At 63.4% G+C, this 50,281-nt stretch carries 54 protein-coding genes (1 of these 54 cut by a window edge); 28 read left to right on the top strand and 26 right to left on the bottom strand.

Going from position 1 to position 50,281, the window contains the following annotated elements; translation table 11 throughout:
• Nucleotides 1-152 precede the first annotated feature (152 nt).
• On the bottom strand, nucleotides 153-2,111 hold the full coding sequence (gene parE, locus VWZ87_RS03530; protein WP_340546015.1) for a DNA topoisomerase IV subunit B: 1,959 nt from the start codon (nucleotides 2,109-2,111) through the stop codon (nucleotides 153-155).
• A gap of 225 nt (nucleotides 2,112-2,336) precedes the next feature.
• On the opposite strand from parE, the gene VWZ87_RS03525 reads away from it, so the two are divergent.
• Together VWZ87_RS03525 and VWZ87_RS03520 are read left to right on the top strand one after the other, a co-directional pair.
• Complete coding sequence (locus VWZ87_RS03525) at nucleotides 2,337-3,752, top strand: pyridoxal phosphate-dependent decarboxylase family protein (protein ID WP_416535698.1); 1,416 nt, start codon at nucleotides 2,337-2,339, stop codon at nucleotides 3,750-3,752.
• 153 nt (nucleotides 3,753-3,905) lie between these two features.
• Entirely contained in the window at nucleotides 3,906-4,514 is a 609-nt protein-coding gene (locus tag VWZ87_RS03520; RefSeq protein WP_416535697.1) for a carboxymuconolactone decarboxylase family protein, read from the top strand.
• A 9-nt stretch (nucleotides 4,515-4,523) separates the two neighbouring features.
• Here VWZ87_RS03520 and VWZ87_RS03515 read toward each other — a convergent pair whose 3' ends face one another.
• A complete protein-coding gene (locus VWZ87_RS03515) occupies nucleotides 4,524-5,258 on the bottom strand; it encodes a DUF2461 domain-containing protein (protein WP_340546012.1) in 735 nt (244 codons plus the stop codon).
• Here VWZ87_RS03515 and VWZ87_RS03510 point away from each other — a divergent pair.
• Nucleotides 5,257-5,418 (top strand): hypothetical protein, encoded by a 162-nt coding sequence (locus tag VWZ87_RS03510; protein WP_416535696.1) that lies wholly within the window; start codon nucleotides 5,257-5,259, stop codon nucleotides 5,416-5,418. The two genes, VWZ87_RS03515 and VWZ87_RS03510, sit on opposite strands and share 2 nt — an antisense overlap.
• Before the next feature lie 9 nt (nucleotides 5,419-5,427).
• Entirely contained in the window at nucleotides 5,428-6,825 is a 1,398-nt protein-coding gene (locus VWZ87_RS03505; RefSeq protein WP_416535695.1) for an MATE family efflux transporter, read from the top strand.
• A 108-nt stretch (nucleotides 6,826-6,933) separates the two neighbouring features.
• Here VWZ87_RS03505 and VWZ87_RS03500 read toward each other — a convergent pair whose 3' ends face one another.
• The 3 genes from VWZ87_RS03500 to VWZ87_RS03490 all read right to left on the bottom strand — a co-directional run bounded on the left by VWZ87_RS03500 (nucleotide 6,934) and on the right by VWZ87_RS03490 (nucleotide 9,771).
• Nucleotides 6,934-7,800, bottom strand: coding sequence for a delta-class carbonic anhydrase (locus tag VWZ87_RS03500; protein ID WP_416535694.1), 867 nt, complete (start codon nucleotides 7,798-7,800; stop codon nucleotides 6,934-6,936).
• A gap of 331 nt (nucleotides 7,801-8,131) precedes the next feature.
• Nucleotides 8,132-8,554 (bottom strand): hypothetical protein, encoded by a 423-nt coding sequence (locus tag VWZ87_RS03495; RefSeq protein ID WP_416535693.1) that lies wholly within the window; start codon nucleotides 8,552-8,554, stop codon nucleotides 8,132-8,134.
• Nucleotides 8,555-8,568: 14 nt separating this feature from the next.
• On the bottom strand, nucleotides 8,569-9,771 hold the full coding sequence (locus tag VWZ87_RS03490) for a pyridoxal phosphate-dependent aminotransferase (protein ID WP_340546007.1): 1,203 nt from the start codon (nucleotides 9,769-9,771) through the stop codon (nucleotides 8,569-8,571).
• Between the two features lie 109 nt (nucleotides 9,772-9,880).
• On the opposite strand from VWZ87_RS03490, the gene VWZ87_RS03485 reads away from it, so the two are divergent.
• The 3 genes from VWZ87_RS03485 (at nucleotide 9,881) to VWZ87_RS03475 (ending at nucleotide 11,104) form a co-directional block, all read left to right on the top strand.
• Nucleotides 9,881-10,276 (top strand): helix-turn-helix domain-containing protein, encoded by a 396-nt coding sequence (locus VWZ87_RS03485; protein WP_416535692.1) that lies wholly within the window; start codon nucleotides 9,881-9,883, stop codon nucleotides 10,274-10,276.
• A complete protein-coding gene (locus tag VWZ87_RS03480) occupies nucleotides 10,273-10,533 on the top strand; it encodes a succinate dehydrogenase assembly factor 2 (RefSeq protein WP_416535691.1) in 261 nt (86 codons plus the stop codon). Before VWZ87_RS03485 ends, VWZ87_RS03480 begins: the two co-directional genes overlap by 4 nt.
• Nucleotides 10,534-10,606: 73 nt before the next feature.
• The gene (locus VWZ87_RS03475) at nucleotides 10,607-11,104 is read left to right on the top strand and encodes a MarR family winged helix-turn-helix transcriptional regulator (RefSeq protein ID WP_416535690.1); all 498 of its coding nucleotides are present in this window, start codon (nucleotides 10,607-10,609) and stop codon (nucleotides 11,102-11,104) included.
• A 439-nt stretch (nucleotides 11,105-11,543) separates the two neighbouring features.
• On the opposite strand, the gene VWZ87_RS03470 is transcribed toward VWZ87_RS03475, so the two are convergent.
• The 3 genes from VWZ87_RS03470 to VWZ87_RS03460 all read right to left on the bottom strand — a co-directional run bounded on the left by VWZ87_RS03470 (nucleotide 11,544) and on the right by VWZ87_RS03460 (nucleotide 14,453).
• Nucleotides 11,544-11,972, bottom strand: a complete 429-nt coding sequence (locus tag VWZ87_RS03470) for a VOC family protein (RefSeq protein ID WP_340546003.1) — start codon at nucleotides 11,970-11,972, stop codon at nucleotides 11,544-11,546.
• A gap of 116 nt (nucleotides 11,973-12,088) precedes the next feature.
• Nucleotides 12,089-13,513, bottom strand: coding sequence for a hypothetical protein (locus tag VWZ87_RS03465; protein ID WP_416536885.1), 1,425 nt, complete (start codon nucleotides 13,511-13,513; stop codon nucleotides 12,089-12,091).
• Nucleotides 13,514-13,517: 4 nt separating this feature from the next.
• Nucleotides 13,518-14,453 carry a thymidylate synthase gene (locus VWZ87_RS03460; RefSeq protein ID WP_416535205.1) on the bottom strand — a complete coding sequence of 312 codons (936 nt, stop codon included), beginning with the start codon at nucleotides 14,451-14,453 and terminating at the stop codon, nucleotides 13,518-13,520.
• Nucleotides 14,454-14,838: 385 nt separating this feature from the next.
• On the opposite strand from VWZ87_RS03460, the gene VWZ87_RS03455 reads away from it, so the two are divergent.
• Nucleotides 14,839-15,672, top strand: a complete 834-nt coding sequence (locus tag VWZ87_RS03455) for a thymidylate synthase (RefSeq protein ID WP_416535204.1) — start codon at nucleotides 14,839-14,841, stop codon at nucleotides 15,670-15,672.
• A 12-nt stretch (nucleotides 15,673-15,684) separates the two neighbouring features.
• Nucleotides 15,685-16,161, top strand: a complete 477-nt coding sequence (locus tag VWZ87_RS03450; protein ID WP_340545999.1) for a dihydrofolate reductase — start codon at nucleotides 15,685-15,687, stop codon at nucleotides 16,159-16,161.
• Nucleotides 16,162-16,206: 45 nt separating this feature from the next.
• Here VWZ87_RS03450 and VWZ87_RS03445 read toward each other — a convergent pair whose 3' ends face one another.
• From VWZ87_RS03445 to VWZ87_RS03430, 4 genes are all read right to left on the bottom strand, one after another.
• Nucleotides 16,207-17,364, bottom strand: coding sequence for a M24 family metallopeptidase (locus VWZ87_RS03445; RefSeq protein ID WP_416535203.1), 1,158 nt, complete (start codon nucleotides 17,362-17,364; stop codon nucleotides 16,207-16,209).
• Between the two features lie 92 nt (nucleotides 17,365-17,456).
• Nucleotides 17,457-18,251, bottom strand: coding sequence for an arylmalonate decarboxylase (locus VWZ87_RS03440; RefSeq protein WP_416535202.1), 795 nt, complete (start codon nucleotides 18,249-18,251; stop codon nucleotides 17,457-17,459).
• Between the two features lie 95 nt (nucleotides 18,252-18,346).
• A complete protein-coding gene (locus VWZ87_RS03435; protein ID WP_416535201.1) occupies nucleotides 18,347-18,784 on the bottom strand; it encodes a carboxymuconolactone decarboxylase family protein in 438 nt (145 codons plus the stop codon).
• Complete coding sequence (locus VWZ87_RS03430) at nucleotides 18,762-19,466, bottom strand: GntR family transcriptional regulator (protein WP_416535200.1); 705 nt, start codon at nucleotides 19,464-19,466, stop codon at nucleotides 18,762-18,764. Before VWZ87_RS03430 ends, VWZ87_RS03435 begins: the two co-directional genes overlap by 23 nt.
• Before the next feature lie 100 nt (nucleotides 19,467-19,566).
• On the opposite strand from VWZ87_RS03430, the gene VWZ87_RS03425 reads away from it, so the two are divergent.
• Genes VWZ87_RS03425 through VWZ87_RS03405 form a run of 5 tightly spaced genes read left to right on the top strand, consistent with a single transcriptional unit; the run spans nucleotide 19,567 to nucleotide 24,388 of the window.
• A complete protein-coding gene (locus tag VWZ87_RS03425; RefSeq protein WP_340545994.1) occupies nucleotides 19,567-20,169 on the top strand; it encodes an amino acid synthesis family protein in 603 nt (200 codons plus the stop codon).
• On the top strand, nucleotides 20,141-20,953 hold the full coding sequence (locus tag VWZ87_RS03420; protein WP_416535199.1) for an alpha/beta fold hydrolase: 813 nt from the start codon (nucleotides 20,141-20,143) through the stop codon (nucleotides 20,951-20,953). Before VWZ87_RS03425 ends, VWZ87_RS03420 begins: the two co-directional genes overlap by 29 nt.
• Nucleotides 20,950-21,858 (top strand): flavin reductase, encoded by a 909-nt coding sequence (locus tag VWZ87_RS03415; protein WP_416535198.1) that lies wholly within the window; start codon nucleotides 20,950-20,952, stop codon nucleotides 21,856-21,858. Before VWZ87_RS03420 ends, VWZ87_RS03415 begins: the two co-directional genes overlap by 4 nt.
• A gap of 14 nt (nucleotides 21,859-21,872) precedes the next feature.
• Nucleotides 21,873-22,910, top strand: coding sequence for an LLM class flavin-dependent oxidoreductase (locus VWZ87_RS03410; RefSeq protein WP_416535197.1), 1,038 nt, complete (start codon nucleotides 21,873-21,875; stop codon nucleotides 22,908-22,910).
• Between the two features lie 11 nt (nucleotides 22,911-22,921).
• Entirely contained in the window at nucleotides 22,922-24,388 is a 1,467-nt protein-coding gene (locus VWZ87_RS03405) for an aldehyde dehydrogenase (RefSeq protein ID WP_416535196.1), read from the top strand.
• A gap of 68 nt (nucleotides 24,389-24,456) precedes the next feature.
• On the opposite strand, the gene VWZ87_RS03400 is transcribed toward VWZ87_RS03405, so the two are convergent.
• Nucleotides 24,457-24,663: a cold-shock protein gene (locus tag VWZ87_RS03400; protein ID WP_340545989.1), complete on the bottom strand. Its 207-nt coding sequence runs from the start codon at nucleotides 24,661-24,663 to the stop codon at nucleotides 24,457-24,459.
• A gap of 220 nt (nucleotides 24,664-24,883) precedes the next feature.
• Here VWZ87_RS03400 and VWZ87_RS03395 point away from each other — a divergent pair, with 220 nt between their 5' ends.
• On the top strand, nucleotides 24,884-25,204 hold the full coding sequence (locus tag VWZ87_RS03395) for an arsenate reductase family protein (protein WP_340545988.1): 321 nt from the start codon (nucleotides 24,884-24,886) through the stop codon (nucleotides 25,202-25,204).
• 40 nt (nucleotides 25,205-25,244) lie between these two features.
• Nucleotides 25,245-25,613 (top strand): hypothetical protein, encoded by a 369-nt coding sequence (locus VWZ87_RS03390; protein WP_260102341.1) that lies wholly within the window; start codon nucleotides 25,245-25,247, stop codon nucleotides 25,611-25,613.
• Between the two features lie 78 nt (nucleotides 25,614-25,691).
• On the opposite strand, the gene VWZ87_RS03385 is transcribed toward VWZ87_RS03390, so the two are convergent.
• The 6 genes from VWZ87_RS03385 to VWZ87_RS03360 all read right to left on the bottom strand — a co-directional run bounded on the left by VWZ87_RS03385 (nucleotide 25,692) and on the right by VWZ87_RS03360 (nucleotide 31,578).
• Nucleotides 25,692-26,228, bottom strand: a complete 537-nt coding sequence (locus VWZ87_RS03385; protein WP_260102340.1) for a DoxX family protein — start codon at nucleotides 26,226-26,228, stop codon at nucleotides 25,692-25,694.
• Nucleotides 26,229-26,231: 3 nt separating this feature from the next.
• On the bottom strand, nucleotides 26,232-26,987 hold the full coding sequence (locus VWZ87_RS03380; RefSeq protein WP_416535195.1) for a putative DNA-binding domain-containing protein: 756 nt from the start codon (nucleotides 26,985-26,987) through the stop codon (nucleotides 26,232-26,234).
• Nucleotides 26,984-27,847, bottom strand: coding sequence for a DUF692 domain-containing protein (locus VWZ87_RS03375; protein ID WP_416535194.1), 864 nt, complete (start codon nucleotides 27,845-27,847; stop codon nucleotides 26,984-26,986). The genes VWZ87_RS03380 and VWZ87_RS03375 overlap by 4 nt, the downstream gene beginning before the upstream one ends.
• 68 nt (nucleotides 27,848-27,915) lie before the next feature.
• Nucleotides 27,916-28,221, bottom strand: coding sequence for a DUF2282 domain-containing protein (locus VWZ87_RS03370; RefSeq protein ID WP_340545985.1), 306 nt, complete (start codon nucleotides 28,219-28,221; stop codon nucleotides 27,916-27,918).
• A 234-nt stretch (nucleotides 28,222-28,455) separates the two neighbouring features.
• Nucleotides 28,456-30,402: a threonine--tRNA ligase gene (gene thrS / locus VWZ87_RS03365; protein ID WP_416535193.1), complete on the bottom strand. Its 1,947-nt coding sequence runs from the start codon at nucleotides 30,400-30,402 to the stop codon at nucleotides 28,456-28,458.
• 171 nt (nucleotides 30,403-30,573) lie between these two features.
• On the bottom strand, nucleotides 30,574-31,578 hold the full coding sequence (locus VWZ87_RS03360; RefSeq protein ID WP_416535192.1) for a DUF4105 domain-containing protein: 1,005 nt from the start codon (nucleotides 31,576-31,578) through the stop codon (nucleotides 30,574-30,576).
• A 215-nt stretch (nucleotides 31,579-31,793) separates the two neighbouring features.
• Between VWZ87_RS03360 and VWZ87_RS03355 the strand changes: the two genes are divergently transcribed.
• The 3 genes from VWZ87_RS03355 (at nucleotide 31,794) to VWZ87_RS03345 (ending at nucleotide 34,146) form a co-directional block, all read left to right on the top strand.
• Nucleotides 31,794-32,576, top strand: a complete 783-nt coding sequence (locus VWZ87_RS03355) for an alpha/beta fold hydrolase (RefSeq protein WP_416535191.1) — start codon at nucleotides 31,794-31,796, stop codon at nucleotides 32,574-32,576.
• A gap of 178 nt (nucleotides 32,577-32,754) precedes the next feature.
• Complete coding sequence (locus VWZ87_RS03350) at nucleotides 32,755-33,198, top strand: VOC family protein (RefSeq protein ID WP_340545981.1); 444 nt, start codon at nucleotides 32,755-32,757, stop codon at nucleotides 33,196-33,198.
• 39 nt (nucleotides 33,199-33,237) lie between these two features.
• Nucleotides 33,238-34,146, top strand: coding sequence for an alpha/beta fold hydrolase (locus tag VWZ87_RS03345; protein WP_416535207.1), 909 nt, complete (start codon nucleotides 33,238-33,240; stop codon nucleotides 34,144-34,146).
• Between the two features lie 53 nt (nucleotides 34,147-34,199).
• Here VWZ87_RS03345 and VWZ87_RS03340 read toward each other — a convergent pair whose 3' ends face one another.
• Both VWZ87_RS03340 and phaZ read right to left on the bottom strand, forming a co-directional pair.
• Nucleotides 34,200-34,775: a DUF6151 family protein gene (locus VWZ87_RS03340; protein WP_416535190.1), complete on the bottom strand. Its 576-nt coding sequence runs from the start codon at nucleotides 34,773-34,775 to the stop codon at nucleotides 34,200-34,202.
• An 82-nt stretch (nucleotides 34,776-34,857) separates the two neighbouring features.
• Complete coding sequence (phaZ, locus tag VWZ87_RS03335) at nucleotides 34,858-36,132, bottom strand: polyhydroxyalkanoate depolymerase (protein WP_416535189.1); 1,275 nt, start codon at nucleotides 36,130-36,132, stop codon at nucleotides 34,858-34,860.
• Nucleotides 36,133-36,277: 145 nt separating this feature from the next.
• Here phaZ and phaC point away from each other — a divergent pair, with 145 nt between their 5' ends.
• From phaC to VWZ87_RS03295, 8 genes are all read left to right on the top strand, one after another.
• Entirely contained in the window at nucleotides 36,278-38,107 is a 1,830-nt protein-coding gene (phaC, locus tag VWZ87_RS03330; protein ID WP_416535188.1) for a class I poly(R)-hydroxyalkanoic acid synthase, read from the top strand.
• A 132-nt stretch (nucleotides 38,108-38,239) separates the two neighbouring features.
• The gene (locus tag VWZ87_RS03325; RefSeq protein ID WP_340545976.1) at nucleotides 38,240-38,683 is read left to right on the top strand and encodes a phasin, PhaP; all 444 of its coding nucleotides are present in this window, start codon (nucleotides 38,240-38,242) and stop codon (nucleotides 38,681-38,683) included.
• 248 nt (nucleotides 38,684-38,931) lie between these two features.
• Nucleotides 38,932-39,492 carry a polyhydroxyalkanoate synthesis repressor PhaR gene (phaR, locus tag VWZ87_RS03320; protein ID WP_340545975.1) on the top strand — a complete coding sequence of 187 codons (561 nt, stop codon included), beginning with the start codon at nucleotides 38,932-38,934 and terminating at the stop codon, nucleotides 39,490-39,492.
• A gap of 171 nt (nucleotides 39,493-39,663) precedes the next feature.
• Nucleotides 39,664-40,686: an XdhC family protein gene (locus tag VWZ87_RS03315; RefSeq protein ID WP_416557726.1), complete on the top strand. Its 1,023-nt coding sequence runs from the start codon at nucleotides 39,664-39,666 to the stop codon at nucleotides 40,684-40,686.
• Nucleotides 40,683-41,687, top strand: a complete 1,005-nt coding sequence (locus VWZ87_RS03310; RefSeq protein ID WP_416535186.1) for a molybdopterin-binding protein — start codon at nucleotides 40,683-40,685, stop codon at nucleotides 41,685-41,687. The genes VWZ87_RS03315 and VWZ87_RS03310 overlap by 4 nt, the downstream gene beginning before the upstream one ends.
• 119 nt (nucleotides 41,688-41,806) lie before the next feature.
• On the top strand, nucleotides 41,807-42,292 hold the full coding sequence (locus VWZ87_RS03305) for a (2Fe-2S)-binding protein (protein WP_340545972.1): 486 nt from the start codon (nucleotides 41,807-41,809) through the stop codon (nucleotides 42,290-42,292).
• Between the two features lie 94 nt (nucleotides 42,293-42,386).
• Nucleotides 42,387-44,750, top strand: a complete 2,364-nt coding sequence (locus VWZ87_RS03300; protein WP_340545971.1) for a xanthine dehydrogenase family protein molybdopterin-binding subunit — start codon at nucleotides 42,387-42,389, stop codon at nucleotides 44,748-44,750.
• An 86-nt stretch (nucleotides 44,751-44,836) separates the two neighbouring features.
• A complete protein-coding gene (locus VWZ87_RS03295) occupies nucleotides 44,837-45,625 on the top strand; it encodes an FAD binding domain-containing protein (RefSeq protein ID WP_416535185.1) in 789 nt (262 codons plus the stop codon).
• Nucleotides 45,626-45,726: 101 nt separating this feature from the next.
• Here the strand turns inward: VWZ87_RS03295 and VWZ87_RS03290 are convergent, their stop codons facing one another.
• Nucleotides 45,727-46,368, bottom strand: a complete 642-nt coding sequence (locus VWZ87_RS03290) for a methyl-accepting chemotaxis protein (protein WP_416535184.1) — start codon at nucleotides 46,366-46,368, stop codon at nucleotides 45,727-45,729.
• Nucleotides 46,369-46,588: 220 nt separating this feature from the next.
• The gene (gene infC, locus VWZ87_RS03285; protein ID WP_374015615.1) at nucleotides 46,589-47,137 is read right to left on the bottom strand and encodes a translation initiation factor IF-3; all 549 of its coding nucleotides are present in this window, start codon (nucleotides 47,135-47,137) and stop codon (nucleotides 46,589-46,591) included.
• Between the two features lie 311 nt (nucleotides 47,138-47,448).
• Between infC and VWZ87_RS03280 the strand changes: the two genes are divergently transcribed.
• A complete protein-coding gene (locus VWZ87_RS03280) occupies nucleotides 47,449-48,174 on the top strand; it encodes a hypothetical protein (RefSeq protein ID WP_416535183.1) in 726 nt (241 codons plus the stop codon).
• Nucleotides 48,175-48,255: 81 nt separating this feature from the next.
• Here VWZ87_RS03280 and VWZ87_RS03275 read toward each other — a convergent pair whose 3' ends face one another.
• From VWZ87_RS03275 to VWZ87_RS03265, 3 genes are all read right to left on the bottom strand, one after another.
• On the bottom strand, nucleotides 48,256-49,146 hold the full coding sequence (locus VWZ87_RS03275) for a ferredoxin--NADP reductase (RefSeq protein WP_416535182.1): 891 nt from the start codon (nucleotides 49,144-49,146) through the stop codon (nucleotides 48,256-48,258).
• 149 nt (nucleotides 49,147-49,295) lie between these two features.
• A complete protein-coding gene (locus VWZ87_RS03270; protein ID WP_340545965.1) occupies nucleotides 49,296-49,694 on the bottom strand; it encodes a DUF934 domain-containing protein in 399 nt (132 codons plus the stop codon).
• 3 nt (nucleotides 49,695-49,697) lie between these two features.
• A protein-coding gene (locus VWZ87_RS03265) for a phosphoadenylyl-sulfate reductase (protein ID WP_340545964.1) crosses the window boundary here: on the bottom strand, nucleotides 49,698-50,281 show its 3' portion. 196 nt of this gene lie beyond the right edge of the window; 584 of the gene's 780 nt are visible here — the last part of the coding sequence; the start codon falls outside the window, past its right edge; the stop codon is at nucleotides 49,698-49,700.

Genomic DNA, 50,281 nt, shown 5'->3' with positions numbered 1-50,281 from the left:
CCAACGCCTTAAGTGTCCGCGCCCCTTTGTCGATTGCAGCAACGGTGCGCCAGATATAGTTGGCCGTGTAAAGGCCTGGGGGATAATATGCGATTTTACAAGTTTGCCTTCATTTTCTGTTAGCCGACAAACGCCAATTTTCTTTCTGGCCATTAAACATCCAGCTCCTCCACGAACTTCGCGTTTTCCTGGATGTACTGGAAGCGGAGCTCGGGTTTCTTGCCCATCAGGCGCTCGACCAAATCGCCGGTTTCGCCCGGCTCGTCCTCGTCGATGGTGACGCGGATCAGCTTGCGGGTCTTGGGGTCCATCGTGGTCTCTTTCAAATCCTTGGCGTCCATTTCGCCAAGACCCTTGAAGCGGGAGACGTCGATCTTGCCCTTGCCGCCGAGGCCCTTTTCCAGCCATTTGTCGCGCTCGGCCTCATCGAGGCAGTAGACGCGGCGCGCACCCTGGGTCAGGCGGAACAGCGGCGGGCAGGCGAGGTAGAGGTGGCCGCCGTCAATCAGCGGGCGCATCTGGGTGAAGAAGAAGGTCATCAGGAGCGAGGCGATATGGGCGCCGTCGACGTCCGCGTCGGTCATGATGATGATCTTGTCATAGCGCAGATCGTCGAGGTTGAATTTGGTGCCAAGGCCGACGCCAAGCGCCTCGCAGAGGTCGTTGATCTCCTGATTGGAGCCGAGTTTGTTGGAGGCCGCGCCCAGCACGTTCAGGATCTTACCCTTGAGCGGCAGCAGCGCCTGATTGACCCGGTTGCGCGCGCCCTTGCCGGAACCGCCCGCGGAGTCGCCCTCGACAATGAACAATTCGGTGCCGGCGCGGTCCTTGGAGGTGCAGTCGGTCAGCTTGCCGGGCAGGCGCAGTTTCTTGGTGGCGGATTTGCGCTGGGTCTCTTTCTCCTGCTTGCGGCGCAGGCGTTCCTCGGCGCGCAGCACGAGAAAGTCGAGGATGGCGCCGGCCGATTTGGTGTCAGCCGCCAGCCAGTTGTCGAAATGATCGCGGACCGAGTTTTCCACCATCTTGGCGGCGGCCTCGGTCGACAGGCGGTCCTTGGTCTGGCCGACAAAGGCGGGATCGGCGATGAAGCAGGAGACCAGCGCGCAGCCGCCCGCCATCAGGTCGTCGCGGGTGATGTTGCCGGCCTTCTTGTTGCTGACCAGCTCGCCGTAGGCCTTGATCCCTTTTAGGATTGCGGCCCAGAAGCCGGCCACATGGGTGCCGCCCTCGGGTGTGGGGACGGTGTTACAGTAGGACTGGGTGAAGCCGTCGCGGGACGGGGTCCAGTTGATCGCCCATTCCACGTATCCCGGCGCGTTGAATTTCTCGCGGAACTCAACCTTACCGGCAAAGGGCTGGTCGGCGTAGACGGAGGATTTGCCGAGCACCTCTGTCAGGTAGTCCTTGAGGCCGCCGGGGAAGTGGAAGGTGGCCTCGGTCGGGGTCTCATTGTCGTCGATTTCCGATTTCCAGCGGATTTCGACGCCGGAGAACAGATAGGCCTTGGAGCGCACGAGGGTAAACAGGCGCTTGGGCTTGAACCGGTGGGAGCCGAAGATCTGCTCATCGGCGTGGAATGTGACGAAGGTGCCGCGCTTGTTGGGGGCGGCGCCGATTTTTTCCACCGGACCCTGGGGGAGGCCGCGCGAGAAACGCTGTTCGAAGAGTTCCTTGTTCTTGGCCACTTGCACGACCATGGAATCCGACAGCGCGTTCACCACGGAGGAGCCGACGCCGTGCAGACCGCCCGAGGTCTGATAGGCCTTGCCGGAGAATTTGCCGCCTGCGTGCAGGGTGCAGAGGATCACCTCAAGTGCCGATTTGTCCGGGAACTTCGGGTGCGGGTCGATCGGGATGCCACGGCCATTGTCGGAGATGGTGACGGAAAAATCGGCGTGCAGCGTCACCTCGATCCGGTTGGCGTGGCCGGCGACGGCCTCGTCCATGGAGTTGTCTAGGATCTCGGCGACCATATGGTGCAGCGCGCGCTCATCGGTGCCGCCAATATACATGCCGGGGCGCTGGCGGACCGGTTCGAGGCCTTCCAGAACCTCGATCGAGGAAGCGTCATAGGTCTCAGAAGCGGGCGTGCTGAGGAGGTCGTCGGCCATATGCGGGGCTGCTCTTGGTTGGTTTTGATTGGCCGCCATTATGGCAGGTGTTGGGGCCGGGTGGAAGAGGCACGCAAGGGGCTGTGGATAAGGCAGGGCAGGGCGCGCGGCGATCAGTTTATCGGTGGTAAGGCCGGGCAACTGGGTGCGGCGATATTCTTCGTGCGGTGCCTGGGCTTGCGGGCTACACCTGTGGGCAGCGGCAGGCAGGAGGAGGGCGCGCGGGTGGCTGAGACAGGGATCAAGACGCAGGATTGGGCGGTGTTCCGCGCTGAGGCGCAGCGGATGCTGGAGGCGGCGCTGGACCAGATGCAAGAGGCAGCGGAGCGCCCCTGGCAGCCGGTGCCGGAGGATATTGACGCGCGCTATGCGGTGACGGCGGAGGCGCTGGGGCCGCAAGAGACGGTCGACCGGATCATCCGCGATGTGCTGCCCTATCACGGTGGCAACACCCATCCGCGGTTCTGGGGCTGGGTGCAGGGATCGGGTCTGGCGACGGATCTAATCGCCTCGGTTGCGGCGGCGGCGGTCAATGCCAATATGGGCGGGCGCGACCATGGCGCGAACTACATGGAGCGCGCGGTTGTCGACTGGACGCGCCGCAAAATGGGGATGCCGGAGGGGGCCAGCGGCATTCTGGTGACCGGCACCTCGCAGGCGACGGTGATTGCCTTTCAGGCGGCGCGGCTGCGGGTGCTGAAGGATGTCCGCAAGACCGGCCAGGGCGCGGTGCGGCTGACCGCCTATGCGGGCGAGGGCGTGCATAATGCCTCGCTGAAGGCGGTGGAGCTGTTGGGTATCGGTTCGGACAATCTGCGCAAGGTGCCGCTGGTCGATGGCCGGCTGGACTGCGCGGCCTTGGCCCGGATGGTGGCCGAGGATCGGGCCAAGGGCGCGCTGCCCTTTCTGCTGGTGGGCAATGCGGGCACCGTGGATCTGGGGCAGTTCGACGATCTGAATGCCTTGGCCGATGCGGCAGCGGATCTGGGGCTGTGGCTGCATGTGGACGGGGCCTTTGGCGCCTGGACGCGGATCGCGGCGGAGCCTTACCGGTCGCTGAGTGACGGGATCGGCCGGGCCGACAGCATCGCGCTGGATTTCCACAAATGGATGTATGTGGGCTATGACTGCGGCATGGCGCTGCTCAGGAACGAGGACGAGCACCGCGCGGCCTTTGCGGCGCGGCCTGCCTATCTGGAAGGGGCCGAGCGCGGGCTGGCGGGCGGTGAGCCGTGGTTCTGCGACTATGGCATCGACCTCAGCCGTGGCAACCGGGCGCTGAAGGTCTGGACGGCGCTTGAGACCTATGGCGAGGCGGCGTTCTGCGAGGCGATCACCGGCAATTGCGAGCTGGCGGCGCTGATGGCGGCTGAGGTTGAGGCGCAGCCGCTGATGGCACTGGGCGCGCCGGTGGTATCGAATATCTGCGTCTTCACCGCGCGCAGCGATCTGACGCCGGAGGCGCAGTCTGTGATCAACGCGCATATTGCCCAGACCCTGCAGGAAAGCGGCGAGGCGGTGTTCTCGACCACCCGTGCGGAGGGCCGCGTGATGCTGCGCGCGGCGATCACCAATCACCGCAGCCGCGCGGCGGATGTGCGGGCGGCGATTGCCGCGGTGGCGCGGGAGGCGTCGGCGTAGGGTCTTTTGCCGGTCCTCCGAGGTACAAGGTCAGGCGCAGGCCGTGCGGCTGGCGCCTCACGTCCCGGGACTGGGCGGGACCTGACGCTCCGTTTTGCCTTCCATTGCCGTTGGCAGCCGCTACTCTCGGGTCAGACAATCAGGGAGAGTGACATGGCCTGGATCAGGACCGTTCCGTTTGAAGAGGCAACCGGCAAGCTGAAAAAGCTCTACGAGCGGGTGACCGGGCCGGGCAACAATGTCGACAACATCATGATGGTGCACAGTCTGCGGCCGCATTCGATGGAAGGGCATATGGCGCTTTACAAGAATGTGCTGCACCACAGCGGCAACAGCCTGCCGAAATGGTATCTGGAGGTGCTGGGAGTCTGGGTCTCGTCCCTGAATGACTGCGCCTATTGCGTGGAGCACCATTTTGCCGGCCTCCAGCGGCTGCTGGCGGATGAGGCGCGGGGGCTGGAGATCCGCGCCGCGATCGAGGCGCGCAACCCGCAGCTGGCGCCGTTGGATCCGGCGCAGCGGGCCGGGCTGGTCTATGCGCGCAAGCTGACCGAAGCCCCGGCCGCGCTGATCGAGGCGGATATCCATGCGCTGCGGGCCGCCGGTCTGGATGACGGGCAGATTCTGGAGATCAATCAGGTCTGCGCCTATTTCTCCTATGCCAACCGCACCGTGCTGGGGCTGGGCTGTTCGATCCGGGGGGATGTGCTGGGGCTGAGCCCCAACAACAGCGACAATCCGGAGGACTGGGGCCACAGCTGATCCCGGCGATCAGGCAGCGACCGGCTTGGTCAGGATCGGGCGCAACAGGGTGAAGACGGGTGCCAGCACGAGGGCCGCGCTACAGATCGCGGCCTTTGGATCCACCGGCGACGTGAGGTCGAGATCAGACCACAGGGTCAGCGACTTGCGGCGCAGGAGATCGGCGTGGGGATGGGTCTGATCCTGTGGCCCCGGCACCCGTTTCAGCTCAGCCGCATTGGGTCGAAACCCCTTGAGGGTGAGGATATCCAGCAGCGCCGCCAGCTCATCCGCAAAGCCGCTGTCGGGGGGCTGTCTGCGCCCGTCGATCTGGTCGAGGCCTGCCGTCGGATAGACCCGGACCAGCGGCCGGCCCGCAACCGCAATGCGCCAGCGGCTGAGCGCAGCACCGTCAAGGCTCATGACACCGCCGCCGACGCGCAGCCGGGCCGGGTCGATGCCAAAGAACAGCCCGGCCCCCGGCAGCAGCGGCAGCTTCCACAGCATATGCAGATGGGTGTGATAGGGGGTCTTGTCCCTGGAAAACCGCAGATCGCGCTGGGGCCGGAACAGCTTGCCCTGAATGCCGGGGTGATGCGGGCGCAGGTAATCGGCAACCTCGGCCAGCAGCGCCTCTGCCGGGCGGCGCAGCTGGTCGTCATAGCGGGCCTTATGCGTCTGGAACCAGTCGCGGCTGTTGTTCTGCGACAGCTCCGTCAGGAAGGCCTGCGCATCAGGGATCAGCTGGCGTGTGAGATCGGACATGCAGGCGCTCCTTGCTGGCGATGATCGGCACCGCCAGCATATCACATTTGCCGCAGATCGTACGCATAAGACGGCGCGCATGACCGGCACGGCAGAAGCCGACGGGCAGATTGCAACCGGAGCGGAAATGAGGCTTGCCGTCCTGTCGACCCGTGCCTAAGGCTTGCATATGACACAGAGATTGCCCGCGCCCGCCCCGAACACACTCCTCGCCCATAGTCGCGCCATTGCCGTGCTTGGCCTGCCGTTGATTGGCGGGCATGTGGCGCAGTTTGCCATCGGGCTGACCGATACGGTGATGCTGGGCTGGTATGGGGTCGATGAGCTGGCGGCGGTGACGCTGGGCTCGTCCTATTTCTTCTCGATCTTCCTGTTCGGATCCGGCTTTGCCTTTGCTGTGATGCCGATGGTGGCCGCCGCAGCCGGTGCCGGCGAAGAGCGTCAGATCCGGCGTTCTACCCGCATGGGGCTTTGGCTGTCGCTGGTCTACGGGGTGCTGGCGATGCCGCTGTTGTGGTGGTCAGAGGCGATCCTGCTGTTGCTGGGCCAGGAGGAGAAGGTGGCCCATGACGCAGCGGAATACCTGCGGATTGCAGGCTGGGCGCTGTTTCCGGCGCTGCTCTATATGGTTGCGAAATCCTATCTGGCGGCGCTGGAACGGACCCAGATCGTGCTGTGGCTGTCGGTTTTTGGGGCGGTGGTGAACGGGCTGGTGAACTATGCGCTGATCTTTGGCAACTGGGGCGCACCTGAACTGGGGATTGCCGGGGCGGCGCTGGCCTCGCTGGTGACCAATGGCCTGTCCTTTGTGCTGGTGCTGGTCTACGCGCTGAAGGCCTTGCCGGAGCATGAGCTGCTGAAGAATTTCCAGCGCCCGGACTGGGAGATGCTGGGCCGGGTGCTGCGCATGGGGCTGCCGATCGGGCTGACCACGCTGGCCGAGGCCAGCCTGTTTGCGGCCTCGGCGATGATGATGGGCTGGCTGGGCACGGTGCCGCTGGCGGCCCATGGTATCGCGATTTCGCTGGGCGGGCTGACGTTCATGGTGCATCTGGGGCTGTCGAATGCGGCGACCATCCGGGCGGGCAATGCCTATGGCCGCGGCGACCGCGCGCATCTGGCACGCGGCGGCAAGGTGGTGACGCTGATGTCGCTGCTGGTATCGTCGGTGGCGATTGTCCTGTTCCTGACCGTGCCCGGCCCGCTGATGTCGCTGTTTCTGGACAGCGCCGACCCGCAGAAGGCCGAGATCCTGCTGATCGGCGGCGTGCTGCTTGCGGCGGCGGCGCTGTTTCAGCTGATGGATGGTATGCAGGTCATCGCGCTGGGCCTGTTGCGCGGTGTCCAGGACACCGGCGTGCCGATGGTGATTGCGGGGCTCAGCTATTGGGCGGTGGGGATACCGGCCTCTTATCTGCTGGGCTTTACCTTCGGCATGGGCGGGCTTGGCGTCTGGCTGGGGCTGGTGATCGGCCTGTCGGCGGCGGGGCTGTTCCTGATGATCCGGTTCTGGCGCCGCTCGATCAAGCAGGTGGGCGCCCCCTCCGCAACGCTGACCACCGGATAACGGCACGGAGGCACCTGTCAGCCACGCACCGGAAAGGGGGCGGTATCGCCCCCTTTGGTTCTCTTGCCGGGTCATCACCGCGACCACCGCTAGCCGTCGCGGCGCGGGCTAGTTGCTGATCGGTGCCAGCAGATCGGGGTTGGTCACCAGATTGCGGACGCCATGGGCGTGGGTCTCGTTGAAATAATTATGCTCGAGCCAGGTGCCGACGCTGTGGATATTGACGCGGATCACCTTGGGTCGGACGCTCCAGGTGACCTGAAACGGGGAGCCTGTGGTATTGTACCCCGGACCGGTGGTGGAGCCGGCATAGCTGATCGGGGTGCCGGAATTGGCCGGGATGTTCTGCGCCTGATAGAGGTTGTTTCGGACGGTGAGACGGGTCAGCTCGGTGAAATCGGCGGCGTTTTCGTCATTGACCAGCACATAAACCTGCGCCTCAACCCGCAGCTGCGGGTTCTTGATCGCTTCGCTGAGGCAGGCGCCCAGCGTTGGCCCCGGGGTCACCTGCGCGGTGGTGTGGACGTAATGCACCTCGATGGTGTCGCCCGGTTGCAGATCGCCGTGGCCGCCCTCGGCGCCGATGGGGCTGTCCAGCGGCGCCAGTTCTGCCTCGCTCAGCGTGCCGTCATATTGATAGCCGGTGCCATAGCCCTTGCCATCGCCATTGCCCGCGTAGCTGGTGAATTCACCGCCGCGATGTTCTGCGTTTTCATGGAAATGGATATTGCAGAGGTTCATCTCGGTGGCGGGCGGTGCCGCGCTGAAGACGCGCAGGTTCTGCCCCTCGACCATGTCGATGTCGCGCGGCGATTGCGGACCAAATCCGGCCCCGAAGGTGCTCATGGCCAGTGCCGCACGTTGCCGGTCGATTTCGCTGTCCTTGACGGTCTGCGCACTGTCTGCGGCCAGTGCGACACCGCTGGCGAGGGTCAGGGCGGCAAAAGCGGGCATGATCGAAATATATGACGTCATCGGGAATCCTGTTGTGACTGAATGATACTGGTAACAGTGGCGGCAGTGGCGGATCTGCGCAGGACCAGAACAGGGGGCCGGGGTGATCGCGCTACAGTCCGAAACTGCCGCCAATGGTTCCTATAATGATTGTGTGATAAAAATATTAATCGCCTTATGGTTGCCATTGCAACCCACCCCTCACCGAAGGGCTGGCGGTGGCGTCCAGCGACAGAGGACGTAAGGAGCGGCCGCCCGACACGCATGATGTGCAAGCCGCCAAAGATCCGCGCGTACGCATCGGGTGATGTTCAGATCCGGCGCCACCGATGGCCGGTCATGCCCACGCTGATCAGGAGGGGTCGCTGTCCTTGGCGCCACGGGCCAGATGATCGGCCTTCTTGCGCACCAGCACCGAGCGCAGGTCGTGCATGGCGAGCAGCAGCTGGTCGGTGATCTCCTCCAGCTGCGCGGCGCTGGCCTTGCTTTGTGCCCAATGGGCGGTGCTGTTCAGATGCTCGATGGTGCGGTGAATGTCATCCATCTCGCGCATGGCCAGCGTCTCGCGGCGCTGATCCATCCAGCTGCGGATCGCGTTCAGATCCTCGGCACTGAGGTCACGGTCGCCATGGGCGCGGATCTCGCCGCTGCGCAGCTTCACCACGGCGATCTGATCCATGTCCAGCCGCCGCTGCCGGTTCTCACTATCGACGCGGAACACAAAGGCTCCGTTGTCGCGCAGGCGAAAGTAATAGTCCGGCAGGGAGGCAGCCATGCGAAACGCTCCGTTCAGCGCAGCGCGGCGCAGAAGGCCTGAATGCGGCGGCAGGCCTCGGTCAGGACGTCATCGGCCGCGGCGTAGCTGATACGGAAGTTCGGCGACAACCCATAGGCGGCGCCATGGACCACGGCCACATTGGCCTCCGCCAGCAGCGCCTTGGCAAAGGCCTCGTCGTCAGTGATCTTGACGCCCCCGGCAGAGGTGCGCCCGATCAGCGCATGGATGGAGGGGTAGACATAGAAGGCCCCATCCGGCACCGGGCAGGCAACGCCTTCGATCTGGCTGAGCATCGAAATCACCAGATCGCGGCGACGGCGGAACACAGCGGTATTGGGCAGGATGTAATCCTGGGTGCCATTCAGCGCCTCAACCGCAGCCCATTGGCTGATGGTGCAGGGGTTCGATGTGGATTGCGACTGGATCTTGCGCATCGCGTCGATCAGATGCTTGGGACCGGCGGCATAGCCGATCCGCCAGCCGGTCATCGCATAGGCTTTGGAGACGCCATTGCAGGTCAGCGTGCGGTCATAGAGCCGCGGTTCGATCTGCGCCGGTGTGCAGAAGGTGAAATCATCGAACACCAGATGCTCATACATGTCATCGGTCATCACCCAGACATGCGGGTGGCGCAGCAGCACCTCGGTCAGCGCCTTCAGCTCCTCCGGGTGGTAGCCGGCCCCGGTCGGGTTCGAGGGTGAGTTGAAGATGAACCATTTGGTCTGCGGCGTGATTGCCTCCTCCAGCTGGGCCGGGGTGATCTTGAACCCGGTCTCCAGCGAGGAGTCGACACAGACCGGCGTGCCACCGGCCAGCCGCACCATATCCGGGTAGGACACCCAATAGGGGGTCGGGATTACCACCTCATCGCCGGGATTGAGCGTTGCCATCAGCGCATTGTAGAGGATCTGCTTGCCGCCGGTGCCAACCGAAACCTGCGCCGGGGTATACTCCAACCCGTTGTCGCGGGCGAATTTATCGCAGACCGCCTGCTTCAGCTCGGGGATGCCGTCGGGGGCGGTGTATTTGGTCTTGCCTGCCTGAATGGCGCGGATCGCGGCGTCCTTGATATTGTCGGGCGTGTCAAAGTCAGGCTCACCGGCGCTCAGGCCGATCACGTCACGGCCGGCCGCACGCAGTTCAGCGGCCAGCGTGGTGACGGCGATCGAGGGTGACGGTTTGACGCGGGAGAGGCTATCGGACAGAAATTGCATGGAAAGACCTCTGTTTGAATGTCATCTAGAACTGTCATAGGGTGCCGCTAACTTCCGATCAAGCGGGATCAGGAGACCGACAAACCGATAGGCCAACAGGAGCGGGCAAATGAGCAACGACGACATGAATTGGTATGGCCCCGACGCGGCAACCTTTGGTGACCGGGTGGCCGCTGCACGCGATGCAGCAGGCATGACCCAGGCGCAGCTGGCCCGTCGGCTGGGCATCAAGAAATCGACCCTGACCGGCTGGGAACAGGATCTGTCGGAACCGCGCGCCAACAAGCTGTCGATGATGGCGGGGCTGCTGAATGTGTCGATGCGCTGGCTGCTGACCGGCGAGGGCGAAGGCATGGAAGCCCCGGCTGGCGAACAGATGCCGCAGGATCTGGCGGCGGTGATGACCGAGCTGCGCCAGCTGCGCGAGGATCTGCGCAGCAATGCTGACCGGGCGGCACGGCTGGAAAAACGCCTGCGCCTGGTGATGGAAGGCAGCGCACAATGAGCGAACTGCCTGCCCACCGGCTGAAGCGGTTGCAGATGCGCTCGATGCGGCGCGGAATCAAGGAGATGGATATTCTTCTTTCCGCCTATGCCGAGCGGACACTGGTCACGATGGGCCCGGCGGATCTTGATCTCTACGACCTGCTTTTGCAGGAGAATGATCAGGATCTGTACCAGTGGGTGACGGGGCAGGTGGCGCCGCCGGATCGGTTCTCGGCGCTGATCGACGACATAGCGCAAACCCATCAAAAAGAATAAAATTTCAGCTTAACGGATTTTTCGGGAATTTTCCGCATTGTTGCTCTCAGACACCATCGAGTCGGAGATGCGGATGAGTATGGAAATGCCAATCGGCCAGCAGGACACCAAAGGGTTCATGACTGGCTACCTTGAGGCGCTCGCAATGGTTGAGCGTCTTCACCGTCTGCTGCTGGACGTCATCAAGGACGAGTTTGAGCGTGTCGGCGTGCTGGAGATCAATGCGGTTCAGGCACTGCTGCTGTTCAATATCGGCAACAATGAGGTCACGGCGGGCGAATTGAAATCACGCGGCTACTATCAGGGCAGCAATGTCAGCTACAACCTGAAGAAACTGGTCGAGATGGGCTATATGCACCACCAGCGTTGCGAGATTGATCGCCGTTCGGTCCGGGTGCGCCTGACCGAGCGCGGTCGCGAGATTCGTGATATTGTTGCGGCGCTGTTTTCGCGCCACGCAGAAGGCCTGGAAGGCAAAGGTGTGATCAGCAGCGAGGGCATCGCGGATATCACAGCCTCGCTGAAGCGGGTGGAGCGTTACTGGTCCGACCAGATCCGCTACATCTATTGAGCCGGGTTTTGCACGCCTGAAACGGGGCGTGTTCCATCGGTCGCAACGCATATCCCTCTCGGCAGAACGCCGACTATCACCGATCTGCCTGACCCTTTTGATTTGCTGCGCGGCAGCTGATCTGACCAAGCCATACCGACGCTGACCGGGCAGAAGGCCGGGAGCGGAGCGGATCCGGGGACCAGAAGGCCCATCAGGCTTGGACCATCTTTTCGGACAGCAGCATGGCTGACACACCACCGGGGCAACCGGCTGGTGCAATTTTGCGTGCCCTGCGGGTTGGCGTGCCCTGATGGTGCGGCTGGGACGGGATGGTGCGGTTGGGGTGTGCGGTGCGGCTTGGCGGCCTGCGCGCAGGGCGGCACAGATATGCCGCAGAGGTCAGGCGCCGGGAGGACAGGGCGCGCGATGATGGTGCTGCCCTCCTGGCGGTTGCGGCTTACCAGCTGCCGGTGTTTTCCATGCTGGCCCAGGGTTCTGCCGGGTCCAGCGCGTCGCCGTTTTGCAGCAGTTCGATCGAGATATTATCGGGCGAGCGGACAAAGGCCATGTGGCCGTCGCGCGGCGGGCGGTTGATGGTGACACCATTGTCCATCAGATGCTGGCAGGTGGCGTAAATATCATCCACACCATAGGCCAGATGGCCGAAATGGCGGCTGTCGCTGGGCAGGCCATCATCGCCGTCCCAGTTATAGGTCAGCTCGATCGGGGTTTCTTCCTGCCCTTCGGCGGCCATGAAGATCAGCGAGAAGCGGCCTTTTTCGCTGTCGTAGCGTCGGGTCTCCTTGAGACCCAGCAGCTGGTAGAAGGCCATGGATGTCTCTAGGTCTTTGACGCGAACCATAGTGTGCAGATATTTCAGCGGCATCGGTGTGTTCCTCATGTCAGGACGGCTGGCCCAGGGGCGCGGCCTCGTGTCAGATATCTCAGGCCCCTGACCATAATGCGTCCGGAGCCGGTGACCAGAGCGATTGCGGGATCCGCTTAGAATTTGGACTGAACACCCAGCGAGAGCGATAGCTCGCGCGACTGGAAACGGCTGTGATTGCTGTCTTTTTTGCCCGCGCGCAGGCGCAGCGTCGGGGCAAATCCGGCATAGTCGTAGTCTTCGAAGAAGAGGTTCACATCGGCATAATAGGACCGGTCTTCGCGGCCATCGGCCAGATAGCGGGCGGGGAAGCCTGCGATGAACTGCGGGTAGTCGGATTGGCCAAGGATCAGTCCGGTGCTGATTTTGGCCGGCCCCAGCGGTTTGGCGAAGTGATAGCCGAGCCGCAGCGTGGCGCTGCGGCTGGAGGTGTTCACATGGCCTGATCTGCTGTCGCGCAGTGCAAGGCTGACGTCGATCTGATCGCCATTTTGCAGCCCGCGATTGACACGGAGGCCCAGGCCGAACACCTCGCCATCCTGCGAGGGGCCGCGCGGGTCGAGCCGCTGTTCTGCCATGCCATCCAGTGTCAGTCCGGTGCGCGCTGACAGCTGCCAGCTGCGCCGGGCGGTCAGTTTGACCAGATCATAGCTTTTGTCGCCGCCATACCAGGCGGTCCCAAAGCTGAGCCCGAGGGCGGCGGAGCCTTTGCGTTCGGGCGGGCCAGCGGCAAAGGCATGGGTCAGGGTGATCTCGCCGTAGGTCGATCCGAATTCGCTGTTGCGCGGCACCGTGGTGCCGGACTGCTGGGCGAGGGGGGCGGCCTTGGCCTTGGCGGCTGACGACAGTGCCACCCGCTGGACATAGCCGCGCGCGCTCAGCGTGGTGAGGCTGCTGCGGCTTTCCCGCAGGCGGTAGCCGATCGCGGCATCGAGCACGGCAACGGTCCCCTCCAGTGCCACCGACCGGGGACCAAATCGGCCCAGTGTCGGCACGCCGTCGATCACTTCCAGCGTGTTGTCGGCGCCGTTGTTGACGTTGTTTGAGGGCTTCAGCTCGCCGCGCAGCTGGAAGGACCAGGGGTTGATCCGCCGCAGGACCTTATAGTCGGCGGCGATGCGTGTTTCGCTGATCTCATCGGGGGCGTGAATGGCGGTGCGGCGCAGCCAGACCTGCGCCAGCGTCGGCCGGGCGTCCTGCACCGCCAGCCGTGCGGCCAGCTGGGCTGCGCGGAATTTGCCTGCGCTGTCGGGGGCAAAGCGATAGGCGCGCGCCGCAGAGCGGCGCCCGGCGCCGGGCGATTTCAGCTGCGCCTGCGCGGCGGCCCGCAGGTACCAGGCCAGGTGATCGCGCCGGTCGGCCCGCAAGAGGGCGCGGGTCAGGTCCAGCGTCAGCTCCGGTTTGCCGGTGCCAAGGGAATGCGCCGCCAGCAGGCGGCCCTGTTCCAGGCTGAGATGATGTTCGGGGGTCGGCTCGGTCGCCGTTGCCGGCGCTGCGTGCAGCAGCGCCAGCGTCAGGGCTGCGGCCAGACAGCGCCGCATGAGATCAGGGTACCGGCTGATCGCAGACGGCCGAACTTTCTGCGGTGCCGCATTGGCCCAGAACAAAGATCCCGTATTCCTCGATGCCGTCGATATTCTCGACGTGGTTCTGGGCAAAGACGGACCCGGCAACCGATGTGGCATCGGTCCCGGCGAAGATGCCGCCATAGGTGCCGACATTGGTGCGGGTGCCGTTGACCACCTGCGAGGCGGTGCCGGTAAAGGTGCCATTGTCGGCAATATCGGTGGGCGCGAGGTCGAGTGTTACCAGCGTCTGTGGGGTGCCGCCCGCTGTGGTCGGCTCAATCTGGCGGTTGTAGATGGTGCCATTGACGACATTGTCGCGGAAATCGGCATTGACGAAGGCATCGCCGGTGACCTCGGCCGACTGGGCCGGGCGAATGTCAGCCGGGGTGCCGGGGGAGACGGGCAGCAGATCGCCGCCATCGCCTGCGATGTTCATCAGGCCCACGTAGGTGCCAGCATAGCTCACCACACCTCCAGAGGCGACGTCTTCGGTCGGGGCGGAATAGCCGCCGCGACGGCCAAAGCTGGTGCCGGCAAAATAATAGGAGAACTGACCGCCGGTGGCGACGGCCACTGCAAAGCCGCCGTTTTCGATTTCACGGACATAGGCGGTGACATGACGGTCAAGCGAGCTGTCCTGCGCGGTATAGGCCTGATAGCCCTCGCGGTCGAGCGCCGGGCGGCGGCGGTAGTTGGCGGAAAACGGTGTGTCGTCAAGGCTGAGACCGCTGATCACCAATGTGCCCGCAGCGGCGTCATAGGCGACGCTATCAACGTCAGATGCCAGCACTTCGGGGACAATCGGATCGGTGGTGCCACCATCGGTATCATCCCCCGTGTCAAAGGGGTTGGTACCCCCGCCACATGCCGACAGCAGCGTTGCTGCCGCAAGTCCAAGCATTGCCCGCTTCATATGAACTGACCTCAAATTTTCTTTGTTTGCGGCAGTGTCTTGTCATGGTTGCGGAAAGTCAATTGAATTGCCGCGCCGCCTGGGCCGTCCGTAGCCGACCGTGGCGCATCGGTGACCTTTTTGTTGCGGGGTGCGCGGGGCAGGGCAAGCCGCTAGGGTGTGGATCAGCTGCGCCACTTTGGGGGCAGATGTCCGAATGGATATCGGGCAGGTGTCTGGGCGGCTGTCTGGCCGACTGTCTGGGCAGGTGTCTGGGTGCGGGGCGCCCTGCGGCTGCGGCTTACACACTCTTGAGATCGGGGGCGGCGGCAGGCTAGACAGAGGAGAAAACCTGCGGGCGCGCTCTGCGCCCCGACGGCAGGCAGATCACGAGGGAGAGATCGCAATGCGCCAGTACCATGAGGCCCTGCAGTATATTCTGGAACACGGCGAGGCCAGCAGTGACCGCACCGGCACCGGGACCATCTCCTGTTTCGGGATGCAGACCCGCTATCCGCTGGCCGAGGGATTCCCGCTGGTGACCACCAAGAAGCTGCATCTGCGTTCCATCATCCACGAGCTTCTGTGGTTCCTGTCCGGCGACACCAATATCGGCTACCTGAAGGACAATGGCGTGTCGATCTGGGACGAATGGGCGGATGAGAACGGCGACCTCGGGCCGGTCTATGGTCATCAGTGGCGGCATTTTCCACGGCTTGAGCTGGTCCCCGGCACCAGTGGCGATGAGCCGCTTTATCGGGCGGGCACGGTCGATCAGATTGCGCAGCTGGTGGAGATGATCCGCAAAAGCCCCGACAGCCGCCGCCTGATTGTCACCGCCTGGAACCCCGGCGACGTGCCCGATATGGCGCTGCCGCCCTGCCATACCCTGTGGCAGGTGCGGGTGCAGGGGCGGCGGATGCACCTGCAGCTCTACCAGCGGTCGGCAGATATGTTCCTCGGCGTGCCGTTCAACATCGCCTCTTATGCGCTGCTGCTGAAGATGCTGGCGCATGTGACCGGCTATGAGGCGGGGGATTTCATCCATACCATCGGTGATGCCCATATCTATTCCAACCATATGGATCAGGTGACCCTGCAATTGTCGCGTACGCCGCAGCCGCTGCCGGAGCTGCGCATCACGCGCGACGTGCCCTCCATCTTTGACTTCAAATATGACGATTTCGAAGTGCTGAATTACACCCCCGATCCGGGCATCAAAGCTCCGGTTGCGGTTTGAGAGAGGACTGACATGATCACGCTTATTGTTGCCCGCGACCAGAATGGCGCCATTGGCAAGGACAATACGATCCCCTGGCAGGCGCCGGAGGATCTGAAGTCTTTTCAGCGCGAAACGCTGGGCGGGGCTTTGATCATGGGGCGCAATACCTGGGACAGCCTGCCGGTGAAGCCGTTGAAGAACCGGCTTAATCTGGTGGTGTCCTCAAACCCGGATGCCGCGGATCTGGTCTGCCCCAGCATCGAGGCCGCCCTGGCGGAGGCGCGCGCGCAGGGCTATCACCGGATTTACGGCATTGGCGGCGCGCGGATCTACGAAGGTCTGATGGAGATCGCTGACCGGATGCTGATCACCGAGGTCGAGACCGAGGTCGAGGACGCCGATACCTATTTCCCGCCGTTCCGGGCCGGGCAGTGGGGGATCGCCAGCCAGACCCAGATCCGCAGCGAGGCACCGGCCTGCGTGGTGGTGGAGTACATGCGCCGCTAGGTCTGTGCCGCGCGCCGGTCTGTCACAGCCCAGATCACCGGCAGCTCAGATCACCGGCAGCTCTGGCGCCGCACGGGTGCTGAGCAGGCGGCCCCCCTGCGGCGTCACCACGATGTTTTCCTCATGGACCATCATCAGCCCGTCGCCATAGGACAGCGATGGCTCCAGCGTCAGGACCATGTTCTCTTGCAGCTCGGTGGTGTCAAAGGCGGCGTGTGAGGGCTGTTCGGTCAGCTGTAACCCCAGCCCATGACCCAGACGGCCAATGTCGCCGCCGCTGTCGTCCATCTCTGCAATCACCGCAGACATCGCCTGAAACAGATCGCGGCAGCTGTTGCCGGGGCGGGCGGCGGCCAGTCCGGCTTCGGTTGCGCGCCACAGCACATCATAGGCGCGGCGCGCGGTGTCATCAGCATGGCCAATTGCCCAGTTGCGGTCGAAATCGCAGTAATAGCCGTCCAGCACCATGCCGCTGTCCAGCATCAGGATATCCCCCGCCGCCAGCGGTGTGGCATCGGGTGGCGAGATCACATCGGCATAGCCGCCCTGCGCGCTGGCCCCGACCACATAGGGCGCGCCATCGGCCCCCTGCGCCAGCGCCTCGCGGCGAAAGGCGCGGAACACCTCGTCCAGCGGTACATCTTCGCGGGCGAACTCCGGCACCGCAGCAAAGGTCGCAGAGCCAATGGCGCAGATCCGGGCGAGCTTGTCGATTTCCGCCGGGGATTTCACCATCCTCAGCCCCTGCACCAGCCGGGTTGCATCGGCAATGCGAAGGTCGGGCAGGGCGTCCATCAGCCGTTCCCAGTCGCCCAGCGGCATCCGCAGATGGGTCTCATGTCCCTTCATCACGCCAAGCGTCTTCAGCGGCGACAGCGCCTCGACCAGCAGGCTGATGCCGTCATCTTCGGGCGCGGGCGCCGACCAGCAGCGAATATCGTCAAGCCAGCTGCGCCGCATCAGGCTGGCGCCGATTTCGGGAATGATGGCAATCGGTTTGCCGCTGGCGGGGATCAGCACAAACCATGGGCGCGTCGGGCTTTGCCAGAACAGCGTCTGAAAACCGGTGAAATACTGCACGTCGGGTTCGGTCATCAAGAGCAGCGCGTCGAAACCGGCTTCGGCCATACGGGCCTGTGCCCGCCTGGTACGGGCGGCGTATTCTGTTTCGGGAAATCCGCGCATCGCGAGAGGTGCTGTCATGGTGATCTTCTTTGCAGGTGGACCGCCCGTCGGGCGTTGAGGGCTCAGAAACCGGCACCGGGAGGGCACCGGCCTTGGGCAGAGTGTCGGGGTCAGAGGGTTGGCGTCAGCGCGTGGCCGGGATGTTGGAAAATCTGCCCAAACCCCTGCAACTGATCGGTGATTCCGGCCCGGCGCAGGCAGGACCACATCAGCGCCTGATTGGACGTGATCACCGGCTTGCCTGCGGCCTGTTCGATCTCATCCACCACCTCAAGCGCGCGAATGCCGCTACAGGAGAGAAAGATCGCATCGGCCTCCGGCTGATCAATCTCCAGCGCAAATTCCTTCCAGTAGGAGGGTTCGACCCGGCCGAATTCCAGACCGGTTTCCAGCCGCAGCCCCTGAATGTCGAGGATATCAAACCCGGCCGCCAGCAGATATTCCGCCTCGGCGGTGTTGATATCGTCAAGATAGGGCGTGCCGACCACGATCCGCTTGGCGCCGACTTCGCGCAGCGCGTCCATGACGCCGGTAACAATGGTCATCGGCTGTGTCTGCGGCGCGCCCTTGCGGATTTCGCGAAAGACGTTCTCTTCCCGGCAGACAATCGAGCCGGAGGTGCAGCAATAGGCGATGACCTCGGGGTTCATATCCGGTTGCAGCCGGCCGGCCGCCTCGGCCATGTGGTCGATGTGCCGCGCCAAGGTCTCGTTGGTGGTGTAGTCATCGGTCCTGAGCCGGGTGATATGCACGCCGACCCCTTCGGGCGCCATGGCAAAGAGGTCGGTTTCGCAGGCCAGATCGGTGGACATCAGGATAAAGCCGAGACTGGCGCGATGGGCGGTGCCCTTGCCCATCAGCGGGGTGCGGGGGCTGGACTGAACGGTTTGACCGGATTGAAACATCTGAGAAGGTACCTCGCTGTCGGCTCTTGGCCTGTTGACGTTGCGCTGTGAGGAGGGGGGAGGACTGGCTTCTGCGGGCCGGTGCGGCTGCGGTGTCAGCCCGCGTCTGTCTGGTCCAGAACCGTCCGGGCGGCGCGGAAACACTCCAGCCCCTGCGGAACGCCGCAATAGATCGCAACCGCGTGGATAATCGCGCGGATCTCTTCGCGGCTGACACCATTGTTCACCGCCCCCCGGCAATGCAGCTCCCATTCGTGCATCTTGCCAAGCGCGCCGATCATGGCAAGGTTCATCATCGACCGGGTCTTGGCATCTATCGTGTCATCGCCCCAGCCAAAGCCCCAGCACCATGCGGTCATCGCCTCCTGAAAGGGGCGGGTGAACTCATCCGCGGCGGCGAGGTTCTTTTCCACATATTCCGCGCCAAGGGTGGCCTTGCGCTGCTCCAGACCCTTCAGGAACAGATCCTCGTCAAAGGTGCTGGTCCGGTGGGCTGTGGCGCCGGGTGTGTCAGGTGTCGTTGGACGGCTCATCTGCTGGCTCCTTCAGGAAGCGTTTGGCCGTGCGGGCAGCATCGGCGATATGGGTCTCAACCGCCCGGCGCGCGGCCTCAGGGTTGCGGCTGAGAATGGCATCGTGAATGGCGGTCATATGGCTCATGCCGGAGGTTTCGCGGTCCTTTGCCGCGATGGTAAGGGCGCGCAACCGGCTGATCCGACCGTTCAGCCGCTGCACGATATCCCAGGCAATCGTATGGCCGGCCTCAAGGAATATGAGCTGGTAAAAGCCGGTGGTGGCGCGCAACAGATGGCCCCATTCGGTGTCACTCATCGACGCCTCGACCTCGGCAAGCGCGCGGCTGAGGTCGGCGGCAAACTCCGGCCGCTGCACCTCGGCGCTGGCCGCTGCCGCTGCCGCTTCCAGCTGGCGGCGCACATCGTAGATCTGCCGCGCCTGATCCCAGGTCAGGCGGGCCACGACCGGGCCGCGATTGGGGATGATCTCGACCAGCCCTTCAGCCTCAAGATAGCGGATCGTCTCGCGGATCACGGTGCGACTCACACCCAGCTGATCGCAGAGCGGGCGTTCCACCAGCCGCTCACCGGGGGCGAAATGGCCGTCGATGATCGCCTCCCGCATCCGTTCCTGCACGATATCGCGCAGGGTTTGCGGGGCTTTTTCGATTTTGCGGAGCGTTGTCTGGCTGGGTTCCATGGGATTTCCATAGCAGCGCGTCTGGGCTGCGGCAAGTATGATTGACATATTGTATAATGGTATACCATGATACCGCAGCACTGCCGATCAGGAGATTCCCATGCCCGCCATCATCCGCAAAACCCTGCTTCACGTCGAAAAGACCCTGATCGAAGGCGGCAAGGCGGCGCCGGTGCCGCTGACGCTGATTGCCGCCATCGCCGTTATTCGCAATCCTTGGGCAGGGCAGGGGTTTGTCGAGGATCTGACGCCGCAGATCCGGGACTGCGCACCCGGTCTGGGCACCCTGCTGACCGGGATGATTCTGGAGGCCGCAGGCGGTGGTGACCGGGTCGAGGGCTATGGAAAATCCGCCATCGTCGGGATGAACGGCGAGGTGGAACATGCCTCCGCCCTGATCCACACACTGCAATTCGGCAATCCCTACCGCAGCGCTGTGGGGGCCAAATCCTACCTGTCATTCTGCAATACGCGCGGGCCTGCCAATGCGCCGCTGATGATCCCGCTGATGGATAAATGCGATGGCGGCAGACGGTCGCATTACCTCACCATCCAGACCTCCGTCGCCGATGCGCCCGGTGCCGATGAGGTGCTGATCGCGCTTGGCGCGTCGATCGGCGGGCGGCCGCATCACCGGATCGGCGACCGCTATCAGGATCTGAAAGAGCTTGGCAATGATGTCGACAACCCTGCAGCTGTCTGAGCCCACCCGCAGCGTCGCGCTGCGCGACTGCGGGCAGGGGCCTGCGCTGGTGCTCCTGCACGGTGTCGGAATGCAATCGGCAGCCTGGGGACCGCAGATTAAGGATCTGAGCCGGACCCATAGGGTGATTGCGCCGGATCTGCCGGGGCATGGCGGCAGCGCGCCGCTGCCTGCGGACAGCGAACTGCCGGATTTCGTGGTCTGGCTCAGGGATGTGCTGCGGGCGCTGGACCTCGGCCCGGTCAGCCTGGCGGGGCATTCGATGGGGGCGCTGATCGCGACCGGTTTCGCAGTGAGCCACCCGGCGCTGACCACACGGGTGGCGCTGTTGAACGGCGTCTTCTGCCGTGATCCGGCGGCGCGGACGGCCGTTCAGTCCCGCGCCGCTGAGATCGCTGCGGGTCGCTGCGATCTGGACACGCCGCTGGCCCGCTGGTTCGGCGACAGCCCGACGGATATCGACGCCCGCGACCGGGTTGCGGGTTGGCTGAAATCGGTTGATCCCGCAGGCTACGCCACCGCCTATGCGGCTTTTGCGGGGGGCGATGCGACTTATGCCGGACGGCTGGCCGAGATTGCCTGTCCATTTCTGGCCATCACCGGCGATGGCGATCCCAATTCCACGCCCGAGATGTCGCAGGCCATGGCGCTGCGGGTGCGCCGGGGGCGTGCGGTGACCATCACCGGGCACCGCCATATGGTGAACCTGACGGCGCCGGATCTGGTCACCGCCGAACTGCGCAACTGGCTCGCCACGCCCACCCCTGAGGAGGATCCGTCATGACACCCCTTGATCCACGCGCCCTGCGTCAGGCCTTTGGCAGCTTCATGACCGGGGTGACGGTGGTCACCTCCCATGATGCCGGGGGTCGACCCATCGGGTTCACCGCAAATTCCTTTACCTCCGTTTCGCTGGATCCGCCGCTGCTGCTGGTCTGTCTGGCCAATAGTTCGCGCAACTACGGCGCGCTGGTCGGCGGCGAGGGGTTTGCCGTCAATGTGCTGGCGGAGACGCAGATCGAGATTTCCAATACCTTTGCCCGCCCGGCTGAGGACCGGTTTGCGGGCATCAGCTGGCACCGGGGGCCTGCGGGCTCGCCGCTGATCGACGGGGTGTCGGCCTGGTTCGATTGCAGCCTGCACAAGACGGTTGAGGCGGGCGATCATGTGATCCTGATCGGCGAGGTCCGCGCCTTTGGCACCGGCACCAGCCCCGGGCTTGGCTATGCGCGCGGTGCCTATGTGACGCCTGCAATGACCGCAGAGGCGGCGGTGGCCGGTCCAGATCTGGTGATCTCGGCCCTGATCGAGCGCGACGGCGCGGTGCTGCTGGTCGATGACGGATACGGCGGATCTACGTTGCCGGAGGCCGTGGTCGATGCCGAAGGCGCTGCCGCAACCATGCGCCGACTGATCGCCGAAACAGGGCTGAGCGGCGAGCCGGGCTTTGTCTATTCGATCTATGAGGACGTTGCCCGCAAACGCCAGCATATCGCCTTTCTGTGCCATGGCGCCACCGGCACCCCGTCGCGCGGGGTCTTTGTGCCGCTGGACAGCAGCGCGCTGGACGATGTCAGCGATCCGGCGATCCTTGCCATGCTGGACCGTTTCACCCGTGAGGCGGCTCTCGGCGATTTCGGCATCTATTCAGGCAATCAACGCAGCGGCGAAATCCGCCAGATCGCATAACGGTAGGTGGCATCATGCGCTTTTCTCTTTTTGTCCATATGGAACGCACGTCGGCGGAGCAGGACCAGCGGGATCTCTACGATGATTTCGTCACCCTGGCCAAAATCGCCGATCAGGGCGGGATGCACGCGGTCTGGACGGGGGAGCATCACGGGATGGATTTCACCATCGCGCCGAACCCTTTCCTGAACCTTGTCGATCTGGCGCGCCAGACCCGCAACGTGCGGCTTGGCACCGGCACCATCATCGCGCCGTTCTGGCATCCGATCCGCCTTGCAGGGGAGGCGGCGATGACCGATATGATCTTGGACGGGCGGCTGGAGCTCGGCATTGCGCGCGGCGCCTATAGCTACGAATACGAACGGATGGTGCCGGGCATGGATGCCTGGGATGCAGGCCAGCGGATGCGCGCGCTGATCCCGGCGCTGCGGGGACTGTGGCAGGGCGATTACGCGCAGGAGGGGGCCTATCATTCCTTTCCGGCCACCACCTCCTCGCCCAAACCGCTGCAACCGGGCGGCCCGCCGATCTGGGTCGCCGCCCGCGATCCCAACAGCCATGAATTTGCCGTTGCCAATGGCTGCCATGTGCAGGTGACACCGCTGTGGCAGGGGGATGAGGAAATCACCCGGCTGATGGAGACGTTCAAGGCCGCCTGCGTCAAATTCCCGGATATGCCGCGCCCGGATATCATGCTGTTGAACCACACCTATATTGCCGCCGATGCCGCCGACGCCCAGCAGGCAGCGGAGGAGATCAACCGGTTTTACTGCTACTTCGGCGCTTGGTTCAAAAACGAACGGCCCGTGTCGCAGGGGCTGATCGCGCCGTTGAGCGAGGCGGAGATTGCCGCCCATCCGTTCTATTCGCCCGAGGCGATGCTGCGTGACAATGTGATCGCCACCGCCGAAGATGCGATTGCGCGGATAAAAGGGTATGAGGCGCTGGGGTACGATGAATATAGTTTCTGGATCGACAGCGGCATGAGTTCTGAGCGCAAGCGCGCCTCGCTTGAACGGTTCATTCGCGACGTCATGCCGGCCTTTGCCTGAAGGGGATCACCATGCAGCAGTTCCAGCAGTATATCGGCGGGGTGTTCTCGGATGGCTCCGCCCGTTTCGAGAGCCGCGATCCGGCAACCGGCGAGGTCTGGGCGATGATGCCAGAGGCCCGCGCGGCGGATGTGGAGGCGGCCGTGGCAGCGGCCCGTGCCGCGTTCCACGCACCGGACTGGGCGGGCATCACCGCCACCGCGCGTGGCAGGCTGCTTTACCGGCTGGCGGATCTGATTGCCGAAAACGCCGAGACCCTGGCCCGGATCGAGACCCGCGATACCGGCAAGATCATTCGCGAAACCTCGGCCCAGATCGCCTATGTGGCTGAGTATTACCGCTACTACGCGGGCCTCGCCGACAAGATCGAAGGCGCCCATCTGCCGATCGACAAACCGGATATGGAAGTCTGGCTGCGCCGCGAGCCGCTTGGGGTGGTGGCGGCGGTGGTGCCGTGGAATTCGCAGCTGTTTCTGGCCGCGGTGAAGATCGGCCCGGCGCTGGCGGCGGGCTGTACCGTGGTGTTGAAGGCATCGGAGGAAGCCCCGGCGCCGATGCTGGAATTCGCCCGCATCTTTGATCAGGCCGGTTTTCCGCCGGGGGTGCTCAATGTGATCACCGGCTTTGGCGCCGACTGTGGCGCGGTGCTGACGGCCCATGCCGGGATTGACCACGTGGCCTTTACCGGCGGGCCGGAGACCGCGCGCCAGGTGGTGCGCAACTCGGCTGAGAACCTTGCCTCCACCTCGCTGGAGCTGGGCGGCAAATCGCCCTTCATCGTGTTTGAGGACGCCGATATCGACAGTGCGGTGAATGCGCAGGTCGCCGGGATCTTTGCCGCCACCGGGCAGAGCTGCGTTGCGGGCTCCCGGCTGATCATCTCAAACCGGATCAAGGCGGATTTTCTGCGCCGTCTGACAGAAAAGGCCGAAAGCGCCCGGATCGGTGCACCGGACGCGCCGGAGACCGAGATTGGCCCGCTCTGCACCGGCGCGCAGATGCGCCGGGCGGAGGATTTGCTGGCGGCCTCGGTTGCGGCGGGCGCGCGGATCGTGACTGGCGGGCAGCCGTTGCCGCGGGCCGGTCATTTCTTTCCGCCAACCATCGTGGATTGCAGCAACGCGCCGCAGGCGCCCTGTCTGAGCGAGGAATTCTTTGGCCCGGTCCTGTCGGTGTGCGGTTTTGACACCGAGGCCGAGGCGCTGGCGCTGGCCAATGACACCGCGTTTGGTCTTGCTTCCGGGGTGTTTACCCGCGACCTGACCCGTGCCCATCGCATGATCCGCGGCATTCGTGCAGGCATTGTCTGGGTCAATACCTATCGCGCGGTCAGCCCCATCGCCCCCTTTGGCGGGCACGGGCTATCCGGCCATGGCCGCGAGGGCGGGCTACAGGCGGCGCTGGATTACACAAGGGTAAAGACGGTCTGGCTGCGCACCAGCGACGATCCGATCCCGGATCCCTTTGTGATGCGCTAGGTGATGCGCTGGGGCAGGCCACGGATTGGCTGCGCGCAAGGGGGAACCCCGGCGCAGCCGGAGTGTGGTCACAGTGGGCGGATGTCGCTGGCCATCTGGCGACCGTCACGCCCTTCGGTCATTTCAAAATCGACTTTCTGATTATCTGTCAGCCCGGTCAGCCCGGATCGCTCAACCTGAGAGATGTGCACAAACACATCCTTGCCGCCGCCTTCAGGCTCGATAAAGCCATAGCCCTTGGTTGTATTGAACCATTTCACGGTGCCACTCGCCATGTTCCCGTGTCTCCTTCCTGCTAGTGAGCCGCCCTGAATACACGATAATTTCGCGGCGCAGAGCGGGGTGATCGGTTTTGCCGCAGTGCGCAGACAAAACAGGCCGGGGAAGTTGTCCCAACCCGGTTTCAACTTTTGCACGGACCATGTAAAAATCAAGCAAAACAGTGCGGCTCTACCATAAATTGTGCTGAGCCGCCCCCTCGGGAAAGGAAAAAACGTGCAACTCTATGGATTGAAGACCTGTGACACCTGCCGCAAGGCGCTGAAACAGCTGCCGCAGGCGGAGCTGGTGGATGTGCGCGCCGATGGGGTGCCGGAGGCGATTTTGCAGGCCGCACTGGCGCAGTTCGGCGACCGGCTGGTTAACACACGTTCCACCACATGGCGCGGGTTGAGCGAGGCAGAGCGGGCGGGGGAGCCGCTGGATCTGTTGACGGCGCATCCGACGCTGATGAAACGTCCGCTGATCAGATCCGGTGACCATCTGCACCTCGGCTGGGACGCCAAAACCAAGGCCGCCCTTGGCGTCGAGGGCTAGAACCCCCATCTGCATATCGGATTAGGTAAGGAGAGCGGCAATGCGCAATGCAGCGCTGGTGCTGGGCATCGTGGCCGGGCTGATCGGCATGGTGGTGGGGTTTGCGGGCTATGGCTATACCGCCGCCGTGGAGTATTTTGGCGAAATCGACGGGGTGGCCCGGCAGGTCGACGATGTCGAACAACTGCGGCTCCTGGCCGTGATCTCGCCCATCCTTGCGTTGGCCGGTGGCGCGATGGCGCTGTCGCGGGCGCTCTGGGGCGGGGTGCTGCTGCTGGCCTCGGCGGCGGGGCTATATGCCGGGTTCGGGCTTAATGTCTTTACCATCTTCCCGATCTCGCTGGCGCTTCTTGGCGGGCTGCTGGCGCTTGCTGCCGGCAAACCGGATGAGCCGAAGGCGCATTTCTGAACCGGATCGAACGCAAGGAATGAAAAAAGGCGCCGCTGCGGATGCAGGGCGCCTTTTTATGTTTGAGGACTGGCCGGATCAGGCGGTGGCAGGCGCCGTGGCGCGCCGCGCCAGCGCATCAAGGGACAGCGGACCAGCCCCCTTGAACACCAGCACCAGCAGCAGGAAGGTCCACATCACCCGCTGGTCGACCAGACCAATGGCGTTGTCAAAGAGACTGCCCAGTTTCACGCCATGGCCGGTCACATCGACGATGGTCTGCACCCAGATGAAACCGATGGTGCCAAGAGCGGCCAGACGGGTGAGCAGACCAACAAGGATCAGCGCGGGCAGCACATATTCGGCGACAGTGCCGGCAAAGATCACCAGCCGCTGAAAGATATTGAGCTGGCTGACATCATAAAGCACCGCCTCGGCGGCCTTGGGGAAGATCTGACCAAAGGCGCCGGCAGAGGGCGAGAAAATCGAACCATCCGTCTTCAGCCCGGCAGAGTTCCAGTAGTAGACCAAGAGCACCGCGGCAAAGACCAGCCGGGCCAGGGTCGGGACGATGATATCGGACAGCCGGTCAGCCTTGCCGAAGATCGAGGTATAGGAGGAAACAAGCGCGTGCATCGGTTATCCTTTGCGGTCTAGGTCAATGATTGCACCGCCTTGCAGCAACAGGGCGAGCGGGTGTGAGAGGTCGAAATCCGGCTGGTCGGCCTGAACGGCGGTCAGCGCCTCGTCCAGCGTGGCACCAGAGATGAGGGCGGTGATCCAGTCCGCGCCCCCGGCGGGCAGCTCCTGAACGATGGGGTCGAATTCGGGCCGGGTGATCAGCACGTCCTGCGCGATATGGCGGGGCTTGGGCGCGTTCTCTTCGGTGTTGAAGCGCCAGATGTCATAGATCGGCCAGGGCGAGCGCAGCAGGGTGACGGCGGGGGCCAGTGTCAGCCGGGTCGCCATCAGCTGATCGGGTGCAAGCGCTGCCAGACGCGCCGGGTCAACCGCAGTGGCGTCGGCAGCGTGATACGCCCGGCGCAGGGCAAGGTCGAGCCGCGCCGCATCGGGCAGATAGCCGAGATGTTTCAGCTGCTCCATCCCGGCGAGAAACGCGGGAAACTCAGCGCCATAGTGCATCATCAGCGGCGAGGAGGGCGGATGGGCGCGCAGATATATGCCCGCCAGCCCGTCGAGGTTCTGCTTGCCCAGCAGCTTGCCGATCAGGGGAAAGGCGCTGTGCATCGCCTCGGTCAGGGAGACCGCGATATTATTGCGATAGACGCTGAACCGCCGCCCGGCCGACTGGCCGGTCGCATCCAGCAGCCCCTCAGGCACCGGCTGGCCCGCATCCATCATGGCGTGGGCGAATTCTGTCTGGCTGACAGTCATGCCGGCACCCGCTCCAGCGCGGTTGCGGCACGGGCGGCCTCGGCCTCCAGCACCGGCCAGGCGGGCACATCGGTGTCCCACTCGACCAGCACAGGCTTGGGGCCGGATTTTGCCAGCGTATAATCCAGCAGCGCCCAGACCGGATCCACCACCTCGGCGCCGTGGCTGTCGATCAGCAGCGGTTTGCCGTGGTCGTCCTGATCCTCATCATGGCCGCCAAGGTGGATTTCACCAACCTGATCCAGCGCAAAGGCGTCGATATAGCCCTGCGGCGAGAAATCGAGATTGGTGGCGGAGACAAAGACGTTGTTCACATCCAAGAGCAGCCCGCAGCCGGTGCGGCGGGTGATCTCGGCCAGAAACTCCGGCTCGGACCAGCTGCTTTCGGCAAAGGCGAGGTAGCTGGAGGGGTTTTCCAGCAGCATCCGCCGCCCGATGGCGTCCTGCACCTGATTGATATGATCGCAGACCCGCGCCAGCGTGGCATCCGTATAGGGCAGCGGCAGCAGGTCGTTATAGAAATGGCTGTCATGGGTGGACCAGGCCAGATGTTCGGAGAAGCTGGCAGGATTGAGCCAGCCCACCAGATGCGTCAGCCGTGCCAGATGATCGGCGTCCAGCGGCCCTTCGCCGCCGATAGAGAGGCCGACGCCATGCACCGACAGGGCAAACTGTTCAGCCAGATGACGCAGCTGCGCGATCGGGCGGCCACCGTCGCCCATGTAGTTTTCGGCGTGGATTTCCAGCCATTTTACCGGGCTCGGCCGCTCAGCGCCGACCGTTGCAAGAATATCGGCGAAATGCTGCGGCTTGTAGCCAACACCGGCTGCGGCGGGCAGGGAAGGGGCGGCATCCAGCATGACAGGTCCTCTGATCCGGTTACAAAAAGGGCGGGAGAAATCCCCCGCCCCGCTGGTCTGGCCTGTGCTTATGCAGGCAGGTCACGTTCCAGCGGCTCCAGCGAGCCCTTGCGGTCGCTGCCATCGGCCATTGCGGGCAGTTCCATACCTTCGCAGCTGCCGGCATCGACCAGGGTCCAGGCGTTGCCCTGATAGTCGACGGTCGAGGTGCCGGCGCAGGTGGTGCCGGGGCCTGCGGCGCAGTCGTTCTGACCGGCGAGGGAGACGCCATAGCATTTCTCTTTGGACTGGGCGGCAGCCGGGGTGACCATGGCAGAGGTCAGTGCGGCAGCAACGGCACCAGCGACGGCGAGGGATTTTGCGGTGTTGGACATCGGTGTCTTCCTTCTTTGGAATTTGGTTGCGAGGCGGTTGTTACAGGTCAGACATTAGCTCAGCCTGAGAAGTGTTTGAATTCACGAGCCTGTGTCTCACGCGGGCGTCAGCAGCCGTGACCGCTTATTACAGCGAAGTGGCTGCTGAACCCTTAAAACCATGCGCAAAAAGAAACCGGCCCCGCAAGTGGGGGCCGGTGAAAAGGCAAAGATCAGCAAAAGACCGCAGGAATGTTACAGAAGATCCGGCGGAGTTGCCTCAACCGCCAGCGCTTTTGTTACAGCCTCCAGGGTTTCGACCTTGGTCTGTTTTTCGCCAAGACGGCGGACGGAAACGGTGCGCTCTTCGACCTCGCGGTGGCCGACGGCGAGGATGACCGGCACCTTGCCCACCGAATGCTCGCGAACCTTGTAGTTGATCTTCTCGTTGCGGATGTCGGCCTCGGCGCGCACACCGGCGGCGCGCAGGGTCTCAACAACCTCGTTCACATAGTCATCGGCGTCGGAGGTGATCGAGGCGACAACCACCTGACGCGGCGCCAGCCAGAACGGCAGCTTGCCTGCGTGTTCCTCGATCAGGATGCCGATGAAACGCTCGAAACTGCCCAGCGTGGCGCGGTGCAGCATGAAGGGGCGGTGCTTGTTGCCGTCCTGGCCGATGAAATTCGCATCCAGCCGCTCGGGCAGGTTGGGATCCACCTGCAGGGTGCCGCACTGCCAGTTCCGCCCTATGGCGTCGGTGAGGGTGAACTCCAGCTTCGGACCGTAAAAGGCACCTTCGCCCTCCAGCAGCTCGTAGTCATAGCCCGCCGCCTTGCAGGCATCGCCTAGCGCCTTTTCCACCAGATCCCAGCTCTCGTCGCTGCCGATCCGTTTTTCCGGGCGGGTCGAGAGCTTGATGGTCCAGTCATGGAAGCCGAGATCGGCATAGACCTTGGACAGGAAGGCGATGAATTTTGCGGTTTCAGACTCGATCTGATCCTCGGCGCAGAAGATATGGCCGTCGTCCTGGGTAAAGCCGCGCACCCGCATGATGCCATGCAGCGCGCCCGAGGGCTCATAGCGCGCACAGGAGCCGAACTCAGCCATGCGCAGCGGCAGGTCGCGGTAGGATTTGAGGCCCTGATTGAACACCTGCACGTGGCAGGGGCAGTTCATCGGCTTCAGTGCGTTGACCGCCTTTTCGCGGGCATGTTCCTCGTCCACTTCGACGATGAACATGTTCTCCTGGTATTTGTCCCAGTGGCCCGAGGCCTCCCACAGCTTGCGGTCCACCACCTGCGGGGTGTTCACCTCGACATAGCCGTCGCGGTCCTGCATACGGCGCATGTAGTCCTGAAGGGTGGTGTAGATGCGCCAGCCGTTGGGGTGCCAGAAGATCTGGCCCGGCGCCTCTTCCTGCATGTGGAACAGGTTCATCTCGCGGCCCAGCTTGCGGTGGTCGCGTTTGGCGGCCTCTTCCAGCATGGTGAGATGCGCCTTCAGCTTTTCCTTGCCGGTGAAGGCAACGCCGTAGATCCGCTGTAGCATCTGGCGGGAGCTGTCGCCGCGCCAATAGGCGCCTGCGATGCTCATCAGTTTGAAAGCATCGCCCGGCAGCTGGCCGGTGTGCTGCAGGTGCGGGCCGCGGCAGAGGTCCTGCCAGTCGCCATGCCAGTACATGCGCAGCGGCTCGTCGCCGGGGATGCTCTCGATCAGCTCGACCTTATAGGGTTCGTTCAGGTCGGTGTAATGCTGGATCGCGCGGTCGCGCTCCCAGACCTCGGTGCGGACCTCATCACGTTTGTTGATGATCTCTTTCATCTTTTTCTCGATGGCGCCGAGATCTTCCGGGGTGAAGGGCTCTGCGCGGTCGAAGTCGTAATACCAGCCGTTTTCAATGACCGGGCCGATGGTGACCTTGGTGTCGGGCCAGATGTCCTGCACCGCGCGCGCCATCACATGCGCCAGATCGTGGCGGATCAGCTCATTGGCCTGAACCTCATCCTTCATGGTGTGGATGGCAATTGCGGCGTCCGCGTCGATCGGCCACTGAAGATCCCAGTGCTGCCCGTTGACGGTGGCGGAGATGGCCTTTTTGGCCAGCGAGGTCGAAATGTCAGCGGCCACCTCGGCAGGGGTGATACCTGCGTCATAGGAGCGTGCATTGCCATCGGGGAAGGTGAGAGAGATTTGGGCCATATCGGCTCTCCTCGTCGGTTTGGCGCCCACAGAACGCCCGGTTGCGGGTTATGGTGTTCTGCCCGTTTGGCAGGGGTATGCGAGGCTGTCAAGCAGGCGAGGGGCCAGCCCCTCGCGCTCCCCGGGATATTTTTCGCCAGAAGATGCAGCAGCGGCATCAGGGGGGCTGGATCAGCGGGCGGGGGTTGGTACACCTTTGCGGATCAGGGCTGAGTAGTCTTGCGTGATGCCCCGGGCCTGCGCCCTGGCGGTGATGCTACCGCGTTCGCGCAGGTCTTCGGTGCTGTAGCCTGCGGCCAGAACGCCCTGTTCATGGGCATATTCCGGCAGGTAGCCATTGGCCAGCAGCCGCCAGTCCAGCGGCACATCCTGCAGGATGGTGCGGATCATCGTCATCACCACGGTGGTGCAATTCGAGGTGAGTGAATTATACCACTGCGGCTGTGCGGCCAGCCGGTTGGCGGCCTCGACATATTGCATCAGCAGCGCGCGGGCGGTGTCGGGGTCGGTATTGATGCGAAACAGCTGCACATCCTCGCCGCGGGCATTGGTGCGGGTGCCCACCACATCGCGTTCATCGGCGGCGATCAGCACCAGCGTGTTGGTCTTGAACAGATCCGCGACGGGGGAGAAACCGCCGCCGACCTGACGGCGCACCTCGACCGACCAGGCGATATGGGCGCCATCGGCAAAGCCGAAGCTGACCACCATATGGGCCATCTCCGGTCCGGCCCAATAGGACATGAAGAGATCGACGGTGGTCAGCTGGCTGAGATCATAGCTGCGGGTCTCCCAGCGCGGGGTGAAGTCGGTCGGTGTGGTCCAGTCGAAATTGCGCACATCTGTCAGCGTCAGGATATCGCCGTCGCGGGTGCCGGTGACCTGGCGGGCCACATCGGGGGACCAGTTTGCCTCGGCCGGCGGGGTCAGGCTTGCCCACCACCAGATCAGCGCGGCCAGCGCCAGGCAGAAGGTGGCCAGCCCGCGCAGCGCACGGCCGCGGATCACCGCCCAGAGCGTGGCCAGACCAAGGCCCGCAAAGCCGGATGCCGCGGCTGTACGCCAGAGGCCGTCCACGGGCAGCCGGTACCAGAGCGCCAGCGCGCCCCAGAGAGTGGCGAGCAGGATCAGCAGGCAGAGAAGCCCGAGGCAGAGAAGGCGGAGGGCACGGGTCAAGGGAGGCTCCTGATTTGCGGCGGTTCTGATGTCGCGCGGACCCTAGGCAGGGCTGCGGCTGGCTGCAAGGGCATCAGGCGGTCGGGGCGGCGGCGTCCGGGCGCCAGCCATCTGCCGCTGGTGCCTCCTGCGGTGAAACCGGCCATTGCGGCGGCGCGGCTGCCGTGGCAGATCTGACATCAGCATAGTGACCGGACTGCATCGCGGGGGAGACCATGGCAGCAACCCAATTTCTGGACTGTGACAGCGGCCGCCGTCTGGCCTATCACCTGAGCCCGGCCACCGGCGCGGCCAAGGATGCGCCGACGCTGGTGTTTCTGGGGGGGCTTAAATCCGATATGGAGGGCACCAAGGCGGTGCATCTGGAGGCCTGGGCCCGGGCGCGGGGCCTCGGGTTTCTGCGGTTTGACTATTCCGGCCACGGCGAAAGCTCCGGCCGTTTTGAGGAGGGCTGCATCGGCGACTGGCATCAGGATACGCTGGCGGCGGTAAAGGCATTGACCACAGGGGCGATCCTGCCGGTTGGCTCCTCCATGGGGGGCTGGCAGGCGCTGCTCCTGGCGCGGGCGATGCCCGAGCGGGTGGCCGGGCTGGTCACCATCGCCGCCGCGCCGGATTTCACCGAGGATGGCTATTGGGCCAATTTCACCGATCCCCAGAAGGCGGAGCTGGAGGCGCGCGGGCAGGTTGAGCTGCCGAGCGACTACATGGAGCCTTATGTCATCACCAAACGGATGATCGAGGACGGGCGCAACCATCTGGTACTGCGCGATCCGCTGGTGCTGGCGATGCCGGCGCGCTGCCTGCAGGGCACCGCCGACACCGCCGTCAGCACCGAGACCGCGCTGCGGTTGCTGGATCATGCCACCTGCGCCGATATGCGCCTGCATCTGGTGAAGGACGCCGACCATCGGTTCTCCGACCCGGCCTGTCTGGCGCTGATCGAAACCGCCGTGGCGGAGGTGCTGGGGCTATCTGGCGCGCCAGATATCGGCTAGGTTGAGTGGCGGGGCGGGCGCGCAGGTTCTGATGTACTGACCTGCATCCACCACGCGACAGCTGACGCAGGCTATGGCAGAGTGTCCGGGATGATCTGCCACATAGCGCAGGTCGGCCCGAAAGGGGGCCAGCCGACAGGAGCAGGACAGAGGCAGGAGAAGGGCAGGAGAGGATCCGATGGAGCAACGTATCAGCCTGATCACACTGGGCGTGCCGGATATGGAGCGGGCGGCGGCCTTTTATGAGGCGCTTGGCTGGCAGCGCGCAGACAGCCCCGATGGGGTCATTGCCTTTGATCTGATGTCGCAGACGCTGGGGCTTTATCCGCTGGCGTCGCTGGCCGAGGATATTGGCCTGCCGCTGGATGAGCTGGGCACCGGCGCGATGACGCTGAGCCATAACACCCGCACTGCGGCAGATGTCGCGGCGCTGATGGCCCGGGCGGAGGCGGCTGGCGCCACGGTGCTGCGCCCGGCGGGAGAGGTGTTCTGGGGCGGCACCATCGGCTATTTCCGCGCCCCGGACGGCCATATCTGGGAAATCGCGCATAACCCGTTCTCGCCGCTGTCCGATGACGGCGCGTTCCGCTGGAACGGCTATGGCGCCCAAACCGAGGGATAAGCACAGGTGACAGACCGGTCAGGCGACGCACCGCAGAACATGAGCCGCCCTTCGCAGGCCCCGGCAGAGCGCGCCGCTGGCGCCCCGCTGGTGATGCTGCCCGGTCTGATGGGCAATGCCGAGGTGTTCCTGCCGCAGCTGCGGGCACTGTCCGGGGTGGTGCCGACGATGATTGCGCCGCTGCTCGGCGGCGACCGGATCGAGCTGATCGCCGATCATCTGCTGGCCCGGTTGCCGGCGCGGTTTTCACTGGCCGGGCTGTCGATGGGCGGCATTGTTGCAATGGAAATCCTGCGCCGCGCGCCGCAGCGTGTCAGCCGGCTCTGCCTGATCTCCACCAGCCCCTTGCCTGACACGCCTGCCCAGGCCGCCGAATGGGAGCCGCTGATCATCGCGGCCCGCAGCGGTCGTCTGGCGGATGTGCTGCGCAGCTGTCTGCCGGTGGAATGCCTGGCCCCGTCGCCGCAGCGGCTGGATATTCTGAACTCGATCTATGAGCAGGCCCTTGCGCTGGGGCCGGAGCTGTTCGTGGCGCAGGCGCGGGCGTTGCAGCGGCGCACCGATCAGCAGGCGGCACTGCGTCGTTTCAAAGGACCCTCCCTGATCCTCTGTGGGGCGCAGGACCGGCTGACGCCGCTGAAACGCCATGAATTCATGGCCGCGCTGATGCCCAATGCGCGGCTTCATGTGGTGGAGGAGGCCGGACATCTGCCGACGCTGGAACAGCCGGATCAGGTGACCGGGGCGATTGCGGAATGGCTGGCGGAGGAGGACCGGCAGCTGGGCTGCCCGGCGGATCTGCCCGCAGACCGTCAGAGCGCTGCTGCCACAACCCAGCCGCAGCGGATATCGACGCCACCGGCGGAACCTGCGGCGGCATCGCCGTCAAAACCGTTGCCGCCCCTGACACTCACCAACCCACTAAAGCCATCAGATCCAATCGGTTAACCTGCAAAGCTTGTGCGGATCGCGGCCCGGTCGGCCGCAAAGAGCGCACGGCGCTACCTGCGCAGCAGTTCCGCGCGCGCCTCCTTGCTGATCACCTCCGGTTCGCTGATTGGCGCACCGCTGGCGATGTCGAAGAATGGCGTCTCTTTCCAGCGGCCCGAGAGGCGCGCCGATATCATCCGGCTGAGCAGCGAGATGACCATCCGTGCCGCGCCTTCGGTGCGGGGCTGTTTGCCTGCCTTCGGAACAAAGGCGCGGGCGCGCACCTTGCCAAGCGCGGATGGGTCGGCAAACCGGTCCGACCGCATCCCGGCAAAGGGCAGGGTGGGTTTGGCCAGCGTATTGGCCATCGGGGTGCCGCAGCAGCCCGCATACCAGCGCAGCAGCCCCTTCGGGCTGAGCCGCATCACCCGTAGCAGATCCTGCCCCTGATGAAAGGTCACCCCATCGGGATTGACCTGAAACAGATCAACCGGTCCCGGGGCGGGGTCCGGCTGGTTGTGGTACAGCTCATTGGCGCGGCAATCGGCGCAGAAACAGACAACGCGGGTGCCGGCCTTGCGGGCCTCTGGCGACAGCGCGCCACGGATCTGGCCGCAGTCACAGGCGAAACTCAGGGGATCGGCCATTGCTGAAATGGTCCTTGGGCTGAAATGGGCTTTGGTCAGGGCTGGGCGCCCGTCTTATTTGGTCTGGCCTCAGCCTCGCCGGTCAGGCGGTCGCCTTGGTGCGTTTTGCTGCGGCTTTCTTCGGCGTGCGGGCATTCGCGTTCATGAATTCGATCACCAGCGGGCGGATATTATCGCGCCAGCTGCGGCCGGCAAAGATGCCATAATGTCCCGCACCCGGCTCCACATGGCTGGCCTTCTTTACCTCCGGCAGACCGGTGCAGAGATCCAGCGCCGCGATACATTGTCCGGGGGCCGAGATATCATCATTGGCGCCTTCGACGGTCATGACCGCCACATCGGAGATCTTGCCCATATCGACCTTGTGACCGGCGACAACAAAGTTGTTGCCGGCAATCTCGCCGCCCTTGAACACCCGTTCCACCGTCGACAGGTAGAACTCCGCCGTCATGTCCATCACGGCAAGATATTCGTCATAGAACCGGTTGTGGGCATCATGATCCGATGCTTCCCCCCGGCTGACCCGCTGGATCTGATCCATGAAAGCCTTGGAATGGCGCTCGCCGTTCATCGACATAAAGGAGCTGAGCTGCAACAGGCCCGGATAGACCTTGCGGCCGACGCCCTTGTATTTGAAGCCGACACGCTGGATCATCGTCTCTTCCAGCTGGCCCATGGTGACCCGGCGGCCAAAATCGGTCACATCCGTCGGGGTTGCATCGGGATCCACCGGCCCGCCAATCAGGGTGAGCGACGACGGCTGCGCGCCCGGATCCTGCTCTGCCAGATAGGCGGTGGCGGCCAGCGTCAGCGGGGCCGGCTGGCAGACCGCGATTACATGGGTATCGGGGCCCATTTCACGCATGAAATCAACCAGATATAGCGTGTAATCCTCAATGTCGAACTTGCCCGCTGAAACCGGAATATCGCGGGCATTATGCCAGTCGGTGACATAGACTTCGCAATTCTCGATCAGGCTTTTGACGGTGGAGCGCAGCAGGGTGGCGTAATGGCCCGACATCGGCGCGACCAGCAGAACCTTGCGCGGCTGCTCGGCGCGGCCTGCGACGCGGAAATGGATCAGATCGCCAAACGGGCGCTCTACCACCGTGTCGATTTCCACCACGTGATCGCGGCCATCGGCGCAGGTCTGGGTATAGATGCCCCAATCCGGTTTGGTCACCATGCGCTGAAAACTGCGCTCCGTCACCTCGCCCCAGGCGGCCATCCAGGCAATGGCAGGATTGGGGATTGCGGCCAGCGCCGGGTTCGATGCCATCGACAGGGCGGTGGCCCCCAACCACTGATTGGTGTTACGCATTGTTTCCATCAGATCGTACGACATCATGTAACGCATGTTATATCTCCATTGCGTTGGCCGCTTGGATCCGATCTGAATCCACGTGCGGTTGTGTCACAACCCATCGGACGTTTCATGGCTTTGTCGTATGATGGGCGGACAGTATTCTGCATAGCAGAAAGATTACGGGGGATTTGTTAAGATGACAACAAGCGACAGTACGGATCCGGCAGTCTCGCCGGAACATATTGAACGAATTAAAAAAAATATGGAGCAGGTTGAGCAACTTTCAAAACGCCTGATGGATGTTCTGGCTCAGAAAAAATCTCACCCCCCTTCTCTGGACGGTCCGAATCAAGAGCTTTTTGCACGCGCAGCAACCGCCTATTGGGCCGAAATGGCCAAAAACCCCGCCAAGCTGTTGGAAAAACAGGTGTCTTACTGGGGGCAGGCGGTGGTGAATTTCGCCGAAGCCCAGGCGCTTCTGGCCAAATCCATGGAGGGCGACAGCCCCGAGGACGCCGATGAGGGCGCGCCCGATGACCGCCGCTTTGCCAATCCGATGTGGCAGTCCAACCCCTATTTTCACTACATCAAGAAACAATATCTCACCAATGCCGAGGCAATTCGCAACGCCGTCGCCGAGGTCGATGATCTGGAAGATGTCGACAAACGCCGCCTTGGCTATTTCGCCGATCAGATCGTGCAGATGATGGCCCCCACCAATTTTCTGGCAACCAACCCCGATGCGCTGGAAAAAGCGGTGGAGACCGAAGGTCAGTCACTGATCAAGGGGCTGGAGAATCTGGTTGCCGATCTGGAGGCCAACGACGGCGAACTGGTGGTGCGGCTGGCGGATGAGACCGCCTTTGAGATCGGTCGCAATATTGCCACCACACCCGGTGAGGTTGTATTTCGCAACGAGATGATGGAGCTGATCCAGTACCGGCCGACCACCGAAACCGTGCATGAAACCCCCATCGTGCTGTTTCCGCCGTGGATCAACAAATTCTACATCCTCGACCTCAAGGCGCAGAACAGCCTGATCAAATGGGTGACCGAACAGGGCTATACGCTGTTTGTGGTGTCCTGGGTCAACCCCGGCGAGGATCAGGCGGACCTCGGTCTGGAGGATTATATCGAGAAGGGCTATCTGACCGCGATCGAAACCGCCAAGTCGATCTGCAAGGTGAAACAGATCAATGCCGTTGGCTACTGTATCGCGGGCACCACGCTGTGCCTGACGCTCTCGTTGCTGAAACAGCGCGGCGATACCTCGATCAAATCGGCGACCTTCTTTACCGCGCTGACGGATTTCTCCGATCAGGGGGAGTTCACGCCCTTCCTGCAAAATGATTTCATCGACGGCATCGAGGAGGAGATCACAAACAACGGCCTGCTGCGCTCGTATATCATGGCGCGGACCTTCTCCTTCCTGCGCTCCAACGATCTGGTCTACGGGCCTGCGATCCGCAGCTACATGATGGGGGAGACGCCGCCGGCCTTTGATCTTCTGTACTGGAATGGTGACGGCGCGAACCTGCCGGGGCGGATGGCGATGCAATATCTGCGTGGCCTGTGTCAGCGCAATGAGTTCGTGCGCGACGGGTTCGAGCTGATGGGCCATACCCTGCATGTGCGCGACGTCACCGTGCCGGTGATGGCAATCACCTGCGAGACCGACCATATTGCCCGCTGGAAAGACTGCTACCGCGGTGTTCAGCAGATGGGCTCGCGCTCCAAGAGCTTCGTTGTGGCGCAGTCGGGTCATATTGCGGGCATCGTCAACCCGCCGACCCGCAACAAATACGGCCATTACACCAATCCCGATATGAAAGGTGACGCCGAGACCTGGAAAGAGGCGGCGAGCTTTCACGAAGGCTCCTGGTGGCCACGCTGGGAAAGCTGGCTGAAGAAACGCTCCGGCAAGCAGGTCGAGGCCCGCGAACCGGGCGATTCGCAGCATCCCCCGCTGACACCGGCCCCCGGCGACTACGTCCGGGTAAAGGCAAAGCGGTCCGCAAAGCCCTGATTTCCCGGGCATTCGCAAATTATTCTGCATCGCAGCAAGAAAAACCTTGAAATGCTGCGATGCAGAAACAATATTGGGGTCATGCGAAGGCGGCAGAACGTTCTGGCCGCGTAACCAAGAGGAACCAGTACAATGGCTAAGACCCAAGATTTTACCGCGATGATGAAAGACATGATGGGTGCATTCCCGGTTGACACAACCGCGATGGAAGATGCGTTCAAATCGACCGCAGCCCTGAACGAAAAACTGTCCCAGGTTGCCCTGCAGGCTGCCGAGAAATCCGCCGAGATTTCCAACAGCTGGGCCAAGGAAACCCTGACCAAGCTGAGCGACGTCTCCAAGGCACAGGCCGAGCCTGCTGACTATGCCAAGGCAGCAACCGATTTCGCCTCCGCCTCCGCTGAAGTGGCCGCCGAGAACATGGCCGCCTTCGCCGAAGTTGCGAAAAAGGTTCAGATGGACACCGTTGAGCTGCTGATGTCGGCTGGCAAGGACATGTCCGAAGAAGCGTCCGCCGCTGTGAAGAAGGCCACCAACGACGTGACCTCCGCTGCAAAAAAAGCCGCAGCAAAGTAAGCGCTGAGCGCATCCGCAAAGGGGTTTTGCACTCCTCCCAATGAAATCTCTTTGCACCGAAGGGGGCAGGTCACCGGACCTGCCCCTTTTTCATTGGCGCCACAGACCGCTTGGGGCCCGCCCGCGATGGCCAGCCCGCTGATATTGGATCCGACGATCATTTGTTGCGCGTTCCGGCGTAACGCTTCCCTTTTGTTCTGCGCTCGCATAGGCTTTGCTGCAATGCATCATGTCTGGGGAGAAATGACATGTCGGATCAGGATAAACCCTTGTTGATCAAACGATATGCCAGCCGACGGCTCTACAATACGGAGACCAGCGACTATGTCACGCTGGAGGATATCGCCGGTTTCATCCGCGAGGGGCGTGAGGTGCAGATCGTTGACCTCAAGACCGGGGACGACCTGACCCGCCAGTATCTCCTGCAGATCATCGCCGAACACGAAAGCCGGGGTGAGAACATTCTGCCGGTCAATGTGCTGAACGATCTGGTGCGCAGCTACATGGTGCCCGGTGGCGGGGTGATGCCGCAGTTCCTGCAAAGCTCCTTTGAGATGCTGCGCGAAAACCAGAGCAAGATGGTCGAGAATATGAACGCCATGAACCCGATTGCGCAGATGCCGGGGTTCGAGGCGATGAAGGCGCAGCAGCAGGCGTTTCTGAAGGCGATGACCGGCGGGTTCTCCGGCAACTGGCCTGGCGCTGCGAAATCATCCGGCGACAGTGACAGCGGTGAAGACGGCGACGGGCTGGACGATATCAAGCGGCAGCTGGCCGAGTTGCAGGACAAGCTCTCCAAGCTGAAGTAAGATCCGACAGCGGCACGGGTGTTGATCCTGCGACCAAAGTCGCAGGGCTGCGCGCGTGTTTTTGATCCCGCTTGCGGGGCGGCGGCGTTAGACTCGGCGCGTCCCGTCCGCGGCCGGAATGTCGCCTGCCATGGACCACATACGGCAATCGCCGCAACCCCGAGGTTCCAGATGCCCATGTCCAGTATCGCGCCCAGCATCGCGTCCAGTATCGAGCGTTTTGATGCCATCCCCGAAACCGCCCTGGCGTGGTATCGCGCGGGCCGGGCAACCGGCGGCGGGGCGGCGCTGGCCACGGTGGTCGAAACCTGGGGATCCGCGCCGCGCCGCGCCGGCGCGCAGCTGGCGGTTGCCAGCGATGGCCGGATCGAAGGGTCCGTTTCGGGGGGCTGCGTCGAAGGCGCGGTGATCCTGGCCGCGCAGGAGGCGATCGCCTCGGGGCGGCATCAGCTTCTGGAATTCGGCGTCAGCGACGGTGATGCCTTTGCGGTCGGGCTGGCCTGTGGCGGTACCATCCGCATTCTGGTTGAACCCATCGGCGGCACGCTGGCCGAGGACACGCTGGCTGATCTGGTCACCGCCCGCGCCGAACGCCGCGCGGTGTCCTATGTTGTGGATCTCGACAGTGGTGCGGGGCATCTGGAGGCGGATGGCTACACAGATCGCAAGCGCACGGACCAATCAGGGGTCGAGGCGGACGGTAAGACCTTTGTGGCGGTCCATAATCCGCCCCTGCGGCTGATCGTGGTTGGGGCGGTGCATATCGCACAGGCGCTGGTGCCGATGGCGCGCATTGCAGGTTATGATCCCGTCATCATTGACCCGCGTGCCGCCTTTGCCTCCGCCGACCGCTTTCCAGGAGAGACACTGACGGAGGATTGGCCGGATGAGGCGATGGCGCAGCTTGCGCCCGATGCCCGCACCGCCGTTGTGCTGCTCACCCACGATCCGAAGATTGACGATCCCGCGCTGGAGGCCGCCCTGCGCTCGGACTGTTTCTACATCGGCGCGCTCGGCTCGACGCGCACCCATGCCAAACGGATTGCACGGATGCAGGAGGCTGGTTTTGACGAGGCGACGCTCGCCCGTATCCACGGTCCCATCGGGCTTGATATCGGTGCCGCAGGCCCGGCGGAAATCGCCGTGTCGATCATCGCCGAGATGACGGCGGTTCTGCGGGGGCGGCGCCCATGATCTTTGGCGAGGTGCCCCTCAATGAGGCGTCGGGATGCTATCTGGCCCATTCGCTGCAGGGGGCGGAGCACCGCATTGCCAAGGGCACCAGACTGGCAGCGCAGGATCTGGCTGACCTTGCCGCCGCCGGCCACCGCGCGCTGACCGTGGCGCAGCTGGAACCGGGGGATATCCACGAAGACCGCGCCGCAGAGCGGCTGGCCGAGGCGCTGTTGCCGGATCCTGCCGCATTGGGGCTGCGCATCTCCGGTGCCGGGGCAGGGCGGGTCAACCTGCATGCGCTTGGCCCCGGTCTGATCCGGGTCGATGCCGAACGGATCAACGCGCTGAATGCGGTCGATCCGATGATCACGCTGGCCACGGTGCCCGATTTCCACCGTGCCGATCCCGGCGGCATGGTCGCCACCGCCAAGATCATCTCCTACGCCGTGCCGGATGAGGCGCTGACGGCCGCTACCCGCGATGTGAACGGGGCGATCCGCCTGATCCCGCCACAGCTGCGCCGCGCCACCCTGATCGAGACGCGCACCAGCGCGCAGACGCCCCCGGACAAGGGGCGCGCCTCGATGATCGGACGGCTCGACCGGTTCGACATGGCGATGGCGCCCCGGCAGGTGGTGCCGCACCGCGAGGCGGAGCTGGCCGCCGCGCTTGCGAGCCTTGGCGATGACAGCGATCTGATCCTGATCCTCACCGCCTCGGCCACCTCGGATCCCCTGGATGTCGCGCCCTCGGCGCTGCGCCGGGCGGGCGGAGAGATTCTGCGCTTTGGAATGCCGGTGGATCCCGGCAACCTGCTGTTTCTCGGCCAGCTGTCCGGTCGGCCGGTGCTGGGCCTGCCGGGCTGTGCGCGCTCGCCTGCGCTCAATGGGGCGGATTGGGTGCTGGAACGGCTGGTCTGCGGCATCGAGGTCAGCAGCGCCGATATCGCCGCCATGGGCGTCGGCGGCCTCTTGAAGGAAATCCCCACACGTCCCCGCCCAAGGCGCAGCGATCTCTGACCCCGACCTGCGGCTGCACCTGCGACTTTAGTCGTGGCGATGCGATTAGGGCTTCGCGCCGGCAAGCTCCCCGTGCTTAACTTCGGCCAGCGAGTTTTTGCGAGCCAAGGGAGGAGTTGATGGTGAAAGTCACAATGACCGTAAACGGTCGGACTGCCAGCGGAGAGGTCGAAGGACGCACGCTGCTGTCCAGTTTCCTGCGAGAAGATCTGGGGCTGACCGGCACCCATGTCGGCTGCGACACCAGCCAATGCGGCGCCTGTGTCGTGCATGTGGATGGCAAGGCGGTGAAATCCTGCACCATGCTGGCGGCCGAAGCCGAGGGCGCAGATGTCGCCACCATCGAAGGGCAGGCTGCCCCTGATGGCACGCTCAACGTCATTCAACAGGCGTTTCAGGACCACCACGGGCTGCAATGCGGCTTCTGCACGCCGGGCATGGTGATGTCCGCAGCCGCGCTGTTGAAGGACAATCCAAAACCCAGCGAACAGGAAATCCGCGAATACCTTGAGGGCAACCTGTGCCGCTGCACCGGCTACCACAATATCGTGAAGGCGATCATGGCGGCCTCGGGTCAGGACATCTCTGCGCTGGCGGCCGAATAACACCCGCCGCAGCTGCAAAAGGACCCACGACTGAACCACAGCATGACCAAGAGGTCTGCCTCTGCGCAGACCGTCCAGGGAGGAAATTTGGACAATGCCAAAGGATAGCGGCATCGGCGCCAGCCCGAAACGGCGCGAAGACATCAGGTTCCTGACCGGAACCGGCAATTACACGGACGACATTAATCTCAACGGCCAGGCCTATGTGCATTTCCTGCGCTCGGATGTGGCCCATGGTCGGCTGACCTCGGTCGACACCGCCGATGCAGCCGCCATGCCCGGCGTTGTGCGCATCTTCACCGGCGCGGACTTCGAAGGCGTCGGCGGGCTGCCCTGCGGCTGGCAGGTGACCGACCGCTTTGGCGAGGTGATGCAGGAACCGGCCCATCCGGTGCTGGCCCAGGGCAAGGTGCGCCATGTCGGCGATCCCATCGCCGCCGTTGTGGCCGAGACCCCGGAACAGGCGCGTGATGCCGCCGAGGCGATTGTGGTCGACATCGAAGAGCTGCCCGCCGTCATCAACATGAAAGAAGCGGTCAAGGATGGCGCCACGAAGGTGCACGATGATCTGACCTCAAACCTCTGTTATGATTGGGGATTTGTCGAGGATAACCGCGAGGCGGTCGATCAGGCGATCAAGGACGCCGCCCATGTCACCACGCTGGAGCTGGTCAACAACCGTCTGGTCGCGAACCCGATGGAGCCACGCGTGGCGGTCGGGGATTTCAACCGCGCCACCGGCGACAGCACGCTTTATACCACCTCGCAGAACCCGCATGTGATCCGTCTCCTGATGGGCGCCTTTGTGCTGGGCATCCCCGAACATAAACTGCGCGTGGTGGCCCCGGATGTGGGCGGGGGTTTTGGTTCCAAGATCTTCCACTACGCGGAAGAGGCCTTCTGCACCTTTGCTGCCAAGGCTCTGAACCGGGCGGTGAAATGGACCTCGTCCCGGTCCGAGGCGTTTATGTCCGATGCCCATGGCCGCGATCACGTGACCAAGATCGAACTGGCGCTGGACGCCGACAACAATTTCACCGCGCTGCGCACCGAGACCTACGCCAATATGGGCGCGTATCTGTCGACCTTTGCCCCCTCGGTCCCGACCTGGCTGCATGGCACGCTGATGGCTGGCAATTATAAGACGCCGCTGATCTATGTGAATGTGAAGGCGGTGTTCACCAATACCGTTGCCGTTGACGCCTATCGCGGGGCGGGTCGGCCGGAGGCGACCTATCAGCTGGAGCGCGTCATTGATAAGGCGGCGCGTGAGCTGGGGGTTGATCCGATCGCGCTGCGCCGCCAGAACTTCATCACCGAATTCCCCTATGCCACACCGGTTGCGGTGGAATATGACACCGGCGATTACCACGCCACGATGGACAAGCTGGAAGAGATCGCCGATCTCAGCGGCTTTGCCGCGCGCCGTGCCGCCAGCGAGGCCAAGGGCAAGCTGCGGGGCCTTGGGGTGAACTGCTATATCGAGGCCTGCGGCATCGCGCCCTCGAACCTTGTCGGGCAGCTTGGCGCCCGTGCAGGCCTCTATGAGAGCGCGACCGTGCGGGTCAATGCCACCGGCGGCATCGTTGTCATGACCGGTAGCCACAGCCACGGGCAGGGGCATGAGACGTCTTTCCCCCAGGTGATCGCCGAGATGATCGGCATCCCCGAGGATATGGTCGAGATCGAACATGGCGATACCGACAAGGCACCGATGGGCATGGGCACCTATGGCTCGCGTTCGCTGGCGGTGGGGGGATCTGCGATGGTCCGTGCCACCGAGAAGATCATCGCCAAGGCGAAGAAGATCGCGGCCCATATCCTTGAGGCCTCGGACGCGGATATCGAACTGAAGGACGGCCAGTTCACCGTCGCAGGCACCGATAAGTCGCTGGCCTGGGGCGATGTGACCCTTGCGGCCTATGTGCCGCATAACTACCCGCTGGAGGATATCGAGCCGGGGCTGGAGGAAACCGCGTTCTATGATCCGGCGAATTTCACCTATCCCTCGGGCGCCTATGCCTGCGAGGTGGAGGTCGATCCCGACACCGGCAAGGTCACCATCGAAAGCTTTGCCGCGGCGGATGACTTTGGCAATATCGTCAATCCGATGATCGTCGATGGTCAGGTCCATGGCGGCATTGGTCAGGGCATCGGTCAGGCGCTGCTGGAGGCCTGTGTCTATGATGACGACGGGCAGCTGCTGTCCGCCTCCTTCATGGATTACGCCATGCCACGGGCCGATGATCTGCCGTTCTACAAGGTCGATCATTCCTGCCAGACGCCCTGTACCCACAATCCGTTGGGTGTGAAGGGCTGCGGCGAGGCTGGCGCCATCGGCACCCCGCCCTCGGTGGTCAATGCGGTGGTGGATGCGCTGCAATCCGCAGGCAAGGATGTCACCCATATCGACATGCCCCTGAGCCCCGCACGGGTCTGGGCGGCGATGAACGGCTAGGGGCTCATGGGGGCGCTGCCCCCATACCCCCGGGATATTTCTAGCCAGAAGAAGGGCCTCATGCGCTCTTTGGGAAGGAAGCGAAGATGTATGAATTTGAATTCGAGAAACCCGCAACCATCGCCGATGCGGTCAAGGCGCTGGGTGCGGAGGATGCCCAGGCTCTGGGCGGCGGGCAGACGCTGATTCCGACGCTGAAGCAGCGGCTGGCGATGCCCAGCGCATTGGTGAGCCTGAGCGGGATTGCCGAGATGCGCGGTGTCTGCCCGGATGGCGATGCCATCGCCATCGGCGGCGCCACCACCCATGCCGAGGTCGAGGCGGCAACCGCCAAGAGCTATCCGGCGCTGTCGGCGCTGGCGGGCCATATCGGCGATCCGGCGGTGCGCAACCGTGGCACCATCGGTGGCTCGCTGGCCAATAACGACCCGTCCGCCTGTTATCCGGCGGCGGCCCTGGCCAGCGGCGCCACGATTGTGACCAACACCCGCGAGATTGCGGCGGATGATTATTTTCAGGGGCTGTTCACCACCGCGCTGGAGGAAGGTGAGATCATCACCAATATCCGCATGCCGGTGCCGCAGGCCGCGCATTACGAGAAATTCGTCCAGCCTGCCTCGCGCTTTGCCCTTGTGGGGGTGTTTGTGGCGCGGTTTTCTGACGGTGTGCGGGTGGCGGTCACCGGCGCCTCGGAGGAGGGCGTGTTCCGCTGGAGCGCGGCTGAGGCGGCGCTGTCGGCGAATTTCGCGCCCGCTGCGATAGAGGGGCTGAGCGTGGATGCAGAGGGCATGATCGGCGATCTGCACGGCAGCAAGGCCTATCGCGCGCATCTGGTCGGCGTGATCACCAAACGGGCGGTGACGGCTGCGGCCTGAGCCATCAGCGCGAAACGGCAAGACGGCCCCGGCGATCTGCCGGGGCCGTTTGCTATCTGGTTGCTATCTGGGCCGGTACTGACTGCCGGCGGCGATGATTATCAGGCGCGCAGGTAGCCGGACATCGTGTCGAGCAGCGTCTGGGTGCGCCCGGAGAGGTTGCGGATTTCCGAGGCGATGACGGCAAAGCCCTTGCCCTGATCGCCGATGCGTGCGGCCTCGATCGAGGCGTTGAAGGCAATCAGCTGAATATGACGGCCGACGGTTTCGGCGTTTTCGATGGCTTCGCGCATCCCGTCATCCCGGGCGCTGTCGCGGGCTTTCTGCGCGTCGAACATGTCTTTGGTCATGCCGATCAGAAAGGCGGAGACCTCCGGTTCGACCTTGTACAGCGCCTGCGCCGTGAGCGAGGGCATGTCGCGTACCCGCTTCAGCACCTCGGCATCCGATTTCGTGTTCAGCACCTCGGCAAAAGGGGTCAGCGCGTCGATGGATTTCTTCCGTTGCAGGCAGAGATCCTCGGGCAGTTCGTATTCGCTTTCGGCCAGCAGCTTGTCCAGGCCCTGGGTCAGCATCTGATAGGCGACTCTGATCCGGCTCACCGACTGGTCCAGCAGGTCTTTCATCGTGTCGGGCGCGTGCTGGGTGTCTTCGTTGGCCAGCACCACCAGCGCGAGAGAGGCGGCGCGGCAGGGCGCGATGGCCATGAAGGCACTGTTTTGGACGTCGCTGAGAGGCTTCAAGGGAGGCTCCATATTTGGCGGTGATTTTATTGTCGGCGGCGACCGAACGTCCTCTATCAGGTAAGCTGCGGGCGTAAATAAAACGTGACCATAAAATACATCTAAGCCGTGTGGCGCGAAAAAATATCATCGGTGCCAATGGTGCAAGCCATTGCCGCGACGACGAAAAAACCCCGCTCCGATTGGGGCGGGGTTCGAACGGTCGCGCGTGTGAGCACGGTTATTTCTGCGGCAGGGGGCCGATCATCATGATCATCTGACGGCCTTCCATCTTGGGCATGTTTTCGACCTTGCCCAGTTCCTTGATGTCTTCTGCAACACGCAGCAGCAGGTCGCGGCCCAGGTTCTGGTGGGCCATCTCGCGGCCACGGAAGCGCAGGGTGATCTTTACCTTGTCGCCGTTTTCCAGGAACTTGTACACGTTGCGCATCTTCACTTCGTAGTCGTGGGTGTCCGTATTGGGACGGAACTTCACCTCTTTGACTTCGATGATCTTCTGCTTCTTGCGTGCTTCGCTTTCCCGCTTCTGCTGTTCATATTTGAACTTGCCGTAATCCATGATCTTGCACACGGGCGGGGTGGCATTGGGCGAAATCTCGACCAGATCGAGACCGGCCTCTTCTGCCATCTGCATCGCCTTGGCGGGGTGGACCACGCCAACGTTTTCCCCCTCAGCGCCGATCAGGCGAATCTCAGGAGCACGGATTTTTTCGTTGATGCGCGGGCCGGTGTCGCGTTGCGGCGGCGCATTATGGGGTCTGCGGGCTATGACGTCTATCCTTCTGTCACTTCGGAAAAGTGCCCGGAAAGTAACGGTCCCGGGCCTGCGATTCAAGTCAATTGCGGGTATGACTGCGCATACCGCTGTTTTCAAGGTTTGTTTGCACAGAACAGCGTCATCAAAGGGTTAATTCTGCCTTGCGCTGATGTCGGCAGGCCGGGGTGGGCCAGACTGGCGGTGTTTGGCCGATGGCGGCGCCAGCCATTTATTCCCCTTGTAGTTTCAGGCGTCTAGCCCCAAGTGCTAAGCCATAAGCCTTGCCATGCTGCGGGGCATATGGAGAGATAAGGAGATCCATCATGAAACCGATCGTCATTGGCCTGGGTGTGGGAGCCGTCGCATTGGGCGGATATTTCTACGTCTCCTCCATGGGGACCGATCCCGAAACCGGCGCGCCTGCGACTGAAACCGTTGTGGTGACACCGGAGGCAGAACCTGCCGGTGAGACTGCCGCAGAGGTCGCTGCCGAAATCGAGAATGATGTGGCCACCGCCGCCGAAGAGGTCGAAGGCGCTGTCGACAGCTCCGTCGATGCGGCGGCAAAGGCCGTGAGCGATGCGGCCGCAGCGGTTGCCGAGGCGACCGAGGAAACCGTGAACGAGATTGCCGAAGGTGTCACCGACACTGCCAATCAGTTGCAGGACAGCACTGCGGCTGCTTTGGATGCGGCGGGTGACGAGGCAGCGGCGGCAGGTGATGCAGTTGCCGATACGGCAGCGGCGGCAGGCCAGGCGGCAGAGGATGTTGCCAATGACGCCGCAGAATCCGCCGAGGCGGCAGGCGACAGCGTGGCGGATGCCGCCTCCGATGCCACGGCTGCGGCTGAAGAGAACGGCGAAGCCGCCAGAGACGCGCTGCTGACGCCTGCGGGCTTTGACTATGACAAGGTGATCGCGATGATCGAGGACTCCTCGATGGAGGCGACACAGAAGGCGCTGCTGGTCACCACCCTGGGTCAGGCGCGTGACAATCCGGCCCTGCTGGAAGCGACGCTGAAACGCATCAAGGACGCGCTGCCGCAGTAACGCGGGCAGATGTGCCAGACGACAAAGGCCCCCGCCAAACTCTGGCGGGGGCCTTTTTTACATCAGTGCCGTCGCTGCGGATCAGTCGAGGAAGGCTTTTTCCACCACGAAATGCGCAGGCTTGGAATTGGCACCTTCTTCCAGACCATAGGTGTTTTCAAACAGGTCCTTCAGTTCGAGGTTGAACGCCAGGTTGCCACAGATCATCGCGCGGTCGCTTTCGGGGTTCAGCGGCGGCACGCCAAGATCGGCAAAGGCCTCGCCCGAGCGCATCAGATCGGTGATCCGGCCCATCTTGGGGCTCTCCTCGCGGGTGGTGGTCGGGTAGTATTTGATCTTCTTCCAGAAGCCTTCGCCAATCACCTCATTGAGCAGCTCATCGGTCTTCAGGCTTTCGATCAGCTCGGCGCCATAGGTCAGCTCCCCGACTTCGCGGCAGGTGTGGGTGATGATCACCTCATCAAATTTCTCATAGGTTTCCGGTTCGCGCAGCAGGCTGGCAAAGGGCGCGAAACCGGTGCCGGTGGCAAAGAACCAGATGCGTTTGCCGGGGACCAGCGCGTCATGCACCAGCGTGCCGACGGGTTTGGGGCGCAGGATAATCTCATCGCCCACCTTGATGTGCTGCAAACGCGAGGTCAGCGGGCCGTCCTGCACCTTGATCGAGTAGAATTCCATTTCCTCGTCCCAGCTGGGCGAGGCGATGGAATAGGCGCGCAGCAGCGGTTTCACCTTACCGGTCTTGGGGTCGGGATCGTTCATCAGACCGATCATCACAAACTCGCCCGAGCGGAACCGCAGGGAGGCAGGCCGGGTCACCCGGAAGGAAAACAGTCGATCCGTCCAGTGCTTGACCTCGGTCACGGTCTGGGCGTCGGGCAGGGCCGGTACGGCTTTGGCCGGTTTCGGATCGTTGGCAATGTCGGTCACAGCTTCGGTCACAGCTTCAGTCACGGGGGTCATCTCGTTCATCGGTTGCTCTGCCGGAGGAGTAGCCGGCACCTCTGATTAGTCTTTGATACAGGTCAGGAAAACCCCCTGTTTTGCGAAACCGGCTCCGCGCAGGGCGCAAGGGAGCCGGGCCGACAGCGGGTCGTCCCATGAAGCGGAAGGGGGCTGGCTTAGCGCGCGGCGGTGCCGCGCAGGCGGGCCTGATAGTCATGCGCCTGCCAGTTGGCACGGTCGAGCCACTGGTCCTCGGGCTGGCGGGTGGCCAGATCGTCGCTGATCTCCACCTCGTCAAACCCGGAGCGCCGCGCCATCGCATATTGATCGGCCAGCACATGGCCATAGGCGCGCAGACGGCCGGTGTAGCCTGCCAGCCGCAGGCGCCGGGCAAGGGTAAAGCCCCGGCCATCGGCAAAGCTGGGGAAATGAATACGGATCATCTCCAGCCCTGGCAGCTGGTTGGACAGCGCCGAAGGGTCGGCATCAGGCTGCATCTCAATGGCGGTGTCGCTGTCAAAGCCCGCTGTCCAGCTGTCGGGGCCAAAGCCCGTATCGGTCACAATCACGCTCATCTATCAGGCTCCTGTGCGAATGAATTTGCCATCCACCACGTGGATGCCGCATTCTTCCTTGTCTTGGTTGCGCCAGCGCCCGGCCCGCGGATCTTCGCCTTCCTTGACGGGCGAGGTGCAGGGGGCGCAGCCGATTGAGGGGTAGCCCTTGGCCACCAGCGGGTGACGGGGCAATCTGTTTTCATCCATATAGGCGCGCACATCCTGCGGCGCCCAATGGGCGAGGGGGTTGATCTTCAGCCGACCGGTGGGGCCGGTGGCGGCCTCTTCCACCTCGAAGAACTCCAGCGCCGCACGGGTGCCTGCCTGGAACCGCTTGCGCCCGGTGATCCAGCCGTCAAACCCCGCCAGCGCCTTTTGCAGCGGTGCCGTCTTGCGCAGGGCGCAGCAGGCGTCGGTATCCGAGAACCGCAGCGCGCCATAGGGGTCTTTTTCGGCGATATCAGCGGCGCGGATCACCTGCACATTGCGCAGGCCCAGCCGCTCGCTCACCTCCTGCTGGTAGACCAGCGTTTCGGTGAACAACAATTCAGTATCGACAAAGACCACCGGCGTCATCGGGTCGATCACCGCCGCCATATGCAGCA

The sequence above is a fragment of the Phaeobacter sp. JH20_37 genome (genome assembly GCF_048056015.1).
Lineage (GTDB): Bacteria > Pseudomonadota > Alphaproteobacteria > Rhodobacterales > Rhodobacteraceae > Phaeobacter > Phaeobacter bryozoorum.
This window is presented reverse-complemented; position numbering and strand designations above follow the sequence as displayed.

What these genes read in the sequence shown, in the direction of transcription:
- parE (WP_340546015.1), bottom strand. Translation starts at nt 2,111, where the DNA reads ATGGCCGACGACCTCCTCAGCACGCCCGCTTCTGAGACCTATGACGCT.
- VWZ87_RS03520 (WP_416535697.1), top strand. Translation starts at nt 3,906, where the DNA reads ATGGCCTGGATCAGGACCGTTCCGTTTGAAGAGGCAACCGGCAAGCTG.
- VWZ87_RS03510 (WP_416535696.1), top strand. Translation starts at nt 5,257, where the DNA reads ATGCAGGCGCTCCTTGCTGGCGATGATCGGCACCGCCAGCATATCACA.
- VWZ87_RS03515 (WP_340546012.1), bottom strand. Translation starts at nt 5,258, where the DNA reads ATGTCCGATCTCACACGCCAGCTGATCCCTGATGCGCAGGCCTTCCTG.
- VWZ87_RS03505 (WP_416535695.1), top strand. Translation starts at nt 5,428, where the DNA reads ATGACACAGAGATTGCCCGCGCCCGCCCCGAACACACTCCTCGCCCAT.
- VWZ87_RS03500 (WP_416535694.1), bottom strand. Translation starts at nt 7,800, where the DNA reads ATGACGTCATATATTTCGATCATGCCCGCTTTTGCCGCCCTGACCCTC.
- VWZ87_RS03495 (WP_416535693.1), bottom strand. Translation starts at nt 8,554, where the DNA reads ATGGCTGCCTCCCTGCCGGACTATTACTTTCGCCTGCGCGACAACGGA.
- VWZ87_RS03490 (WP_340546007.1), bottom strand. Translation starts at nt 9,771, where the DNA reads ATGCAATTTCTGTCCGATAGCCTCTCCCGCGTCAAACCGTCACCCTCG.
- VWZ87_RS03485 (WP_416535692.1), top strand. Translation starts at nt 9,881, where the DNA reads ATGAGCAACGACGACATGAATTGGTATGGCCCCGACGCGGCAACCTTT.
- VWZ87_RS03480 (WP_416535691.1), top strand. Translation starts at nt 10,273, where the DNA reads ATGAGCGAACTGCCTGCCCACCGGCTGAAGCGGTTGCAGATGCGCTCG.
- VWZ87_RS03475 (WP_416535690.1), top strand. Translation starts at nt 10,607, where the DNA reads ATGAGTATGGAAATGCCAATCGGCCAGCAGGACACCAAAGGGTTCATG.
- VWZ87_RS03470 (WP_340546003.1), bottom strand. Translation starts at nt 11,972, where the DNA reads ATGCCGCTGAAATATCTGCACACTATGGTTCGCGTCAAAGACCTAGAG.
- VWZ87_RS03465 (WP_416536885.1), bottom strand. Translation starts at nt 13,513, where the DNA reads ATGCGGCGCTGTCTGGCCGCAGCCCTGACGCTGGCGCTGCTGCACGCA.
- VWZ87_RS03460 (WP_416535205.1), bottom strand. Translation starts at nt 14,453, where the DNA reads ATGAAGCGGGCAATGCTTGGACTTGCGGCAGCAACGCTGCTGTCGGCA.
- VWZ87_RS03455 (WP_416535204.1), top strand. Translation starts at nt 14,839, where the DNA reads ATGCGCCAGTACCATGAGGCCCTGCAGTATATTCTGGAACACGGCGAG.
- VWZ87_RS03450 (WP_340545999.1), top strand. Translation starts at nt 15,685, where the DNA reads ATGATCACGCTTATTGTTGCCCGCGACCAGAATGGCGCCATTGGCAAG.
- VWZ87_RS03445 (WP_416535203.1), bottom strand. Translation starts at nt 17,364, where the DNA reads ATGACAGCACCTCTCGCGATGCGCGGATTTCCCGAAACAGAATACGCC.
- VWZ87_RS03440 (WP_416535202.1), bottom strand. Translation starts at nt 18,251, where the DNA reads ATGTTTCAATCCGGTCAAACCGTTCAGTCCAGCCCCCGCACCCCGCTG.
- VWZ87_RS03435 (WP_416535201.1), bottom strand. Translation starts at nt 18,784, where the DNA reads ATGAGCCGTCCAACGACACCTGACACACCCGGCGCCACAGCCCACCGG.
- VWZ87_RS03430 (WP_416535200.1), bottom strand. Translation starts at nt 19,466, where the DNA reads ATGGAACCCAGCCAGACAACGCTCCGCAAAATCGAAAAAGCCCCGCAA.
- VWZ87_RS03425 (WP_340545994.1), top strand. Translation starts at nt 19,567, where the DNA reads ATGCCCGCCATCATCCGCAAAACCCTGCTTCACGTCGAAAAGACCCTG.
- VWZ87_RS03420 (WP_416535199.1), top strand. Translation starts at nt 20,141, where the DNA reads ATGATGTCGACAACCCTGCAGCTGTCTGAGCCCACCCGCAGCGTCGCG.
- VWZ87_RS03415 (WP_416535198.1), top strand. Translation starts at nt 20,950, where the DNA reads ATGACACCCCTTGATCCACGCGCCCTGCGTCAGGCCTTTGGCAGCTTC.
- VWZ87_RS03410 (WP_416535197.1), top strand. Translation starts at nt 21,873, where the DNA reads ATGCGCTTTTCTCTTTTTGTCCATATGGAACGCACGTCGGCGGAGCAG.
- VWZ87_RS03405 (WP_416535196.1), top strand. Translation starts at nt 22,922, where the DNA reads ATGCAGCAGTTCCAGCAGTATATCGGCGGGGTGTTCTCGGATGGCTCC.
- VWZ87_RS03400 (WP_340545989.1), bottom strand. Translation starts at nt 24,663, where the DNA reads ATGGCGAGTGGCACCGTGAAATGGTTCAATACAACCAAGGGCTATGGC.
- VWZ87_RS03390 (WP_260102341.1), top strand. Translation starts at nt 25,245, where the DNA reads ATGCGCAATGCAGCGCTGGTGCTGGGCATCGTGGCCGGGCTGATCGGC.
- VWZ87_RS03385 (WP_260102340.1), bottom strand. Translation starts at nt 26,228, where the DNA reads ATGCACGCGCTTGTTTCCTCCTATACCTCGATCTTCGGCAAGGCTGAC.
- VWZ87_RS03380 (WP_416535195.1), bottom strand. Translation starts at nt 26,987, where the DNA reads ATGACTGTCAGCCAGACAGAATTCGCCCACGCCATGATGGATGCGGGC.
- VWZ87_RS03375 (WP_416535194.1), bottom strand. Translation starts at nt 27,847, where the DNA reads ATGCTGGATGCCGCCCCTTCCCTGCCCGCCGCAGCCGGTGTTGGCTAC.
- VWZ87_RS03370 (WP_340545985.1), bottom strand. Translation starts at nt 28,221, where the DNA reads ATGTCCAACACCGCAAAATCCCTCGCCGTCGCTGGTGCCGTTGCTGCC.
- thrS (WP_416535193.1), bottom strand. Translation starts at nt 30,402, where the DNA reads ATGGCCCAAATCTCTCTCACCTTCCCCGATGGCAATGCACGCTCCTAT.
- VWZ87_RS03355 (WP_416535191.1), top strand. Translation starts at nt 31,794, where the DNA reads ATGGCAGCAACCCAATTTCTGGACTGTGACAGCGGCCGCCGTCTGGCC.
- VWZ87_RS03350 (WP_340545981.1), top strand. Translation starts at nt 32,755, where the DNA reads ATGGAGCAACGTATCAGCCTGATCACACTGGGCGTGCCGGATATGGAG.
- VWZ87_RS03345 (WP_416535207.1), top strand. Translation starts at nt 33,238, where the DNA reads ATGAGCCGCCCTTCGCAGGCCCCGGCAGAGCGCGCCGCTGGCGCCCCG.
- VWZ87_RS03340 (WP_416535190.1), bottom strand. Translation starts at nt 34,775, where the DNA reads ATGGCCGATCCCCTGAGTTTCGCCTGTGACTGCGGCCAGATCCGTGGC.
- phaZ (WP_416535189.1), bottom strand. Translation starts at nt 36,132, where the DNA reads ATGCGTTACATGATGTCGTACGATCTGATGGAAACAATGCGTAACACC.
- phaC (WP_416535188.1), top strand. Translation starts at nt 36,278, where the DNA reads ATGACAACAAGCGACAGTACGGATCCGGCAGTCTCGCCGGAACATATT.
- VWZ87_RS03325 (WP_340545976.1), top strand. Translation starts at nt 38,240, where the DNA reads ATGGCTAAGACCCAAGATTTTACCGCGATGATGAAAGACATGATGGGT.
- phaR (WP_340545975.1), top strand. Translation starts at nt 38,932, where the DNA reads ATGTCGGATCAGGATAAACCCTTGTTGATCAAACGATATGCCAGCCGA.
- VWZ87_RS03315 (WP_416557726.1), top strand. Translation starts at nt 39,664, where the DNA reads ATGCCCATGTCCAGTATCGCGCCCAGCATCGCGTCCAGTATCGAGCGT.
- VWZ87_RS03310 (WP_416535186.1), top strand. Translation starts at nt 40,683, where the DNA reads ATGATCTTTGGCGAGGTGCCCCTCAATGAGGCGTCGGGATGCTATCTG.
- VWZ87_RS03305 (WP_340545972.1), top strand. Translation starts at nt 41,807, where the DNA reads ATGGTGAAAGTCACAATGACCGTAAACGGTCGGACTGCCAGCGGAGAG.
- VWZ87_RS03300 (WP_340545971.1), top strand. Translation starts at nt 42,387, where the DNA reads ATGCCAAAGGATAGCGGCATCGGCGCCAGCCCGAAACGGCGCGAAGAC.
- VWZ87_RS03295 (WP_416535185.1), top strand. Translation starts at nt 44,837, where the DNA reads ATGTATGAATTTGAATTCGAGAAACCCGCAACCATCGCCGATGCGGTC.
- VWZ87_RS03280 (WP_416535183.1), top strand. Translation starts at nt 47,449, where the DNA reads ATGAAACCGATCGTCATTGGCCTGGGTGTGGGAGCCGTCGCATTGGGC.
- VWZ87_RS03275 (WP_416535182.1), bottom strand. Translation starts at nt 49,146, where the DNA reads ATGAACGAGATGACCCCCGTGACTGAAGCTGTGACCGAAGCTGTGACC.
- VWZ87_RS03270 (WP_340545965.1), bottom strand. Translation starts at nt 49,694, where the DNA reads ATGAGCGTGATTGTGACCGATACGGGCTTTGGCCCCGACAGCTGGACA.